A 54,937-nucleotide genomic window follows, 5' to 3' on the forward strand; every position below is an offset into this window, starting at 1 on the left:
GCGGCAGGGAAACGGGTGTGGCAAAGGCGCAGACCGGCATAAAAGCCAGCAGCCAGTGCCACGTCACCCGAAGGCGACGCGGTAAAGTCAGCATGTGCAATTCCCCTGTCAGCGTGTCAGCGGCGTGAGTGTCTGCAACTGATACGCAGACTCAGTTTTGACGAAGCTGAAGGCAACCGGTGTTCCGGCGGGCAGGGCGTTGGCGGTGATTTGCGGCGGCAGACGGAAGTTCATGGTCATGGCGGGCCATTTCAGTGCAGGAATGGCGTGATGGGAAATCCCCACGCGGTCGGCCTGCCACTGAGTGATGATGCCTTCGGATTGATAAACCGTGGCGTCTTGTTGCATCGCCTTATGATCGTGACCGGCGGGCATGACATTCGCGAAGGAATAAACGGAAATAAAGAAAAGACTAACAGAGAATAAATTAAATAAAGCGCGCATGGGAAATACTCCAATACTGTCATAAAGGAAAGTTGCCATTAATCTGGCAGGGTAATTTCATTTAATTTCGGATGCGGAAAAACATCCGTGACAGCAGGGCGCTATTCTCTGTATCGGCAAAACCGGACTTCGGCGGGAGGAGCGATAACCGGCGGGGCAGTCCAGTCCGCCGTGGTGACGGCGGCGCTGGCATCGACGGTGATCAGGGCTAACGTCTGGGCGACCGGCACGGCCAGCAGCGGCACGGTGCCGTTATCAGACGAGGTTCTTTCCGGGACGCAATGCTTCTCGCACAACACCGACTGACTCTGCATATGCGCTTGTGTATCAGGCATTTGCATGAACTGGTTGTGTTGCATTTGGGTGTTTTCCACCGGCGGACGCAGGTCACACGGGTGGCTGGCGAGCGCCAGCTGAGCGTTCAGTACCAGCCAGCATAACGCGAACAGCAACGCACTGACCCGCTTGCCTGGCAAGCGTAGTGAATGCATAAACTGTGAAATCGCGAAGCGAACTGACATAGAAATACTATTTCCGGCGGGAAAGATGCGAATGAGTATATAAGTATTCTTCGCAGGCAGGGAAGCGAAAATAGATTAAAGCGGAAGTTAATGCGTGAGAAAGGGATAATAAGGCGAATAACACCGGAAAGTGTTATTCGCATGTAACTGTTATGCATTAATCAGGTAATAGATTATAACCAGCCGGACTTTTTCAACTTCCAGTATAACCATACGCAACCGACAAACGTCACGCCGAGCGTCACCGGATAACCCCACCAGTCGTCCAGTTCCGGCATGTTTTTGAAGTTCATGCCGTACAGACTGAACACCACCGTCGGGATCGCCAGAATCGCCCCCCAGCCCGCCAGACGTTGCACCACCTCATTCTGATGCACTGACACCAGCGCCAGATTCACATGCATGGCGTTGGAGAGCATTTCGCGCATGTCATCGGTGGTTTTGATCACCTGATTGGCGTGATCCTGCACGTCGCGGATATACGCGCGCAGGCCCTTCGGCACCAGCTCTTCGTAATGGTGGCTGAGCTGATTACAGATATCTTCCATCGGCACGGCGGCGTTGCGCAGCGACAGCAAATCGCGGCGCAGTTTATACACCTGCTGCACCGCCTGCTGATTGAAAGTGTTCTGGAACATCAGCTTTTCGATGGCATCGAACTGTTCGGTGTACTGATGCAGGATTTCCAGATAGTTATCGACCACGGAATCGAGCACGCAGTACAGCGCATACGCCGGGCCTTTACTGAGCATGTCCGGGCGTTCTTCCGCGTGTTTACGGATTTCTTTATAACTCGATGACGCGCCATGACGGACGGTGATCAGGAAGTTCTTGCCCAGAAACAGGTGCGTTTCGCCGTACTCAATGCTCTCTTTCACCTTCTGCGCGGTGTGCACAACAATAAACAGCGACTCGCCGTACTGTTCTATTTTTGGCCGCTGATGGGCGGTCAGCGCATCTTCAATGGCCAGATCATGCAGGCCAAATTCTTCCTGAATGCTGCGCATGTAGCTGTCTTCCGGCTGCCACAGCCCGAGCCAGACAAATGTATCCGGCTCTTTGAGCACTTCGCTGATGTCTTCGACCGTGACATCCTGCAAACGCTGTCCGTCGCGGTAAGCCACGCTGTTGATCACTGAATCGCAGCTGGGTTTTTTATCTTCTGTTGCAATGTCGTTCATGCTGCGGTTATTCCCCGGCGGTCGTTTTTACTTTTACGTCCGGCGTAGCTGCCGGGCCAAATACCGTGTAGGTCGGTAACTCCACATTCTGATACGGTTCCCAGCCGCCGCCCAGCGCTTTATACAATGAAACCAGATCGGTGCTGGTTTTCACTCTGGCTTCGGCGGATTGCTGGTGCGCCTGTGCCAGCTGGCGCTGGGCATCCAGTACGTTGATAAAGGTGGACAGCCCCTGACGATAGCTGTCGCTCGCCAGATCAAACGCGGTCTGCAAGGCTTCGGTCGTCTGATCCAGCCCGCTGACCTGATCCTGATCGGTGCGGTAGTTCACCAGCGCGTTATCCACATCCTGAAGCGCTGTCAGCACCGTCTGGCGATAATTGAGCGCCGCATTGGCCTGTTGCGCGCGGGAAAGGTGCACGCTCGACACCAGCCGCCCGCCCTGGAAAATGGGCACGGTGACCGACGGGCCGATGGAGTAAAAGTGGCTGCTCCAGTTGTCGAGATAGCTGGCATCGGTGTTGCGCATCCCGAACTGGCCGGTGAGCGAGATGCTCGGGAACAGTTGCGCGACGGACACGCCGATATTGGCGGTGGCGGCATGGAGATCGGCTTCGGCTTTGCGCACGTCAGGACGTCGACGGGCAAGCTGCGACGGCACGCCCACCGGTACGGCGGCGGGCAGGGCAGGCATCGGTTTGACGGCGGCCAGTTCGTTATCCAGCGAGCCCGGCGTCTGACCGAGTAACACCGCCAGGCCGTTCATCGCCTGACGTTCCTGTGCCTGATACTGCGGCAACTGGGCGCGCAGGGAACCTAACTGCGCACGGGCATTTTCCACATCCAGCTGCGGTGACAGCCCGTTTTGCTGCCGGTTCTGCGTCAGGCTCAGCGTCTGCAGAGCGACGTCGATTTGCGTCTGAATCGATGCCGTGATGCTTTGGGCACCGCGCAGTTGCAGATAAGCACGCGCGACTTCGGCTTCCAGCGACACTAACGCATCGTTGCGCTGTTCGACGGAAGACTGGGTCTGGGCGTTGGCGGCTTCCACCTGACGGCGCGTGCCGCCAAACAAATCCAGCTCCCAGCTGGCATCGAAGCTGCCCTGATACAAATCCACCGGCCGCGTGGCGGTGTCGATGGCCCCGGAGGCCTGCGGGCTGAGATCGTTTAACTGATCAGACGCACCGCTCGATTCCAGGATCCCTTTCAGGCCGAGCTGCTGACGGGTCACTTTCGCGTTGCCCTGTACGGACGGCAGCCAGGCGCCCTGGGCCTGTTTCACCTGTTCGCGTGCACCGGCAATGCGCAGCACTGCCTGCTGCAACGAGATATTACCGGCGATGGCACGGGTAACCAGGCTGTCGAGCTGGGGATCGTTAAAGGCTTTCCACCATAACGGGTTCGGCTCCGAAGGCAGGGCAATCGATGCCCCGTCTTTGTCTTTCGGCTGGGTCATATCGTTGAATGCCCCCGGCGTGGCCGTCTGAGGTTTCTGATAGTCAGGGCCGACGGAGCAGGCGGCTAATACCAGCGTTAAGGTCGAGAGTGTCAGAAAACGGACACCGGAATGCTGATGACCCGGCGTAGAGCTTATCTTTTTCAACTTAATGTGCTCCGGCATTACCTTCGCTCTTCACAGGCGAAAGCAGGAAACAAAATGGAATCAAAATAACGGCGACGATGGCGCAATAGCCGAACACATCGATGTAAGCCAGAATGCGCGATTGCGACACCATCTCCTGATACATCCGCGCGGTGGCAAGCTGCATCGGGTCGCCCAGAACGTGGGCGAAATCACGGATGGCGGCGGCGCTTTTGGTCACGGCCTGATTAAACTGTTCGTTGAGCGGCGACATGTTGTGCACCATATGCGCGCTGTGCGCCTGCGTTCGCTCGGTCACCCCGGCGGTCGCAAGAGAGATCCCGATCGACCCGGCCACGTTACGGAACATGGTAAACAGCGCGGCGGCATCGGCGTTCATGCGTTGCGGAATGGTAATAAACGCGATAGTGGTGAGCGGCACAAACAGGAAACCGAGGCCGATCGACTGCGCACTGCGGAACATCACCAGCGTTTCGAAATCAACGTTTGGCGTCAGCCTTGCCGAATAGAGGAAGGACGCGGCCAGCAGGAAGAAGCCGAAAGCGATAATGTAACGCGTCTGGATAATCGGCATCAGCTTGAGCACCAGCGGGATCGACAGCACGATCAGTATCGCACCGGGCGACATCACCAGCCCGGAGAGCGTGGCGGTGTAACCCAGTTGCTGCTGCGCCAGCTGCGGGATAACCACCGAGCTGCCGTACAGAATCATCGCCATACCGGCCATCAGCAGGCCAGCCACCGCGAAGTTTCTGTCCTTCAGGCAGCGTAAATCCACCACCGGTTTTTTCGCGTACAGCAGCCAGTAAATCGCCCCGACAATGCCGGTTGCCGCCAGCACTGCGAAGGTGACGATAAAGCCGGATTTAAACCAGTCATCGTCTTCACCGCGGTCCATCATCACCTGCAAACAGCCCAGCCCCAGGGCGATAAGCCCGATACCGATGTAATCAATACTCAGCTTGCCTTTGGCTTTACGCTCCCACGGCGGATCTTCCAGCAGCTGATAAATCGCCAGCAGGGCAATGATCCCGACAGGGATGTTGATCAAAAACACCCAGCGCCAGCTGAAATGGTCCGTGATGTAACCGCCAAGCGTCGGGCCGATGACCGGTGCCACGATGATGGCAATGGACGACAGGCCAAAGGCTTTGCCGCGATCGGCGGGTTTGAAGTAATCGAGCAGCACTGACTGCTGAATCGGCTGTAAACCCCCGCCGAAAAAGCCCTGCAGGATGCGGAACAGAATCATCTGCCACAGTTCGGTGGCGATACCGCACAGGAAAGAACAGACGGTGAACATGCCGATACAGATCAGGAAGTAGGTTTTACGTCCCATCACGCGGCTGAGAAAGGCGGAAATCGGCAGCACAATGCCGTTGGCGACCAGATACGAGGTCAGCACCCAGGTGGATTCGTCGTAGCTGGAAGAGAGCGAGCCGGCGACGTGCGGCAGCGCCACGTTGACGATCGTGGTGTCCAGAATTTCCATGAACACCGCGATGGTGACAACGGCAGCAACCGCCCAGGGATTGGCCTTGGGTTTCCAGTAACTGCGGTCTTCGTTCATTCTACGGTCACCGTCGGCTCAACCGACAGGCCGAGCGGCAGAGGTTGTTTCGGATCCAGACCGCTGTCGATCACGATCTTGACCGGAACGCGTTGCACAATTTTCACGTAGTTACCGGTGGCGTTTTCTGCCGGGAAAGCGGAGAAGCGCGAACCGGTGCCTTGCTGAACACTGTCCACATGGCCCTGCAATTTGATATCAGGATAAGCATCCACGGTGATCTCAACTTTGTTACCGGGACGCATCCGCTCAAGCTGAGATTCTTTAAAGTTAGCGGCGATCCAGATGTCTTTCGACACCACGGAGAACAGCGAAGAACCGGCCTGCACCAGCGTGCCGATCTGCACGTTACGCTTGGTGACATAGCCGTCAAACGGCGCGCGAACCTGCGCATAAGACAGATTCAGCGTGGCGCTTTCCAGCTGGGCTTTCGCCTGTTCAACCTGCTGCTGACGGGCTTCTACGTTGGTTTCGGCCTGACGAATTTGCAGCTGTACCTGTGCCGCCACCTGAACCTGCGCTTTGGCATTTTCTAAATCAGCCGCGGCGGAGCGAACCTGCGCGCTGGAAGAGTCGATGTTTTGTTGCGTTGTGGCGCGCGGATCCACGCCACGCTGACGGCGGAAATCGGCGGTGGCATTCATCAGGCTGGCTTCGGCGCGGGTTTGCTGCGCTTTGGCCTGGGCAAGCTGCGCCGGATACTGCACTTTCGCCAGATCAAACTGCACCTGCGCCTGATGCAACTGAGCCACGGCCAGCCCGAGCTGCGCCTGTGCCTGATCGCGTTGCGCGGTGGCGTCACGCGGATCGATTTCGACCAGCAAATCGCCTTTCTTAACGAACTGGTTATCTTTCACTGACAGGCTGGTGACGTAACCGGCAATTTTCGGCGCAATGGTCACCGCATCGCCTTCGATAAAGGCGTCATCTGTGTTGACCTGATCTTTGGTCATCAGCCACCAGATCAGGGCGACCACCACCATCACAACGACCACAATACCCAGAATAATCAGAGGCTTCTTGCCGGGGCCTTTGCCTTTTTCGTCGGCGTCATCCTTGTCTTCTTTCTTATCTTCCGGGTCCGGACTGTGTCCTTCTCCCGATGTAATCTGGCTGGAATCAAGTTCTGTGTGTGCGTCATCCGACGCGGAAGGCTGTGGCTTGTTGTCGTTTGTCATAATGCTCTTCTGATTATCGGCGTTTGTGGCCGGAACAAAGAAATCTTGTTTTAACCTAGATTGTATTGATGTAAAAGCAAGTAAATATAAGTCAATAAACCTTAGTGAGGGCACGAAGATCCACACCATAGGGAAGCTCCGAAAACGGCAAAAAGATGTATAATGCTGGGCTGGTATTTGTATTTTTCAAATAAAGTTGATTATCTGCTTCAGGATATCCCTGTGATAAACGCCCAAAATGATCTGTCTTCGTGGGGTCAGCCATGAGCCGTCCTGCACCTTCTTATAAAGGCCTGACGCGCATTGCGTCGCTGGTGTCGCTTTGCGTGGCGCTGGTGCTGGTCTGTGTGAAAGTCTGGGCATGGGCGGCCACCGGTTCGATTGCGCTGCTGACCTCGGCGGCTGACGGTCTGGTAGACGTGCTGGCTTCAATGGTGACGCTGATTGGTGTGCGCTACGCGCTGCGCCCGGCGGACAAAGGCCACCGCTATGGTCACGGCAAGGCCGAAGCGGTGGCGGCGTTTGTACAGGCACTGCTGCTGGGGGCGGCAGGGCTGGTGCTCGGCGGTGAATCCATCGGGCGCATTATCAATCCGCAACCCCTGGCGCAGCTCGGCCTGGGTATCTGGGTCATTATTGGCAGCTCGATCGCCGCCACCGGCCTGGTGCTGATGCAGACCTATGTGGTGAAACGTACCGGTTCAACGGCCATTGCCGCTGACCGCGCGCATTACGTCACTGACGTGGCGGTGAATATCGCGGTGCTGGTGGCCTTGATTCTCGAACGTCATCTCGGCTGGACCCGTTCCGACTCTATCGGCGCGCTGTTGATTTCCTTCTATATGATCTGGAACGCACGCGGCATGGCGGCGGATGCCCTCAAGCAACTGCTGGATCGTGAACTGGATATGATCGACCGCAAGCGGGTGAAAGCCGCCGTGCTGAGCGTCGAAGGCGTGCGCGGTGTGCATGATATCCGCACCCGTAATGGCGGGGACCGGGTGTTCGTTGAGTTTCATCTCGAAGTGGATGGCAATCTGACCGTCGATGTCGGTCATGAAATCGGTGATGCGGCGGAAATGGCGGTGAGTCTGCTGTTTAAATCCGCTGACGTGACTGCGCACCTTGAACCTGACGGCATTGATGATGACCGGCTCGACAACCTGCTGCTCTGATCGCTAATGAAAAACCTCCGCCAGCCATGACGGAGGTTTTTTTCTTTCTCACTGGCAGACATGTGCTGTTCTGCCTGCTTTTCCTAGTGTGTACGCATTCCTGCCGCGGCCATCAGCAGCTTAAACACTGACGCAACGGCAAACAGTGCCAGCACGCTGCCCAGCCAGATCATCGCCATCCAGCCGATGCGTTTCCAGAACGGCTGCCTGATGACGGTGTCATCGTCCATTTCTCTGATCAGTTTTTTCATCATTTACCTCGTCAGCCTCAATGGTAGCCCTGTTCCGGCGTCACTTTCCCGCGGAAAACGTAGTAGCTCCAGAAGGTGTAAACCAGAATCACAGGGATGATAAACAGCGCGCCCACCAGCATAAAGCCCTGGCTTTGCGGCGGGGACGACGCCTCCCAGATCGACACAGACGGCGGAATAATGTTCGGCCAGATACTGATGCCCAGACCGGTATAGCCGAGGAACACCAGCGCCAGCGTCAGCAGGAACGGCGCATGGTGCGCCCGACGTTGCACCGCCCGCAGCATCCATACCGACACCAGCACCACCAGCACCGGAACCGGCAGGAACCAGAACAGATTTGGCCGCGTGAACCAGCGGTCAGCGATATCGCCGTGGGTGAGCGGCGTCCAGATACTGATCACCGCCAGCACGGCCAGCAGGGTGAACAGCAGCGGCCTGACGCGGCTGTGCATGTTGTCCTGCAAGTGTCCTTCGGTTTTCATAATCAGCCAGGTGCAGCCGAGCAGGGCGTAAGCCACGACCAGACCCACGCCGCAAAACAGGTTGAACGGCGTCAGCCAGTCCAGCGCGCCACCCGCATACGCCCGGTTCACCACCGGAATGCCACTTATCACCGCGCCCAGCACCACGCCCTGACAGAACGTCGCCAGCACCGAACCGCCGATAAAGGATTTATCCCACACATGGCGTTTCTGTGCGCTGGCTTTGAAGCGAAACTCAAAAGCCACGCCGCGAAAAATCAGGCCAAACAGCATTAACGTCAGCGGGATCGCCAGTGCATCGAGGATCACCGAATACGCCAGCGGAAACGCACCGAACAGCCCTGCGCCGCCGAGCACCAGCCAGGTTTCGTTGCCGTCCCAGACCGGGGCGACGGTGTTCATCATCACATCGCGTTCATGCTCTTCTTTCACCAGCGGAAACAGCAGGCCGATCCCCAGATCAAAGCCGTCCATTACCACGTACATCATCACGCCAAAGACGATGATCAAAAACCAAATCAGCGGAAGATCGATACCCATGTCAGACTCCTTTGCCTTCGTCTTCGAGTGGTTCTTTGATGGCCGACAGCGGACGCGCCGGTGTGCGATGTTGCCCCGGACCGCCGTGTTCGCTGCTTTGTCCTTCGTGCGGCTGCGGCCCTTTGCGGATGAGCTTCATCATGTAGAGATAGCCCACGCCAAACACCGACGAATAAATCACCACAAACAGCAGCAGGCTGATGCTCATCTGCATCGCCCCGTGGCTGGAGACGGCATCTTTAGTGCGCAGCAGGCCATACACCACCCACGGCTGCCGCCCGATTTCCGTGGTAAACCACCCCGCCAGCAGGGCAATCAGCCCGGAAGGGCCCATCCATAAGGCAAAGCGCAGGAACGCTTTGTTCTCATACAGATTGCCGCGCCAGCGCAGCACCAGACTCCACAGACCTAGCACAATCATCAGCATCCCCAGACCGGCCATGATGCGGAAGGTGTAGAAAATGATGGTCGAATTCGGGCGATCCTCTTTCGGGAAAGATTTCAGTGCCGGAATTTGCTCGGACAGACTGTGCGTGAGGATCAGGCTGCCCAGATAGGGGATTTCGAGGGCGTAACGGGTTTCCTCGCGTTGCATGTCGGGGTAACCGAACAGGATAAGCGGCGTCGGCTCGCTGTTTTTGTTCTCCCAGTGGCCTTCAATGGCGGCGATTTTAGCCGGCTGATATTTCAGGGTATTCAGGCCGTGCGCATCACCGAGAAAGGCCTGAATGGGCGAGACGATCAGCGCCATCCACATTGCCATCGACAGCATGGTGCGCATCGCGGGCGTGTTGCGGCCTTTCAGCAGATGCCAGGCGGCAGACGCGCCCACAAAGAACGCCGAAGACAGGAACGCGGCGGTGGTCATATGCAGCAGGCGGTAAGGGAATGACGGATTGAAAATCACTTTAAACCAGTCGACCGGGATCACCTGGTTATTGACGATTTCATACCCTTGCGGCGTGTGCATCCAGCTGTTGGAGGCCAGGATCCAGAACGTGGACATCAGCGTGCCGAGCGCCACCATACAGGTCGCGAAAAAGTGCAGGCCGGGGCCGACTCTGTTCCAGCCGAACAGCATGACGCCAAGAAAACCGGCTTCGAGGAAGAAGGCGGTCAGGACTTCATAAGTGAGCAACGGGCCGGTAATGCTCCCGGCGAACGAGGAGAAAAAGCTCCAGTTTGTGCCGAACTGGTAAGCCATCACCAGCCCGGACACCACGCCCATTCCGAAGTTAACGGCAAAAATTTTCGACCAGAAATGGTAAAGGTCGCGGTATTCCTCTTTCTTTGTTTTCAGCCACATGCCCTCAAGCACCGCCAGAAAACTGGCAAGCCCGATGGTGATAGCCGGAAAAATAATGTGGAAGGAAACGGTGAAAGCGAACTGTATACGTGCCAGCTCCAGGGCATCCAGACCAAACATAGAACCTCTTTTTTTGCAGGTGATCCCTTTAACCAAGGATAGGTGGTAGAACTAAATTGGTTAAAATTTATTCAAATTGTGGCGTTTCATGGTTTCATGAGGGAAGGGATTGAAACACGGGGAGGGGGTGTATAACAGATACAGTTAGGTGATGGATGTGTATAACAGTTTGGCGGGCGAGGGCTTTGAGTTTAAGGTCAAGTTCAAGTTCAAGTTCAAGTTCAAGTTCAAGGTCGTGGGCGTCGGCCCACACCGACTTGGGGGGCGGCGGCTATTCCACGCGTTGTAACGCGACCATTTTAGGGGCCTGGTGAAAATTTCGGTTTCTCACGTGCGGTGATCGCTCAGCGGCTGTCGCCGAAACCGCCCAAAAGGGGCCAGGACGGGCCCCTCTTGGATCTCCCGCGTCTTTTCACTGCGCGCTGCCGCTCGCGGGCTATATTCCAGCGGCCACCGCTATTGCCGCAAACGCCGCCGCTGCGCGGTCCTCTCATTTCAGGTTCGGACCCGCTCGGAAAAACACCCTCGCGGTTTCTCACCGTTCATTCGACGTCGTTTTGAGCGCGGCCAGAGGCTATGTAAAACGAAGGTTTTTATCCTCCCACTGCGATGGGAAAGGAGGAAAGCAAAACCAAACACATTCCCTTTGTTTTTGAAATGCCAGTGGCCGCGCTCAAAAATCACGCCGAAGGGAGAGGTGGAAAACCGCGCGTCTGTTTGCGCGGGTTGTAACCCGACCGGAGGGCACTGCGGAGCGGCGGGATTTTGCGGCAATAACGGTGGCCCCTGAAACATAGCCAGCGAGCGGTAGCGCGCAGTGAAAGAGCCTGGGATTCTTAAGGGGGGCGGCGATAAGCCCCCCTTAAGGCCCGTTTGGGCGGCGAGCCCAAGGTTTTGACCTTGAAGTGTTAACAGAACCCCCTGAAACACCCTGATTAACTCCCCCCTGACAAGGATACCAACTCTATTCTCTCTATCGCCCCGCGAACCCCCCCAAATGTGATCTCCCCCGGCATGTTCCCCATATCCGGTGTACTCAGGCTTCTGTCAATAATCACGGCCAGATCTTCCTCTGTGATGCCCTCGGCGAGCTGAGAAAGTTGTGTCGGCACCGCACTGGCACGCGCGAGGGCGATGGCGGTCAGTAATTCTTCGTCGCTGCGGCCTTCGAGCGCCAGCAGGCACAGATTACCGTAACCGACCAGCAGGCCGTGGGCGACGTGGCGGGTTTTGGCGCAGGCGGTGAACCCTTCGTATAAGGCATGTGCTGCGCCGGTATGGGCGCCGTTACTCATCACCGAGGTCAGCCCGGCGTAAAGGAAAATTGCGTCGAGGACCTGCTCGAGGGCGTTGTTGGCTTTACCTTCCTGCACCGCGAAACAGGCATCGGCGGCGAAATGTTCGATCAGGGTATAACAGAGTTCACTGTTGGTTCGCGCAACGCCCGCCAGGCCGGTGAGCTGATTAAGATCGCTGATGGCGCGGTACTCATACCACTTTGCCAGCGTGTCGCCGATGCCTGCGGAAAGCCAGTGCAGCGGCGAGGTGGCGAGAAGATCGGCGTCAATCACCACCGCCGCCGGGCCGCAGGAGAGGGGGAACATATCGCGGAACTGACCGTCTTCGTGGTAGCGAAAGGTCAGTGAAGTGACGGCAGAACAGGTGCCCGCAATGCTTGGCAGTGTCACCACAGGAATGTTGCAGGCGACGCCTGCGGCTTTGGCGGTGTCGATGGCTTTGCCGCCGCCGGTGGCAATAATCACTTCGACGCCCTGCGTGCGGAAGATGTCGGCCAGGCGGTTGATTTCCTGCTGGCAACATTCGCCGCTGAACACTTCGCTGCCAAGATAGCTGACCATCTGCTGTTCGAGCTGATCGGCGACTTTTGCCTCGACGCTGGCAATGGCGCGTTTACCGCCCACCAGTATGGCGCGCTGGCCTAAACGTCCGCACATCGCGCCAAGATGTTTAATCGCCCCGCGCCCGCGCAGCACGCTGGCAGGAAATACCAAACGATGGGTGAACATAGTTGCCCTCATAAAACGTCGTGTTTTAAGAAGTATAGAAGGCGCGTTCCGGATCGCAGTAAATTCAGCGGCGGCGCTGGCGGACGGCGTCGTGGGTTTTACGCAGCGCATCGCGCGCACCCGGCAGACGCTGGGCGATACCGATATAAAGACAGTCGATGATCAGCAACTGGCTGGTGCGGCTGGCCATCGCGGCGGCGCGAAAACCCAGTTCGCGACCGCTGGTCAGCAGCACGACGTCGGCTTTACGGGCGAGGGGGGAACGCCCGCCAGCGGTGATCGACAACGTCATCGCGCCGCTGCTTTTGGCCTGCATCAGCGCATCCAGCACGCCGGTGGTTTCACCGGAGTGGGAAATCGCCAGCGCCACATCGGCGGCGGTTAACTGGCAGGCGCTGACCAGACTTTCATCGGTGCTGCCGTAGGTCTGAGCGATGACGCCAATACGGCGCAGTTTCTGGCAAAAATCTTGTGCCACCAGCGCAGAGGCACCGGCACCGTAAACGTCGATACGCCGCGCCTGCGACAGCACGCTGACGGCCTGTTCGAGGGTGTCGCCGCTGAGCAGTTGCGCGGTAGCGCTCGCGCCTTCCACTTCAAACGCCAGCAGTTTATGCAGGATCTGTTTCGGCGTGTCGCCCTCGCCGATGTCGGCCACCAGCGGTTCTCCCGCCGGGGCATTGCGCGGCAGTTCAGCGGCTAACGCCAGCCTCAGCGCCGGATAGCCTTCGAAGCCTAAACGACGACTGGCGCGCACCACGGTCGCGGTGCTGGTGGCGGCGCGCTTTGCCAGTTCGGCCACGCCCAGCTGCGCCACGCCGGGCGGATCGCTGATGATCAGGGTAATCACCCGCTGTTCCGCCTGCGAAAAACTGCCCTGCAACGCCTCCAGCCGCGACTGCAAATTCATTCCTTTCATCGGCTATTTTTCCAGTTCGCGCAGGTGGTCATCTTTGCGCAAGGTCATCAGCGCAAACAGACTGACGATACAGGTGGCTACCACGTAGTACGCCGGAATATCCAGATTGCCGGTTTCTTTAATAAGACCGGTGATGATAAGCCCCGCACAGCCCGAAAATACCGCATTCGACAGTGAGTACGACAGGCCAAGGCCGGTGTAGCGCACGCGGGTCGGGAACATTTCCGCCAGCATGGCCGGACCGGGGCCGGCGATCATGCCGATGGTGGCACCGGCGATCAGCACCGCAATGCCTTTCGCCAGCAGGCTGCTCTCAGGGTTTTGCAGCAAATGCAGCAGCGGGAAGCTGAGAATAATCACCGCCAGCACGGCGGCCATCATGACTTTTTTACGGCCAATTTTATCGCTCAGCCAGCCGGAAGGAAGAATGGCAATGGCGAAACCGACGTTCGCCAGCACGGTGGCCACCAGCGCCTGTAAGAACGTGGCGTGCAGCGAGGTTTGCAGATAAGAAGGCATCACCACCAGAAACGTATAACCGCCCGCTGACCAGCCCATCATACGGCCAATACCCAGGGCGATGGCTTTCGCGGTGGCAATGGCGGAAGCTTTTTCCGCCGCCGTCTGCCGGGTTTTGACATCCGGTTTTTTACTGGCGACAAAGCTCGGTGTTTCATCGAGTTTCAGACGCAGCCACAGCGCCACCAGCCCCATCGGCAAGGCCAGCAGGAACGGAATACGCCAGCCCCAGTCTTTCATCTGCGCTTCCGGCAGTGTCTGCACCAGAATCGCCACCAGCCCGACGCCGGTCAGTAAACCCAGTGACACGGTAAACGACTGCCATGCGCCGTAAATCCCGCGCTTGCCCTTCGGTGCGAACTCGGTCATCAGCGAAACCGCGCCGCCAAATTCTCCCCCGGCAAACAGCCCCTGGAACATGCGCATCAGCGTCAGTAACAGCGGTGCCGCCACGCCGATCTGCGCGTAAGTGGGCAGCAGGCCAATGATGGCGGTGGCGACGGTCATCAGCAGCACGACGGCGATAAGCGTAGGTTTACGGCCAATGCGGTCGCCGATGCGGCCAAAAATGATCGCGCCTATCGGACGGCAGAAAAATGCCAGGGCGAAAGAGGCGTAGGTGAGCAATAAGCCGGTGAGCCCGCTCTGGCCTTCGAGGGTGAAGAAGTTACCGGCGATCAGCGTCGCCAGATACCCGTAGACACCGAATTCGTACCATTCGATAAAGTTGCCGACCGAACCGGCGACGAGTGCACGACGGGACTGGCTGGCGCTGGTTACAGCAGGGGAAGTCTGGCTGGTCATCAAAAACCTCAGATCGTTATCAGAATGGAATGTAAATAATTTTCTAAATTCAGGTGATCATTATGTCAATATTTTTCAGGAACTGAGCAAAATAAAAGCGAAATCTGTGGAGTTGAACAGAATTTAAAGAGGAATGACGAGGCGAAACAAAACAGGCGATGCCCGTGAGCATCGCCTGTTAGCGGAAAAAGGAGAGGGTGAAAAGGTTCAGAGCGTGTGGATGTCGATCCCGTCGCCGATGTTACTTTTCTGGTAATACGCGCGCGGTACTTCAACCTGATACTGTTTGTCGGCGTAAGCGACTTCCAGAATGAAGCGCTCGTTTTCATAAGATTCCACCGGAATAAACCCGAAGAATCCTTCCGCCACGCTGATGGTGCGCGAGGACGGCACGGCATAACGATGAACAATCCTTGCTCTGAGCGGCTGCTGAGTGCCAGTTAACATATTCCATACGCGGTTAACGGGTTGCGACAGCGTGGCAAGCACGTCTGAGGCCAGCGAGTTGAGGGCGGAGGGCCAGCTCTCAGGTTTTTTCATAGTCATGATAAATACCTCGTTGGTCTATATAACCTAATTCTGATTGTATAGCATGGCTTTTTAACGATTGCATGCGATTTCAAAAACCAAGAGGCTCGCGGTTATCGTGTGGCCTCTTTTCTTTTTAACGATTGAAAACGATTTCGGTGAGCATCATTTTACCGTCGGTTTTTTTGACGGTATTTATTTTTCAGGGTAGTTTTGCTCGACTAATACCGACACCATTTCGGTAACTTTGACGGTATTTATCCTGAGAAATCTCAATGCTCACTGACACAAAATTAAAAAGCCTGAAACCACAGGCCAAGCTGTACAAGGTTTCTGACCGTGACGGCCTGTATGTTGCGGTATCACCGAGAGGTACCGTCAGCTTCAGGTACGACTATAGGATCAACGGTCGCAGAGAGACGCTCACAATCGGAAAGTACGGTGATAAAGGTATATCACTGGCAGAGGCGAGAGAAAAGCTTAATGCTGCGAAAAAGGCTGTGGATGCGGGAGAGTCGCCAGCGGGTAAGAAGAGGGAAGGTAAGTCCCACGCCCGCAATGCCAGCCGGTTCACTGACTACGCAGACCTCTGGTTTAAGCAGTGGGATATCGCTGATTCTACTATGGCTCTGCGATCGGCAACGATGAAAAAACACATCACACCCGTCTACGGGAAAATGCTGCTCAAAGAGATAACCCCCAATATGCTGAGGGAGCATTGCGAAAAAGTCCGGGATGCAGGCGCACCTTCTACAGCACTGCTTATCCGGGACATCGTTGGTAAAGTTTTCAGGTTTGCAAAGGACCGCGGATTTGAGGGAGAGAACCCTGTCGATCGCATACGTGCAGGCAGCATAGCAAAATTCAAACCGCGTGACAGGTCACTAAGTGAAAGGGAAATAGGCAAATTCTTTAACGGCCTGACCCATACTGGTAGCGCACCATCAATTCGTATGCTGCTAAAACTTCTACTGCTGACCATGCTGAGAAAGAATGAAATCCTTTCTGCCAATTGGAGCATGGTGGACTTTGAAAAAAGAACTCTTACGATACCTGCAGCCATCATGAAGATGTCTCGGGCGCACGTCGTTTACTTGTCAGATCAGGCTTTCGATATTCTGGTGGGGCTGCATTCTATTTACGGTAATGCTGCGTTCATTCACCCTGGCAGATTCAGCGATAACGACCCGCTTTCTCCAGCCGCGTTGAATGCGCTGATTACTAATGCTATTAAAATGATGGGTAGGCATGGGGTGGAGGTCGAGCATTTCACCGTCCACGACCTGCGCCGGACGGCGTCAACGCTACTACATGAGGCGGGGTTTAATACTGACTGGATTGAGAAGTGTCTGGCACATGAGCAGCGCGGCGTCCGCGCAGTCTACAACAAAGCAGAATACGCGGAGCAGCGCCGGGACATGTTGCAGAAGTGGGCGAATATGGTGGATGGGTGGATCGAGAAAGAGAAGGGCTGACTGGGTTGTCAGTCAGCATAGGTATCCTTTGTTAAGGCAGCGATTGGTATTCCTGCTGCCTTACTTTTATTGGCTATTTCCATGCTGATTTTCGCCAGCTTTCCTTCGGCGTTTTTAATGCGGTTTCTGGTGTTCAGCTCTTCTCGTTTCAGTTTTTCAAGACCATCACGATGATCAACGACTTCCCGCCGCAGGGATTTGAGTTCCCAGTCGATCTTCTGCTCGCCTTCGGCGCGTGCATTAATCCAGTCGAATGCATCCACGACGGCACCGCAGCGCCTACATGTGAGCTGACGGAGGTGCTCATCAACTAAAACATTCACATGGCCGCAACGATAAGGCGCATGCTCTGGCTTATCCGCTTTGACGAGGTTGAGCATTTCTTTGATGTCGGCGTTTGACTCAAAGCGCTTGGTGAAAGCCAGCACGTTTTCACTGTCGTCTTTCTGTTCGTCAATACTCACGCTACATTCTCCTTATCGCTGGCCCAGTCGATGTGCATTACTCCACCAGGTAAAATGCCGATATCACTGCGCGGGCACTCGTTCCCCCAGTGGTGCCAGCCTTCAGCATCACCGCGGCTGAACAACTCAATGCGTGACACGTCACCATAAAGCAACTCGAGCCGGTGCCGGGCTTCCCACGGTTTCGCGCTGTGCTCACCGAGCGGCGAGTGGATCACCTGCTTCACGCTGGCGCTGCGGCGCTCGAGACCGGTGCCGCGCACGGCGATGAGCAGGTCCTCACTATTGGCGCGGGTGTAGTTACCGCCGTTCATGCGTGTCTGCGTGTTCAGCAGATCCATGAAGTCGTAGAAGTCCTGAACCTCACCGGCGGCCAGCGCTTTATTGATGTGCTGCTCCGCCAGCTGGTTCAGCTTCACCCAGGTGAAACCCTTCATCGTTTTGACTTTGAAGCCCCACGCCTCGGCCAGCCTTACGGCCTCGGCGTTGTGGGTGCCGGTGTACCACATCGCCAGAACTGCGTTTTCTGCGGCAATCGACCAGACTGGCAGGCGCATCAGGTCAGTCAGCGACATGGTGCCGTAGTGGTTACCGGCGGCACCGTTGCTGATCACGTTGTCATAGCGCCACGGCGGATCGGCGTAGATAAGTTGGTAGGTCATGCTGACTCCTTCAAAAACAGGATCCAGTGAGTTTTGTCGCCTTTGCCGGTGCGCTGCCAGATTGTTGGCTTCTGGTCGGTCAGCGCGATTACCTGGGCAACTGGTATCTGTGTTTCGTTCCATTTGAAAATGAGCGTGCCGTGTGGCCGCAACACTCTGAACGCTTCGCGGAAACCGGCGGCGATGTCTTCACGCCACGTTGCTTTGTCCAGCGCGCCGTACTTCTTGCGCATCCATCCATTCACGCCAGCGCGCTCGAGGTGAGGAGGATCGAATACAACCTGGGCAAAACTGTTATCTTCGAACGGCAGTTGGCGGAAGTCGGCGATAACATCCGGGCTGATCACCAGATGGCGCCCATCGCATAGCGTGTGATTTTCGCTGCGCACGTCGCTGAATACAGCGCGCTCATCTTGTTTATCGAGCCAGAACATCCTGGAGCCGCAGCACATATCGAGGATTACTTTTTCCATCATGATTGCTTTCCCTTCATCCCCAGTTTCGCTTTCAGCTCTGCCAACTTAGCCAGGTTGCGGCTTTTACCGGCCGCACGGTTGTAATCCAGCAAAGGCTGTTCGGCCTTCGGTTTATCAGCTGGCTCGCTCATATTGGAAAGCCTCCCCGGCCACTACCTTGGCGCGCTTCTCAGCCTTGCGGCAGAAGTCGGCGCGTTCGTCAGACCAGTAAACGTTTTTGCCATGCGCCAGCGCGTTGGCTGCCGCCCAGAGTTTCGCAGCCTCGGCAAAGTCGCCGCACTGCTCTGCGGCTACTGCTTGTGCTGACAGGTTGATATAACCGATGCTCATAGGTCACCGCCTACACGCTCGAACTCGATCACCCAGACCCAAGGGTTAAGAAGCCAACTGCGCTGACCATAAATTGATTCCCATGTTTCAGCGAAGTTGTCATAAGGGGTCAGTGTTTCATCAAACCCCGCATTGTCAGGGTTTGAATAAGATGGAACCCAACCACTCAGCTCAAACCCCTCCGCCTGAGCATCTTCTTGGCTGATATCCTGCAGCCGCTCAACGCGAACGCCGGTGATCAGCAGGTTGATGCGTGATGCCCAGCGCGGCATGTGGATGGATGGAACCCAAGATCCTTCGTATTGCATGTTATCGGTGTGAGGCTTCCAGAATGCATCATCTGGAATTGACCATAGGCCATAGTTACCGGGCCGTTGCTCACAGCTTGCGCGATATATTCTTGCTGCATCTGGACCACCAGCCTTGACCAGATTTTCTTTCCAGTCGATTGCACAGCCATCTTCGTTACCAAGGGTTGCGAAAGTTTCACGCACCCATAGATGATCGCCTATTGCGCCAATCGGGCATTCGTACCCTTCGTGATCGTCTGCTACCCCAAAAATCTCCTTCTTGGCTGGCTGGAGATAACCATGCTTATCAACGATTCCAGGGGTATACCAACGCGCTGTGTAATCTAGCTCTAGCCCCATGTTCATAGGGCTAAAGCAATCAGTTGGCTGGTCTTTCATAACCCTGCGCGTCTGCGTCTTGCTACCGCTGAGAATGGCCTTAACCATCTCAGCGTTGAATAAAATAGGTCGCTCTTTCATGTTTTACCGCCGTAATTTGATTTGATAATCCGCACAGAAATCCAGCACGAACAAGCATTCAGCCGGGCTTTCTGTCTCGTTCACAACGTCGCAGCCGCCGGAGTGAAGGCAGTTGCAGTTTTGGCAACTGATCCGGTTGTCGAAACAGTTCTTCGCCATATGCCACCCGGTGCAACTTCCACCAGTGAACCGGTGCGGAAACTCATACGCCGGGCAGCGGCAGGTGACCTGCTTGCCATCCCAGTAAGCTTTCGCGCCACCCGGTTGTTCTTTGTACAAAATAGGGTGACCGGACATAGAATTTAGGTTTCCAACCTGCTGTGATTTATTCATGGCTGATTCCTAAATTGAGCGGTCACATCCCCGCGTGGGCTTCGGCGCGCTGCTGCGCCTTCAGGTGGTTCGGGTTGCGGGCGTTCTTCGCCGCCAGTGACGGGTCACGCTCGATCAGCTCAGGGTTCTGCTTGCGCGCATCCAGCCACGCTTCTACTTCTTCCTGATCCCACGCCACTACGCGGCTGGTGAGCGGGAAGCGCTTCGGAAAGTCACCGGCTTTTTCTAACTTGTCGATGGCGTACTCAGACAGAGGCACCATGCTCAAGAGTTTGGTTTTGCGTACTGCTGCTTTCATAGGTTGATCCTCAAGAGGGGCGGGGCGACTGCCCCGCATGGTGGTTATTGGAATTCAGGACGGAGATCGTTAAGGGTGATGGTGAAGGCTTCGAACAGCTCAGCACCGAGCTTCTGTTCCCGCTTTTTCAGTTCTTTCTCTACCGCAGCGAACTGGCCGGCAGGGTCTTCACCGCCAAGGTCAAGGCTTTTGATCGCCGCCTCAATGCAGTGGTGACTATCGATGCGCGCATACTTCACTTTCGCGGCGTAAAGCAACTCTTCGTAAGCGTTTTTACTGACCAGTGACTGGCTTTCTTTCACCTTTTCACCGGCGGTGGCAGCTTCTTCCAGCGTTGCTGCATCCTGAATCAGCGCGGTTAACTCGGCGATCAGCTCAGTGTTTTCTTCCTGCGTCGCTTCCAAGACGCCGTTGATCACGTTGTTCAGGTCAGATGCTGAAGTAGTGGCCGGAGTGATGTCTCTTTCTGGGCGGGTGCTTTCAGCCAGTTCGTCAGGGGTATAAACGCCCATTATCACGTCAGGGCAGTGGAGGCGGGACCATCGCTTAACGGCGAGGTAAGCGAGCTGCTGTTTTGGGTCGCTTGCCCACAGGGTGGAATTTCTTACCTGAGCCTGTGATAAGAGCAACTCGAGTTCACGGGGTTTATCTTCACCTTTCATCGTTGCCCAAACCCGCACGCCGCAGCCTTTTTCGTCTTTCAACGTCCAGTCAGGTGCAATGTATTTGTTGCCTTTCTGCGATGTCTTCTCGACGAACTTTCCGATTACACCTTCCCAGGGACCAAACCACTCGTAGTTGATGCGGTCTTTTGTTGGCGACATGGTGGTGATGACTGCGTTAACTAACTGAGCTTCGTAACCCAGTGTCCCGCTGACAACATGCGTTTTCTGAGCTACTGCAAAGGGATTCATTCCCCATTGAGCCGCCTGCATTGCAACTGCCATACAGTCGGCAGGTTTACCTACCAGGTGGGAGGGAACGGTCACATTGCCTTTCGCCATAACCTCTGCAAAACGGAGAAGTTTATCGAGGCCATCCGGGCTGAAAATCGCAGCGGCTGTACCGGCATCTTTATTCAAAACTAATTCATTACTCATTTTTGACAGTCCTATTTTCTTGCCCAAGCAGGCCGTTGGATTTTCTCGATTCCGCCCCAAACATTGCTGGTTCGGCACTCATGGAAAGTATTCAGATCACGCCGGTAGAGCCGGTGACCTTCTGCCACGTCTTCTGTGTCCAGTTCAAAAACGCGCACCGGATACCGGCCGCAGTCGATCGTTTCGCTGACAGCGATGAAGACGAAGAGGGGATATTCATTGAAGGTCTGGTAGAACCCGTCGCGGTACATGGCATCCTGCACGTGGTAGCGGAACTCCTCGATGTGCCTGGCGAACCGGTCCATGTCGGCAACCTTTTTCACGTCAGCGATAACCGGGCGAGCTTTTAGATATTTGTCAGGGCGGCAACGACACAGCTCGCCGGTTTCATCGTCCTGCCAGTAGAATGAAGACTCGGTGTGACCTTCCGCCTCGAGCAGCCAGCGCGCCGGTGGATAGGCCATTGCGCTGCCCTGCATAAGGGACAGTTTCCGGTGTTGTTCAAAATCCATAACCGTTTTGCCAGTGTCCTCACAGTCTTTGAGGAACTGCTTTTCGCGCTCTTTTCCGTCGGTGGTGCGCCGGTTAAACTCTGGTGCTTTGATGAAACGCTTGCTGAATTCATCCGGCTCCAGCAGCAGGCAGTGCAGGGCGGTGCCCATGTCCAACGCCTTCAGCTTTTCATCATCTACCGGCGCTGTTTTCTTCCAGGGGAAGATGGCGGGGTTCACCGCCACATCATCGAGCTGGGACTTACTGACACCAGCACCGCTGTGATATTCCTCGTTTGAAATATCGTGATAGATTCCCGGTTCCATTAATGTTCTTCCCCCATCAAGAAGCGGTAGTCGTATTCTTCTTTTGCCTGTTCCATGCAGATGGCCCACACCAATTCTTCGTAGGCTTCGGAACAGACCGCTTTCGACATTGCAGAAGAGAAGTGCGACAACTGGAGGAAAGGGCTGAGTGCTGCCGAGAAGGTGGCGGGCAACTCTTTAGCCAGTTCAGCCGCCCGATCTTTCAGCATTTCTTCTTTGCGCTCGTCGGCGTAACTCTGTTCCCAGCGGCGTTCCTCTACCTGCTCATGAATTCCGTGTGAGCTCATTTCATTCACCTGTTAGTAATTAATGTTGGTTGCAAAAACTTTCCCTGATGCGATGCCACGGATGCAGAGGATCGCGAATTCTTCAGGAACTCCGGCAGCGACCAAATCAGCAACAGCCTTTTGATTAATCGCGCGTTTATGCTCAACGTTTGCAGCGCGGGCAGCGGCTTCATCAGCGATACGCTTTTGCTCTGCCAATCGAGCCTGTTCAGCCTGCTGGGCTCTTAACTGCTCGGCGGCGATTGCCTGCTGTTTTTCCTGCTCTGCCTTTTCCAGAGCTTCTTTCTTTTCTCGCTCAGCTCTTTGCTGGGCTGCCAGTGCATCAGCTTCACGCTTTGCTGAGGCTTCACGTTCTGCTTGAGCCGCCTGATCCGCTTCTCGCTTGACGCGCTCAGCGATTTCTTTTTCCCGTGCGGCTTCCAGATCTTTCTGGCGCTGTGCTTCCTGCTGAATCCGCAGGTTTTCAAGCTCAGCGGCCTCCGCTTCACGCTTGGTCGCCATCTCGAGGGCCTGTTCCAACTTCGAAACCGCCGCGTCTTTAGCGACGGCTGCTTCAGCTGTTAATTCCAGCCAACTCTCATCTATGGCGATGACCTTCACGTCATTCAGGCGGGCCGCGATTTCAGAGGAGTGGTAAGGGGATCCGAACTCATCAACAACCTGTGATGAATTGCGCAGGCAGGTAAGCCGGTTTTGCAGGTCAGCGATTCGCTGTTTTTCCGCATTTTCATACTCGGTGAGAGGTAGGCGAATCTCGTCGCGCAATGCATCACACGCATCGACAAAGCGTTTCAGCTCCCCCTCAGCTGGCTTGACGGCTTCCTTGAGGCGCTTCAGGTACTCACGCCCCGGCTTTTCAATGGCCGTTTTACTGCGGCTGACTGACGCCGCGAGAGAAGCGATACGGTCACGACCTTTCTTTGTGCTCAGGTCGGGAACCTCGTTTACTGCTTCACGGATTTCAGCCAGGAATCCGTCTAACCCCAACGGCACGTAAAGAGTCGGCGCCATGTCTTCCGTGATAACAACGGAAGGTAATTGTTTTTCTTCACTCATTGCTGTGTCCTTAAAATTCACAGGCGACTTTCATCGCCGTTTTTGTTGTGTACGCCCATTCCACACCGCTGCGGAAACTCTCAAAAGCGCGGGTCTGGCCGTTGATGGTGAAAACGTGTTTACCGTTTTGGATCGTGAAACGCATGTCAGGCTCCTAATTAGTTACTGTTTTGGTAACTATTTGAAGCATAAAAAGGGTGAGCCGGTGCATCTGGCTCCTTAATTTCCTCAACTTCAGGTTTGAAGGTGAAGGCCAGAAATTGGCGTTCGTCCATCGTCACTGCGATGCTCGAGTCCGGATAGGACATTTCAAGGCGGTAGTCGCAACCGCGACGTCGCACGATGAAGATTTCCCCGGTTAATGTGTTTATCAGTTTCATGGTGAACTCCCGTATGAAATTGCTGCTGCGCCCATATTTGACGTAGGCGCAGGACAATTTCACTCTTCGCTGCACTGGCCTGTTGCTCTGTCTGCATCAATTACCAGAATAATTCCATGCTCTTCAAACATATGTTGAGCAAACTCTAACGTCACCATAGTAAGTGGTACTGCGTAGCGTTTTTTCATTTTGGCTATCTCTGTTAGTGGGTTTACGCCTGCGCTCTCGCAAGGGCGCAGGGAGTAAAAGCACTACATACAATTTCCCTTATGAAAGCCGCGTCTGCGGGGGTGTATGTCATCCTGATTTTTAAAGAGCGGGTTACCATTTCGGTAACCGATGGAGGTAATTTAAATGCATATTCGGGGTGTGTCAATCGTTAGCAAGAAATAAAGTTACCAAAAAGGTAATTATTTGAGGTGCAGGTGTATGCCGGAGCTGGCGCCATGATGGAACACGGCGCTGAGTAAGGAGGGGATTACTTGGTGTTTTCGCTCATCACGAAGTCGATGAAGGATTTGATCTTGGCTTTCTCTTCAGCGGGCAGGGCGGCGTACCTGCTGCGGTCATACTGAATAACTGATTCATCGTGCGGAGGGATCAGTAGTTCGTAGGCCCGGCGGTTAAATACCGCGGCGATTGCAGCCAGGTTGTTGATAGAGATGCTGGCCTCGCGGTTCAGCAGGCGATTAACCGTGGACTGGCCGACCTCAGCCTTTTCTGCGACAGCAGCCTGGGACTTCAGCTCTTTATTGGCCTGCATCCATGAAGTCAGGTTCTGTGCAGCAATAATGCCGATCTCCGTGTTGGCGTCCAATGGTTCAGCGTCTGCCGCCATTGCCATTCCGTGATCGGTATCCAGCCAGAACGCCGGTCGTCGCGCAGCGGCTTCTATCTTACGTGCAGATGCGCCGCCAATATTTTTAGCACTGGCCATCTCCGGCGATGCCATCCAGCGCGATATCAAATTTGCCTGAAAACCTAAAGCTTCCGCCATGCGGATTTGCCTACCGTCAAAGTCTTTCTGAATGATAGTTCTGAGGTTTTCTCTTCTGATGTCGTGAATGCTTTTCATGGCCTGCTTATCGGTTGCAATAACGTATTGATGTCATTTAAACCAAAGTTACCGAAATGGTAAATGCACCATTTTGGTAATGACGCTTGCAGAGGGATAGCATTTGGGTAATCATTGAACCGATATAGCGATTTAAACGAGGATAAAATGAACGATTTCGACTTCAAAAAGTTCTGGCTAAGCCTGAGTCCTGAAAATCGTCTGCAAGTTGCAACGGCCGCCGGGACAACTCCGGCATATGTAAAAACCCATCTCATTCATAAAAGACGTGTTCCACGTAACGATCTGATGAGTAACCTTCATCAGGCTTGCGTTGCGGCTGGGGCGGACGTTTCCAAAGAAAAATTCATTGGTCTTTTTTACGAATGATTCAGATTCAGCCTTCACCAGGTTAAGCAAACCTCCTTCGGGAGGTTTTTTTATGCCGGAAAATCAAGGGCGTCTCGCAGCGCGGTAACAAAAATCCAAATACGGTTGATCGTTCTGAAAAATAAAGGCATTCTTATGGCATACGACCAATGAATAAATGAGGGTTATCGTGAAAATCATCAATCGTATGGATGCGGCGAAGCTCGGACTCAGCCGTTTTTGTACTGGTAAACCATGCCGACGTGGGCACAACGCTGAGCGGTTCGTCAGCAATGGTGTCTGCATCACCTGTGCTGCTCTGGCTAAAGAAGAGTGGCGCCAGAAATTGCTGCGCACACAAAGACAGGCTCGGGAAAGAACTGCGGAGGTTCGCTGATGGCAAACTCCTGGTTACGTCTGTGGCATGACATGCCCAACGATCCGAAGTGGCGAACTATTGCCCGCGTTTCCAAGCAGCCAATTTCTCTCGTTCAGTCGGTCTACATCCACCTGCTGGTTAGTGCGTCACAAAATGTCACGCGAGGTCACGCAGATGTCACGACGGAGGACTTAGCGTCACATTTCGACGTGACAGAGGACGAAATCGAATCGGTTATTTCGGCTATGCAAGGCAGAGTTTTAGAGGGGGATCGTATATCTGGATGGGAGCGCAGGCAGCCCAAACGTGAAGACCATGGAAACCCTGAAACATCAGCAAAATCAGCGGCTGAGAGGAAGGCTGCTCAGCGTGATAGGGAAAGAGAAAAGGCAAATCAAAAGAAAGCTGTCACGACGCGTCACGAAGAGTCACGCAATGTCACACCAGATAAAGATAAAGAAACAGATAAAGAATATATAACAGATCCCCCTGTAGTCCCCCGAGGGAAAAAGGTTTTTGATTATCCGCCACAACTCAATGCCCAGGCTTGGGACGAGTGGAAGCTTTACCGGCGGGACATGAAGATCAAAGCGTATGCACCGACTTCACGAAGCGAAGGCGCAGCAATAAACAAACTGCTTGAGCTGTCAGGCGGTAATCAGCAACAGCAGATGTCGATCATCCAGCAGAGCATGGCAAATGGCTGGGCAGGTTTATTCGAAATCAAAGGTGGTCAGCATGAAACGAGTAGAAGAACTGGTTCAGGAAGCGATTACAAAGGCCGCGCAGCAGAAGCCGTTAGAGAAGCCACCGACAGACTCAGCAAAGAACTCGGCCTCGAGGAAAGCGATTTTCTTCTGGAAGAAAATGACGGAGATGTATACGGACAAATGGACAAGCAGGAACGGGGCGGCCCCGTCATCACTCTGGATTCAAGCGATTGGAAAACTCACCAATGACCAGATCAAAGCGGGCATGGCGGCATGCATGCGGCGCAGCCTGGACGAAGGGAATAACTATGCCCCAGACCTGACAGACTTTCTGGCTCTGGTTCACAGCACCAGCAGCACTGATCTGGGGATCCCCTTCGAAGACGTGGCGAAAGAGTTCAAGCGCTACTGCCGCGATCGCGGGTACTACGACAGTGCCGAGCTGTTCCCGTGGAGTAATTCAAACTGGCTGCTGTACTGGATCTGCACATCAGTACGCCAGCGTATGGTGCGTTACAACCTGTCAGGCGTTGAGGTCGATAAAGCTCTGCGTACCGAGATCCGAGAATGGGCTGCGAAGCTGGCAGCTGGAGAGGAGGTCCCGACACCGGCCACCAGAATCGAAAATAAAACGCGTCCACGTCCTGCATGGATGGATTTACTGGATAAGAAAAAGTCCTGAGTGCTGAAATTCTTCAACCAGCGCCCCAGAGAATCGATTTAAAGCAGTAAAGCCACATAACGAGATGGATTTGAATCCGTAAACGATTGTGGTGCGTTACAGAGCGTTTTAGAGATGGTGCGTTTTGTGAAAGCAAGCGCGTTTTTTATGTTGAATATAGTTACCATAATGGTAATGTTTACCTTAAAGGTAACTGGAGCGATTTGATGGAAATTAAATACGAATTGGTGGCGTCCTTCGGCGGCGCCGAGTTGCTCACATTGGGTGGTAAGGCAACCGGATATCGCATCGGGTACAACCGCACGCTGGGTACATACCATGTGTCTGGTGGTGGCAAAACCCGCAGTGTTCGTCGTCGCTCTCAGGCCACCAAGCTGGTCGTGAAGATGTTCGAGAATGCGGTAAGGGGCAACTGATGACCAAGTTATTCGTAGGGATCGACCCCGGCTGCACTGGCGCCATTGTCGTTATCAATGAGCACGGCGCTTATATCAGCCATCTGAGCATGCCAACTGTGAAGGTCGGGACAAAATCACGCGTCAACGGCGCGCAGGTCGCAACGTTCCTGCTTCAGTATCGGGGCCTCATTGCTCACGCATATCTGGAACAGGTTGGCGCAATGCCGGGTCAGGGTGTCAGCTCAATGTTCACGTTCGGCCACGCAGCGGGCAACGTCGAAGGGATCCTGCAGGGCATGTTCCTGCCGTACTCCCTCGTTACCCCGCAGGCATGGAAGAAATCAGCTGGCCTCATCGGCAGCGACAAAGACGCGGCGCGCAGCCGGGCAATTCAGCTTTACCCATCACTGCGCGCTCTCGATGCAAAAGCCAAAGGGCAGGCCATTGCCGACGCACTGCTCATCGCCCGCCACGGATTAGGAGTGAAATCCTGATGGATCACTTAGACCACGTCAGCGAAACAGAACAGCAGATTCTGGACATGCGCCTGAAGGCCGTCACCCAGCATTCAACGCGCCCATCAGCAAGATTCTGCGCCGAGTGCGACAACGAAATACCGGAAGAACGCCGCAATGCGCTGCCAGGTGTGCAGCTCTGCGTGGGCTGCAAAGAAGTGCAGGAAATTAAAAACCGTAATTACCGTTAACATTTTGAATGGGATAAATATTATGAAAAATAACGAGTTAACAGAAGTTAATGATAAATCATCAGCAATTATTGAGCCAATCATCAGCAAGTTTACCGAATTATCTATTGAGCACCTGATAGCTCAGCGTGATGCGTTGGTGGCTGAGAATGCCGCGCTTCGAGTAGCGGTGGATGGAGTCAACAGTGAACTTTATGGTAAGGGATTTGAAGTTCTCGGCTGGCATCTGAACGGTGACACAGAGCCACTCGATACCTGGTTCGAAGATAATGACTGGGACCCGGAAACGCCGGTTACCGACGCCGCTATCGCTGAGATTAAGGCACAGGGTGTGGATGAATTAGCTGAAGCGTGGGAGGCCATCAAACCAGAAGAAGGAGTTTCTATGAGCGAATCGACTGCATTGAAGTACAAGCAACGCGCTCAGGACGCTCGTGATGTCGCCGCCAATCTGCGCGCTGGGAGGAAGGGATAATGGGCACTTATGAGGCAACATTAAGAGCACTGGTTATTTCATTGCGCGGGCGCATGAACGCTATGGCTGAGTATTCTCTTTGCGATGAAGAACGCCGAGATTGGAATCTCTGCTCTGCTCAGGTTGATGCTTTAGAGGCTGAAATATCTTCGCTGGTGAAGGATCAACCTCATGACTGATACAACCATGACCAATGAAATGAAACGCCGCTTGGCTAAAGAAATGACCACCATCCTCATAAACCTCAATGCACCGTCTGAGATTTTGTTTGCCATCGGCTCTTTTGGCGATACGCAGGATGATGAAGATGTAATCCAGGCTCTTGAGCAATACAACGAAAAAGGAACTTACGTGCATGAGCTTGTATCACCTGCCTTTAAATGGGAGCCAAAGAGATGACCGATACAACAGATACAGCGTCGCTCAAAAAGCAAATCGAAACCGCCGCAGACATTATCCGCGACCTCACTGATAAGCTCGAAGCAGAACGCCAGCGGGCTGATGAACTGAAATCATTTTACGATCAGGAACAGAAACTCGCTGGCAGATTCTTAAGAGAGCGCGACTGTGCCAGACAGGTAGTCGATGAACTACAGGCAGAACTCGCAGCGCTGAAACCGGAAATTAATTGGCCTGTGTCTCAGAAGGTTCGCGCTGCACTCGACCGCGCCGCCTGTCCCGATGCGTTCATGCGCATTGCGGTCGAAGCTTGCACTGAGGCGCTGAAAGGCGATCAGGCACATATGGAGGACGCTGATTACACGCGATATTCATGCGGCTGCTGCGGATTTGAATCCTTACATCACACGACTAAATGCCCTGAATGCAACTACCACAAAATTGAGTCAGAGCCACTATTCACCGCCCCGCAAAAGCCGGGCGTGCATCCAGACACGAAACGCATGGACTGGCTTTGCGCGCAAGTTGTTGAAGTTAGAGAGCCGATGTTTTATGGCAGTCGTGCAATGTTCTGGTCACAGTGCAACAGTGATGACTGCGAAGAGTATCACACAACGTTGCGTGAGCAGGTAGACGCAGCAATCGAGGCCGCAGGCGGCATCGTGAAGGATGGTGAGTGATATGGCGAAGTCAGCAGCAGAGCGTAAAGCCGCGCAGCGTGCCCGCCAGTGTGACGCCGGTTTGCAAAAGGTCGAGGTGGCGCTCGACCGGCAGGAGGTGGAGATGCTCCGTGAAAACTGCGCACTCCGCCGACCGCAGCGCGAGCCATACGATATGGACGAGTACATCACCATGCTGATCCGCAAAGACAACGCAGAGTTGCAGGCGCAGCTCACCGAGCAAGCCGGGCGCAAATGCGGGAAGTGCGGCGACTCGTTGCCAGGTGATAAACAGGGCTGTGCATTCATCGGTGAAGGTGCATGTTGGCAGACGATGGGCTGGCATGAGACAAAATTGAGTTTATAGTTATGTGACATGTCACGACGGGTGTCACGATGAATGTTTTCAGTTGCCAGGGCTTCAAATTCTATTTTCTACAGCGTGGAGAGAAACTCCCGAATATCTATGCGGGTGGGTATTTCACAGGTGGTTATGTCATCTGGCCCCGTAACAGCGGTAAGTGGGATGTGCGCTATAAATTCTCGAAGGGCTGGGAGGAAATAACGGATAAGCTATTTGATTCTGAGAATGAAGCATTTCAGTTTGCTTATGAGCATTACCTGAGCCGGTAGCGAAAACAGAGAAGAGACAGAATAACCGCCGCTTGGCGGTTTTCTTTTGCGTGTTATGATTACCTTGGAGGTAACTATTATGGCCGAAAAAGGTAAACTTAACCCGCAAATGGAAATGTTTGCGCAGGAGATGCTGAAGGATCCGCGCAACCAGCGGCAGGCTGCGATCAATGCTGGCTACTCGGTGAAGACTGCCACGCAAAAAGCTGCCGGGCTGATGAATCTGCCGAAGGTTGTTGCACGCATCGAAGAGCTGATGGAAGCGCGCAATAAGCGCCTGCGCGTCAGTGCTGACTACGTGCTGCTGCGGTTGGTTGAAATCGACCAGATGGACGTGCTGGATATTCTCGAAGATGACGGCGGGCTCAAGCCGATCAGCCAGTGGCCGAAGATATGGCGCACCACGCTCAGCGGTCTGGACATCAACCGGATCCGCATGGCCGGGAAGAATGAAGATGACGATATCGAATCCACGCTGCAAAAAATCAAATGGCCGGACAAGGTGAAGAACCTCGAGCTGATCGGTAAGCACGTCGATGTCATGGCGTTCAAAGAGCGCATAGAGGTGAGCGGCACCGTAACCATCGCTGACCGTATGGCGAACGCCCGCCGCCGCGTCAAAGAGCAGAGTGAAGATAAATGACTGATGCCGCCGTACTCTCGCCGGAAGAACAGCTGATCGAAGACATTGCCAGTTTCACGCATGATCCGCTGGGATATGCGCATTACGCGTTTCCGTGGGGTGAGCAGGGCACAGAGCTGGCGCACGCCGCTGGTCCGAGGAAATGGCAGGCTGACGCATTCCGCGAGATACGCGACCATCTGCAAAACCCGGCAACACGGCACCAGCCGCTGATGATAGCCAGGGCATCCGGGCACGGTATCGGTAAGTCTGCATTCATCTCCATGCTGATGAACTGGGGCATGTCCACCTGCGAGGATTGCAAGGTGGTGGTGACCGCCAACACCGAGAACCAGCTACGCACCAAGACGTGGCCGGAAATCATCAAATGGTCGAACCTCGCAATCACCAAGTCGTGGTTCACGACGACCGCCACCGCCATGTACAGCAACGACAGCGGTCACGATAAACGCTGGCGCGCTGACGCCATCCCGTGGAGTGAGCACAACACTGAGGCATTCGCCGGTCTGCACAACGAGCGCAAGCGCATCATCGTTGTATTCGATGAAGCGTCCAACATTGCTGATCTGGTGTGGGAGGTTGCCGAAGGGGCGCTGACCGATGAGGACACAGAAATTATCTGGGTGGCATTCGGGAACCCGACCCGTAACAGCGGACGTTTCCGCGAATGCTTCCGTAAGTACAAACACCGCTGGCACTGCGCGCAGATAGACAGCCGGACGGTTGAAGGCACGAACAAAGAGCAACTGCAAAAGTGGGTGGACGACTACGGCGAAGACAGCGATTTCGTGAAGGTGCGTGTGCGTGGCATATTCCCCGACGTGTCCGAGGCGCAGTTCATACCAACCGGTCTGACCGATGCCGCCATGAAGCGCCAGTGGACAGCCGCAGAGGTGTCGCACGCCCCGATCATCATCGGTGTTGACCCCGCATACTCCGGCGCGGATGACTTCGTGATTTACATGCGTCAGGGGCTGCACAGCAAATGCCTTGGTACCTACCCGAAAACCACAGATGAGCTGATATCAGCGAAGCGCATCGCCGACTTCGAAGACCAGTACAAGGCTGACCAGGTGTTTATAGACTTCGGGTACGGTAACGGCATCAAATCCATCGGTGATGGATGGGGAAGAACGTGGCAACTGGTACCGTTCGGCGGCGGCTCAACCGACCCGCAGATGCTAAACAAGCGCGGCGAGATGTACAACAGCTGCAAATCGTGGCTGAAGATTGGCGGCTCGCTTGACGATCAGGAGACAGCCGATGACCTGAGCACTGCGGAATACAAAGTGCGTACTGACGGCAAAATCGTGCTGGAAGCGAAAGAGGACATCAAAAAGCGGATAGGGCGGTCACCTGGAAAGGCTGATGCTCTGGTGCTGACGTTTGCATTCCCAGTCACCAAAAGACAGAACTTGCCAGGTGGATTGGCGGCGAACCAGGTGGCGACAGATTATGATCCGTATAGTTAGATTTGAATTAATCTCTTAAATTTTCATTTATTTTATAAAGAGCTCTCAACTTGTATAGCTCTCCAATATTAAATGTAACTTCACCATCCATTGCTGATGATTCATTGAATAACTTTGGCGCCTCCTTTCTTAAAGTATTTAGCAAACCAACAGCTTTTTCATAATTTGCATCTAAGGAAACAATTTTTGCATTCAGATTATATAGATCTTGCGTCGCACTGAGTAATGAATCCTCTTTAAACTTTAGTGTTTTTTGCAAATCACTTAACTGATTGGACGTGTAAAGCAACCGCGTCTCACTGGAGTTAAAATCAAGTTGAGATTGATGAAGTTTATCTTTCATTACCTGAATTTCATTGATTAATTCAGAGTTTTCTGCAAGAAGGTCAGATATATCTTTTTTAATAGCATTAATATCCTCCTCTATTTTTCTCTCTTCACGCTTATCTGATAGTCTTTTTCTTGATTCGATATCAGCAATCTCGAGTTGTTTCTCAGCGAGCGCTATTTTCTCCGACATAGTAGTTAATATAGCATCACTGATTGGTTTGCTCTGCATTCTTACAATATACTTTGTTGCTTGAGGAAGAATTAAACAAATTATAATGGTTGTACATAAAGGGCCTAGAATTAAAGACCCAACATCAAAGTGTTGATTTATAAATGCAATTCTTTCTTCAATAACTTTTTTGCTAAAGAATAATATAGCTAATAATTGCCAGTTGAAACCTATCCATGAGAAAACAAAAGCACCAAGGAATGGGCTCTTCATTCTTTCCAGTGAGTTTTGGCGGAATGCTGCAAAAATATCCTTAATAAAATCAAGCATAAATGTACCTCAGTATTTTTTCTGAAGTATACCTTTATGGTGATTATCAGTCATCAAGATAAAAAAATGCCCCCGGCGAAGGAGGCGAAAGACTACACACAGCAATGGGATTTATAACGGTCACAGGTATTACCGGCTGAGCACTGTGGGCACCGGTGCCATCCCATACGGTGCTTATTGGCTACTTCAATGCTCATGCGGTAACACGCTGGTTTACGTCCAGCAACGCTGAGTTCGGTGATCCGGTTCCAGTACCGGACTGCTCCAGCTATCAGACCTTTGCAGGTAACAGGCACTGCCTGCGTTTTGCTTTCCGATTTTCATGAGTGGAACGGGATGTTGTGGTGGCCGACGCTGATAATGTCGGCATATCGTCTTTGAGCCTTAAGCTCGCAGAACCATGCGTTAACTTTCTGTATCCCCGCACTCGGGATTATTCGGACACTCTCAAGGCAAAAGAGCCTATCGGCGCGCATCAGCCTGCGCATTCACCACAACGGAAAGAACACCATCACAAAATCCTTTTAAATGCATGCTGCTTTAAAGCTTGCCCATCTGATGCTCTTACCTGTTGGGTGCCGGTTACGCTCCGGCGTCGTTTTTACGACCGTTCTTTGGACTGTGGTTTCATACCAACTATCGATAATGACGCCTCAATAGTTACCATAAAGGTAACCACGCATCTATTAATTGTCAATAAATATTCTAATATGGTTAAATGGTAATTATTTCCTGCGGATGAAAACCATTATGTGCATCGGTAGCTCTCCAAAAACCTCTACACCTCAGGTGCAATCAGCGCCGCAAGCCCAAGACGAAGCCGTTGTGAATGCCACTGACGAAGAAAAGCGCCGCCGCCGTGCAGCCGCTGGTCAGAAGTCCACGATCCTAACGTCTGCTCAGGGCGACACATCTACTCCGGCCGCTGCATCGGGCAAAACCCTGCTGGGGGCTTAATCGATGGCTGAAGAATCGCGCAAGCAGTTTTACAACAAACAACTGGGCTCTCTGGAAACAGAGCGTTCCTCGTTTGATACCCACTGGCGCGACCTGTCAGATTTCATTCTGCCGCGCAGCAGCCGATTCCTCACCAGTGATCGTAACAAATCTACCCGCAACACCAAGATTGTTGACCCGACGGCGACGATGGCGAACCGCACATTGTCCAGCGGCATGCTCTCCGGCATCACCAGCCCGACGCGCCCGTGGTTTTCACTCGGCACGCCTGACCCTGAGATGATGGAGTACGGCCCTGTTAAGTATTGGCTCGAGATGGTTCAGAACCGCATGAACGATGTGATGAACAAATCGAACTGGTACCAGTCATTGCCGATCGTCTACGGACAGTTGGGAACATTCGGCACAACGGCCATGTCCCTGCTGGAAGACGACGAAGACGTGATCCGCACGCACCCATTCCCGATCGGCAGCTATTACCTCTCGAACAGTGACCGCCTGCAGGTCGATACCGTTTACCGAAAATTCTCTATGACGTGCCGCCAAATAGTTCAGCGCTTCGGCATGGATAACGTCAGTGACAGCGTTAAATCGGCATGGACCAGCCAGCAGTACGAGCAGTGGTTCGACGTTGTTCACGTCGTTGAGCCAAACATGAACCGCGACACCGGCAAGATGGATTCGAAGAACAAGAAGTTCGCATCTGTCTATTACGAGGCCGGTGGTGCAGACAACAAGCTGCTGAGCGAGAAAGGCTTCGACGACATGCCGATCATGGCGCCGCGCTGGGATATCAACGGCGAGGACGTTTACGGCTCATCCTGTCCGGGCATGATTGCGCTGGGCAGTGTTAAAGCTCTCCAGCTCGAGCAGCGCCGCAAGGCTCAGGCCATAGACAAACTGGTTAACCCGCCGATGGTGGGGCCGTCCAGTTTACGCAACCAGCGAGCCAGCCTGCTGCCCGGTGAAATTACTTACGTTGACCAGGTCAGCGGGAACACCTCGTTCCAACCGGCTTACGCCATCAACCCGCGTATCAATGAGCTGGTGGCGGACATTCAGGACACCCGATCCCTCATCAACTCCAGCTACTTCGTTGACCTCTTCATGATGCTGCAAAACGTCAACACCCGCAGCATGCCGGTGGAAGCCGTGGTCGAGATGAAAGAAGAGAAGCTGCTGATGCTGGGTCCGGTGCTGGAACGTCTCAACGATGAATTCCTCGACCCATCCATCGACCGCATCTTCAACATCATGGCGCGCAAAAACATGCTGCCACCGGCACCGCCGGAACTGGCCGGTCAGTCGCTTCGCGTCGAGTACATCTCTGTAATGGCACAGGCGCAGAAGGCTGTGGGCATTGGATCAATCGAGCGGTTCGTCGGCTTCGTCGGAGGTCTGGCTCAGGCCAACCCTGCCGCGCTGGACAAACTCAACATCGATCAAGCCATCGACGACTACGGAAACATGGTCGGCGTTCCGGCAACCATCATCGCGACAAGCGAACAGGTGGCTCAGGTTCGTGAAGACCGCGCGAAACAGCAGCAGCAACAGCAGGCGATGCAAACCAGCATGGCGGCAGTGCAGGGTGCGAAAACCCTCAGCGAGACACAGACCGATCAACCAAGCGCCCTTAGCGCAGTGACCGGGGCGATGCAGCCATGACAGACCTCGATCCCGAAGAGGTAGAGCGCCTTTCCGAAGAAGCGCTGAAAAAGTCCATCGAGCTGAAGAAGCGTGACGATCAGGACATCGAAAACATCATGAATACCGAATCAGGCCGCCGCTTCATCTGGTCGCTGCTTGAGGAAACAAAGGTTTTTGCCTCCAGCTTCACCGGGGACAACAACTCAACGAATTTCAATGAAGGCCAGCGCAACGCCGGTTTACGTGTGTTCAGCCGGGTAATGGCTGTCTGCCCGGACATGTGGCTGGTGATGGCTAAAGAAGCGAAAGAGGAAGACAGCAATGCCTAGAATTCAAACCCAGCGTATCGCCCGCTTTGATGGCGGAAATCAAATCGTAGAAGTGGTCGAAGAATCCGGCGCTTCTGTTCCTGCACCCACAGCATCGACTGCTGGCGGCGTGAAGCTGGGTGCCACGATTGCGGCAGCTGCTGCTGCGACGGCAACCGCTGATACAGCATCGGTAGCGACTGATGTTGCTGGCCTGCTCGCTGACCACAACGACCTGGTCACCAAATACAACGCATTACTGGCTGACACCGCATTAATTCGTACAGCCCTGAATGCCGTGCTGGCGCAGTTAAAAGCTCAAACCATTCCGATCTGATTACGGGGAAAGATAGATGAATTTATTCGAACGTTTGGTGCTGCGCCGCCTGCAATCTGCTGATGCTGGCGCAGAGGCTGGTGGTACTGGGGGCAGTGAACAACCTGCCGCTGCTGTTGAAACACCTTCCGCTGAAAAGTCAGCTGGTGAGGCTGGTGCAGAAGCCAGTGATAAACCCGGTGCAGAAGCTGAGAAGCCAGCAGCAGGCGACAAAACCCCAGAGCAACAGGCGCAGGAAAAGGAGTTAGCTGACAAAGCCGCGGCGGATAAAGAAGCCAAAGACAAAGCCGACAAGGTGCCTGAAAAGTACGAATTCAAGTCGCCGGTAGAAGGCCAAGAGCTTGACGCTGAAATGACTGCTGCCCTTGAGCCTGTAGCCCGTGAACTTGGCCTGAACAACGAGCAGGCTCAGAAGTTGGTGGATATCTACGGCAAAGACATCCTGCCGAAGATTGAAGCGCGCCAGCAGGAGAACTGGGCGAAGCAAACCGAAGCCTGGGCGAATGAAGTTAAGACGGACAAAGAGATCGGCGGTGATGCCTTTGTTGCCAACGTCGGTCTGGCTCAGAAGGCTCTCGATACGTTTGCCCCTGCCGGTCTGCGTGAATATTTGGAAACCACTGGTCTGGGGAATCATCCCGATCTGGTGCGTTGTTTCGTGAAAGTCGGTAAGGCCATGAGTGAAGACTCCATGGTCATGCCAAACACTGGTGGCCAGCGTAGTCAGGCCGATATTTTGTACGGAAATAAGTGAGGAACTGAAATATGGCTGTTAAAAGCACTACAGCATTAACGCTGGCTGACTGGGGTAAACGCAAAGACCCAGACGGCAAAGTTGCAGTGATCACCGAACTGCTCTCGCAGACCAACGTGATCCTGCAGGATATGCCGTTTGTAGAAGGGAACCTGCCAACAGGTCACCGCACAACCGTGCGTTCTGGTTTGCCAGCTGCGACGTGGCGCCTGTTGAACTACGGCGTACAGCCAAGCAAGTCAACCACCGTTCAGATCACCGACGCATGCGGCATGCTGGAATCTTATTCAGAAGTCGATAAGTCTCTGGCCGATCTTAACGGCAACACCTCCGAGTTTCGTCTGTCGGAAGACCGCGCCTTCCTCGAAGCCATGAACCAAGCGCAGGCAACCACCATTTTCTACGGTGATACCAGCGTGAACCCACAGCAATTTATGGGTTTGTCTTCTCGTTATTCCAGCCTGTCTGCGGGTAATGCCCAGAACATTATCGATGCTGGCGGTACCGGCACTGATAACGCATCGATCTGGTTGGTTGTCTGGGGCGAGAACACCGTGCACGGCATCTTCCCGAAAGGTCAAAAAGCAGGCTTGCAGACCCAAGACCTCGGCGAGCAAACGCTCATTGATGCCAGCGGTGGTAAATACCAGGGTTACCGCTCTCACTACAAGTGGGATAACGGCCTGGCTCTGCGTGACTGGCGCTACGTCGTGCGCATCGCGAACATCGATGTCAGCGATCTCGATGCAACCACGCCGGTTGATATCGTCAAGCTGATGATCAAAGCGCTGCACCGCATCCCAAACCGTGGCATGGGTAAACCGGTGTTCTACATGAACCGAACCCTGAATGAATACCTCGACATTCAATCACTGAGCAAAGCCTCTCTGGCGCTGTCCGTGAAAGAAACCGAAGGCGAGTTCTGGACTACGTTCCGTAACATCCCGATCCGCGAAACCGATGCGCTTCTGGAAACCGAAGCCCGCGTTGTTTAACCGCCAACCTTAACTGATGGGCTGCTGATGTAGCCCACTCATTGGAGAAAGAAAGATGATCCTCGACAAACTGTTGATGTTCTCCGAAGCGCAGGCGGTTACCGCTACAGCTGCTTCAACCGATGTGATAGACCTTAGCCCGCTGAAAGGCACACGCCGCGATATTGGTGTGGGCGAACCGCTGGAGTTCTGGACTAACGTAAACACCACGGCCACCGCCGCTGGTGCTGCAACCGTCAACGTTCAGCTGCAAACCAGTGCTGATAACTCCACCTGGGTAACGCTGTACGACAGCGGTGCTCTGGCTCTGGCGTCACTGGTGGCAGGTAAGCGCGTTCTGTCAGCCAAGGTTCCGCAGGGTGTGCTGAAGTACCTGCGCGTGAACTACGTGGTTGCCACCGGTCCATTAACTGCTGGTGCTTTCACCTCCGGCATTAACCTCGATGTCGATGCGAATACCTTCTACGCGTCTGGCTTCACCGTTAAATAACAGGGGGCAACATGTCAGAAGTTGCACGCTACAGAATCCTGGCTCCTTCATACATCAACAAACAGCTCTTGTTTGAGGGCGATGAAGTGGATTACGAAGGCAAGCCGGGCAGCGCACTGGAGCCTATCAACGACGCGGCGAAAGAAGCGAAGAAGAAGGCCGACAAGAACTATGTTGAGCCGAAGCTGGAAGATGAAAAGCCACCGGAGCAGAAACCGGAAGGTGACGGTTCTAATCAGGCTGACGTCGATCTGGCTGCTCTGCGCGATGAGTATGAAGCACTGTTCAGCTCAGCCCCGCATCCGGCCATGAGGGCTGAAACCATGAAGACCAAAATTGCTGAAAAGCGCGCTGAGTTAGGCGTTTAACAGTCACTTCCTGAAGGGGCGAAAGCCCCTTTACTCTCCGGAGCATCGACATGAAACAACCGCAGATGGTCAATCTTAAGCAGGGAACTGACAGCTTTCAAAACGAAGAGGGCAAGACGGTAGAGCGTGACGACTACCCATGGGGTCTGCGTATTACCCTGAACGATGAAACCCTGAAGAAACTGGGGATCGCGTTGCCTAAAGTCGGTTCTGAAATGCTGCTGTGCGGCAAGGTGAAAGTGCTATCCACCAGCATGCGCGAAGATGGCGAAGACTCATACAGCAGTGTCGAAATGCAGATCACCGACATCGGCCTGATGGATGAAGCCGCAGAGCCACAGAAAACCGCCGCTGACACGCTTTACGGGAGCAATGAGTAATGGGATCAGTTATCCAGATTTGCAACATCGCGCTGATGCGCATCGGCAGCTCACGCACAATCAACAGCCTGAGCGAGCAAAGCAAACAGGCTGATGTTTGCAATGTGTTTTACGAATCTGCCCGCGACGCTGTGCTGAGCGACTTCGACTGGAACTTCGCTTCAAAGCGCGTGGTCCTTGCCGATCTGGATACTCCGTCAACCGACTGGCAGTTTGCATACCGATACCCGACAGACTGCTCCCGCATTATTGAAATCATGACACCGGGCATTCGCTTCCCTGCACCTGGCATGCGCGTCACGTACGAGGTGGGTTCTGACCCGGACGGCACAGGCAAAATAATTTACACCAACCAGCCAGAAGCACAGCTGCTGTACGTCGGGAAAATAACCGACCCGAATATGTTCGACTCTTTGTTTAGTGATGCCTTGAGTTGGCGTTTGGCTGCGGAACTGGCGATGCCTCTGTCTGCCTCCGGGGATCTGGGCAATAAAGCGTTGCAGATGTACAACGCGGTGATCCTGTCTGCTGGCGCGCGGTCGATGAACGAATCAGAAGAACCGCCTGTTCCTGAGTCGGAGTTCACCATAGCGAGGTTGTCATAATGGCTGTCAGCGCAATGCAGGCATCATTTGCCGGTGGTGAGATTTCACCAAATCTTTATGGTCGTGTGGACCTTGAGCGTTACTCCAGTTCACTGCGTCGGTGCCGCAACTTCATGGTGCGCCAGTTCGGTGGGGTTGATAACCGTGCCGGTTTCCGGTTCCTTGGGGAGGCCAAAAACTCATCACAGAAATGCCGGTTAATTCCTTTCCAGTTCTCTGTAAGCCAGACCTTTGCTCTGGAATTCGGAGCTGGTTATATGCGCGTCTGGGCTAATGGCGCTCCGGTTCTCTACACATCAGGCGCCAGCGTTGGTCAGCCGGTGGAGGTGGTGACTCCTTACGCCGAAGCTGACCTGTTTATGCTGAAGTTCACGCAGTCAGCCGACGTAATGACGATCTGCCACGTGGCTTATCCGCCAATGGAAATACGCCGGTATGGCAATGAAGACTGGCGCACGGCGTTGGTCAGCACAAACGATGGCCCATTTCAGGATGGAAATATCGATGAAGCCATAACCGTGGAATCTTCCGGGGAAACCGGGACTGTTACGCTGACGTGTACCTCCGCTATTTTCAGTGCAGAGCTGGTAGGAACTCTATTTTTCATCGAGCAGCGCACCACAGGTGATGTCGCTAAATGGGAGACAGGCCGTGATGTTACTTTGGGTGAGCAGATCCGTTACTCCACCAACTATTACGAATGCACCCGAGCTGGCAAGACCGGCACTGTCGCGCCTACGCACACCGATGGCACACAGTTAGATGGCTGGTATGGAGATGCCAACAGTGTCGAGTGGCTTTATCTGCACAGTGGAAATGGCATTGCCAGAATCACTGCAGTTGCTGGTGATGGCCTGACGGCCACAGCAACCGTTATCAACCGCCTGCCGAAAAGCCTGACCGTCACGCCGAGCTATAAGTGGGCGAAGTTCGCATGGAACAGCGTTGATGGTTATCCATCGACTGTTGTTTATTTCCAGCAACGTTTGATGTTTGCAGCATCAGCATCATTCCCGCAAACAGTGTGGACCAGCAAAAGCGGCGACTACAAAGACTTCGGCACGTCCGTTCCCTCTGTGGACGACGACGCCATCAGCTACACCTATGCTGGCCGACAGCTGAATAAAATCCTGCACCTGATCGACGTGGGATCACTGGTCGCGCTCACGTCCGGCGGCGAGTACAAAGTCAACGGCGACCAGACGGGCACGCTCACACCATCGACATTCAATTTCAGTTCTCAGGGGCAGAACGGCGCAAGCGATGTGCCACCGATCGCCATCAGCAACGTTGCGCTGTTCGTGCAGCAGAAGGGTGGTGCTGTTCGGGATCTGGCCTATTCGTTTGACGTTGACGGCTTTCAGGGCTCTGACCTGACTATTCTGGCAAACCATTTGTTTATCGGTCATCAGATTATCGACTGGGCGTTTGCCATCACACCATTCAGCATTGTCTGGTGTATTCGCGACGATGGTTTGCTCATGGGGCTGACGTATCTGCGCGACCAGCAGGTTGTAGCCTGGCACCCGCACCCGGCGACGAACGGATATTACGAGTCGGTGTGCAGCATCAGCGAAGGCAATGAAGATGCGCTTTATGCTGTTGTCCGCCGCGTCATCAACGGCCAGACCAAACGTTATATTGAGCGCTTAGACTCCCGTATTTTTGCAGACATCAGCGACTCTTTCATTGTTGACAGCGGGTTGACTTATGACGGACGTAACACGGATGCATCGCGCACAGTGATCCTGACCGGCGGTACCGGCGATTGGGATTACCGTACGGATTACACGTTGACGATCAGCGGTGCCAGTTTCTTCAGCGCCGGTAATGTGGGCGATCAGGTTCTGCTGCCATATATCGAGGATGCAACGGATAAAATCCTGAAGCTCCAGATCGTTGCCGTTTCCAGCGGAAATGTCGTCACGGTCAGCGCCAACCGCAATGTTCCGGTGCAGTTCCAATCTGTGGCCACTGCCACGTGGAATCTCGCAAAAGCCAATTTCACCGGGCTTAATCACCTCGAAGGGCAAACGGTCAGCATCCTTTCTGACGGAAACGTTGAGCCTCAAAAGGTGGTAAGCGCCGGGGCAATCTCGCTGGAAACACCGGGCGCCGTTGTCCATGTCGGCCTGCCAATATCAGCCGTGGTCGAAACCTTGGATATTAACTTTGCCGGGCAGGAAACCATTCTCGACAAGAAAAAAATCATCAATAAAGCCGACATCATGGTGCAGGACAGCCGCGGAATATTCGCCGGAACGCCAGGCGGAAAGATGTACGAATACCCGCAGCGTGAGTTCGAGTTCTACGATGACCCTGTCAGCAACAGAACCGGCCTGATCACCGTTGATCTCGAATCTGAGTGGGATAAGTCAGGCCGAGTAATCATCACTCAGTCAGACCCATTGCCACTATCCATTCTGTCGATCATCCCTAAAGTATCGGTAGGTGGCTGACATGCGCACTTTACAAATCATTACGGCTACCGAAGCACATGCAGCAGAAATGCTGCCGTACATCCGCCAGGCGGATATTGATGAGTTCTATGCAGCGGCATTGATCGAACCTTCAGAGGTATTGCGCCGCTCTATGGCTGCGTCTTCCATCTGCTGGGCAGGGATTATTGAAGGTGAAGTCGTGGGCATCTTTGGTGTGTGCCCTGCATCAATGCTGACAGGCTTCGGCGTTCCTTGGCTGGTGGCTACCGATCGGCTGGAGAAAGTGCAGGTAACCTTTCTGCGCCATTGCCGCCCGGTGCTGGCACAAATGCTGGCGCTTTACCCTCGCCTTGAAAACTTCGTTGATGCCCGCAACGCCGCCGCGAAATCCTGGCTGCACTGGCTTGGCTTCACGCTTAACGACGCGCAACCTTATGGCGCGCTGCAATTACCTTTCCACCATTTCCATTTGAGGGCTGAATAATGTGTGAGCCGACAACAGCAGTTCTGGCTATTACCGCCATCGCGGCGGCGGCATCAGCTGCCAGCGCAGTGAAGCAGGGCAACGACGCCAAGAAGGTGGCGAATGCCAATGCTGACGCACAGGAACAGGCTGGACGTGATGCGATTAATGCCGGTAACTCACAGGCACTTCAGCAGCGGAATCAGGGGCGGCAGGTCGCTGGCCGGCAGGCGGCTGCATTCGGTGCCAACGGCACTGATATGACTTCAGGATCAGCGCTGAACACATTCGGGGATACGGCGTCAGGCACCGAGCTGGACTCGCTGACCACCATCAATAACGCACAGCGGCAGGCCGCCGGGCTGGACTTCCAAGCCAGCGCAAGCCGAGCGCAGGGGCAGATCGATCAGAACGCCGGTTACTCAAAAGCAGGCTCAACAATTTTGAATTCAACGCTGTCAGGATTCTCCGCCTACCAGACTATGGGCGGATTGGGCGCATCTGCTGCAACATCCGGCACCGGTTCATCGGCCAATATGTTCACGGCGGCCAGCAAGCAGAAATACGGAACAACCGCTTTCAAATTCTAAGGTGACGTCATGCCAACAGTACCAGTCCCACGTTATGAGCAGCAGAGTGTCGATCGCCCAGGCCCTGTTAACGTTGCCAACATTCAGCAGCGTTCAAATGGCCTCGATGCTATTGCAGATTTCGGCAATAACCTTTCGAACGTTATTGTTCAGGAGAAGGTGAAATATGACGACGGGATATTTCAGGACGCCGTCTTAAAGCTGAATGCGGGAATGCAGGGGATCCAGACTGCACAGAATCAGTTGGAAGGGAACAATGCGCTGGGTAGCGCGCCGAAAGCTGTCGGCCAATACCATGAACTTGCTGGTGAGCTTAGCGCAACTATCCCGGCTAACCGTCAGCGTGACTGGCAGCGTCAGATGGAGTCAGGAGCAATCCAGCTATCTGGTGCCGCTGAACGTCATGAATACGGCCAAATGCAGCAGTACCGGGCCGGGCAACAGCAGGCTATCGTTGAAACCGGCGTAACTTCTGCGGCTTCTCTGTACTCGGATCCTGCCGCATACCAGATGAACAATGCGCGCACCAAAAATTCTATCGAAACATATGGCATGGCGCAGGGTTGGTCACCTGAACAGATTCAGGCTGAGCAAAGTAAATTTACGCAGCGCGCGGCGCTGGGCGCGGCTAACGCTCAGCTCGGTTCAGATTACATGTCCGTCATTACGCAGAATGGCGAACCGGCAGATGTCGGTGGAACAACTCGCGTTTCTTCTACTCAGGTAGTGGATGGCACCCGCGGAATTCGCAATAACAATCCTGGCAATATCGAATTCAACGACAACAACAGTTGGCAGGGGCAGACCGGCAGCGATGGTCGATTCGCAAAATTCGAAACGCCTGAGCACGGCATCAGAGCGCTCGGCCGCAATCTTTTATCATACGGAAAACAAGGGATAGACACGCCTGCGGAGATCATCGGTCGCTGGGCACCACCGGGGAAAGATGGCAAGGAGAACGACACACAGGCATACATCAAAAGCGTTTGCGCGCAACTCGGTGTTAAGGCTGATCAGCCGCTCGACCTGACGAACGCTGACACGCTGGCAAACCTGTGCAATGCCATCATGAAACAGGAAAATGGCAAAGTTCCTTACAGCGCAGAGCAAGTTAACAAAGGTGTACAGGCCGCGCTTGGCTTCTCTCAACTCGATACGGTTGCACGCGTCACGAAGACCCCGTATTTCAACGAACTGGATGCCAGCACGCAAGCAACTGTTATCCGACAGGCAGATGCTCTGCGTAAACAGCAGCAGGCGCAGTACCGAACCCAACTGGATGACACTGTGCGCGATGCTTCTGCTGCATACATGCGCGGTGTTGAATACCCAAACATGCCTGGGCAGGCCGACTTTGTCTCAGCGTATGGATACCGTGAGGGTGTGCAGCGTTATCAGGATCTGGAGAATCAGCGCGTTGCCGGGCAATACATTGGCGCGTTCCGCACGTTACCAACCGACAGCATTACCGCCGCGGTAAAAAGCCTGACGCCTGAGGTTGGTGACGGTGATGGATATGCATCCCGAGCCAACGCATATGACCACGTTAAATCTGCTGCTGCGGCTGTTATTCAGAAGCGGCAGTCTGATCCCTACGGTTCTGCGATTGACCTCGGTGCTTACAAGCCGCTCAATACCAGTAATCCGGATGATGTCTCCACTGAACTAAAGAGCCGGTTTGCCAACAGCGGAGATCTCAAAGCCCTCGGCATTAATGCCCCTCTTCTTTCGCAGCAGGAAGCCGCTGGATTTACGCAGATCATTCGAGGCACAACAAACGTAGACCAAACTATCTCTATGCTTCAGTCAATGGGGCAGAATCTGCCCGCTGGCGCAGTCAGGCAGGTGGCAGGGGCAGTCGCTCCTAATAGTGCAGCAGTGGCGTACTCAGCGATTTTACTGGGCAAACCAGATAACCAATATGACAACCGTGCTGGAAGTATCGCCTACAGTGATTTCATTGCTTACAAACCAACAATGGATAAGTACGACGCATCGAAAACGATTCTTCTCGGCGATCAGTTGGTGAATCCAACGGAAGAAATGAAGAAGTCAGGGATATCTCCAGTGAGCCTGCCGAGCGACGATAAGCTCACGCGTAAATTTGAGAGTGAGGTGGGCGACGCCTTCGCGAATAATCCGCAGGCGCGACAGATGGCATTTAGCGTTTTCAAATCTGCTTACGCTGGGATCGTGTATCGCTCAGGTGATGCCAGTGATGCATCTACTACAACTGTGAACAGCGATGCGGCAGAAAAGGCGGCTTTAATGGCAACCGGCGGCGTGTATCAGGGATTCCAGGGTGGGGATGTTGTCATGCCTTTCGGCATGGACAAAAGCACGTTCAAAGACCGATACACTGTGGCCGCGCAGGAAGCATTGAAGGACGCAGGACTTAATCCAGGTGGTCAGTCAAACTTCACGCCGGTGAATGTTGGCAGCGGCCAATATCGTCTGCTGGCTGGTAGTGGGCGATGGGCTGTTGATCCTCGTACAGGGAAGGAAGTAACTGTGACCGTGAGGGCTAACTGATGGCTGATATTTTTGATTTGGCACCCGAAGGTCAGGCGTGGACAGATAACCTCTCGGCGGATAATGCCGCGAAGCCAGAAGACTATGATCCATCCTTCTTCGCTGGCTCACTATCCGCACTTCCACGCGGCGCGGCTGAGGGTACGATAGGCCTCGGCCAGACGATTACTGGATTTGGCAAAGACATCATCAGTGACCAGAAAACGATGCTTGAGCTCGCCCCGACATACGGCATCCTCAAGTCAATGTTCCCAGGTGCAGATGAAACCCTTAACAGCGCATATGACACCACAGCCAAATCACTGGAAGCTTCTCGACAGGCGATAAAACCTGATGCCAGCACGCAGGGCACCGCGGCCACTGTTCTGAATGAGCTGGGTAAATTCGTTCCTGCGATCGGCAGTACGATTATTGGCGGCCCAGTTACCGGCGGCAGCGTCGCTTTCGGCAGTACCTTTGAACCCGTGCGGCAGGATTTCCTTAAGAAAGGTGTTGATGCAGAAACTGCGACGACGCTCGCAACTGAACAGGCAACATTCAGCGCGCTTGGCATGGCTCTGCCCGTTGCCGCAGGTGGCAACTTAGCAACACGCCTATTGTCCGGCGTCGGGATCAATACGACATTCGGCGGAGTGAACCGGTTTGCAATGAGTGAAACGCTGGATGAAAACGGCTATTCGGACATGGCGAAGCAGTACAAGGTCTGGGATAAACAGGCGATCGCCATTGATGCCGTGCTCGGGGCAGCCTTTGCTGGCGCTCATCATTTGTCAGCTGCTCGAAATTCCTCCCCGGATATTGTGCCAGAGTTGACACCTGAATCTGCTCCCACGCCAAACGATGGCACGACTGTACCGCCAGAGTCGCCTGCTCCATCCGGGGGCGATGCTCCGATCGTAGATGCGCCACCAGCAGCGAATTATGACACGCGCATTGCAGAGCTTCAGGGGCTGGCAGAAAACCTGCTGCCAGTTGGCGAGCGAAAAGCTCTTGCGGCGGAAATCCACCAGGCAGAATATTCCCTTTCACAGCTCGAGGCGCAACGGCAAGCTCTGCGTGACCAGCGAGTTGGCAACAGCAGCAGTCGCCGTATCAGAAACCGAGATATGGCAGAACTCGACCGGCAGATGCAGGAGATCAATACCCGCATTGAACCGCAGCGGCAGGCTCTTGCAGACAGCAGCCGGGGCGGCCAGTTCTTCGAAGCAAAGGCCGACCTGTCACGAATTGAACAGGGCATAATTCCTGAGAGCATGCGTGACTTCGTCCAAGAAGGGCAAGTGAAGCCGAGTGACGTCGATGCAGCGCACGTCCTGAATGAAGGGTTGCATTACGATATTGAATCATCACCTGTTGTGCACGGAACGACGGAGAGCGTAAACGCCCACGTTGCCGCGATGGACTCAGCCACGCGTAGTTTGATGGATGGCGAGCCGGTAAACGTATCGCAGCAGATCAGAGGGCTTGATGGTGTGATTCGCCCGGATGCTGCGGAAGCTGGCCGAGCTCAACAAGAGGCAATCACTGAGGCTCTCAACGAAAGCGGCGTTCCACTGACGCCACGATCAGATGCAGATATTGCAGACATTCCTCTGAACGAGTCCAGCGCATTCGGCGCAGCGCGCGAGGATTCAGGGCAGGTAAGCGTAGACCCCGATACCGGTGAGGTGATCTCTTCAAATAACTTCGACCTTCTCACTGCCCGGGATCTCGCCGCCGATGCAGAGGCGAGAGTTTTACACCCTGACACCGGCGAAGAGGTATCGCTATCCCAGGCACTCGCAGATTTGGACGAGCAGATAAACACAGTCCAGCGAGAGTCTGACGTTTATTCGATTGCAGCCGCGTGTTTCTTAAGGAACCCATCATGAAATCAGCATGCATCACAGCCATTGCAAACACACTCGGTCGCCAGCCTAAAGCCGCAGAGCTGAAGAATATTGAGGATCGTATTAAAGACGCGGTAAAGCAGGTCAGCCGTAATAATGCCAAAGCTGGTCGTTCCGGCATACCTGATGCCCAGACCTACAAAGATGCTGCTGATCTCGCAGCAAAACGCATTGTTCATGAGGTGTATAAAAAGCGCCAGCGCCTTGCACAGAACGCCATTGCTATAACCAATATAACCAAAACACTGAATGATAATTTCGCGCCAAACGAACAGACACCTGGCAATCTTGCACAGTTCGTATTTGCCGGACGAAAAACTTGGAAGGGCAAAGAGCTGGATGTGACTTCTGCCGAAGAATTATCCATTGGTGCCTATCAGGACTGGAGCCGACAGTTGAGCGCCGAGATGACGGCAGCTGGACCTGAGGTGCAGAGGTTCTTCCAGCAATCGCAGGCGCTGGGTAATCAGCGATTCAGAAACCTGTTCGATCGCCAGTTGGCAAAGTCCAGTCAGTTGCACATCCTGAAGGAAATTTATGGTGAAAGCACCGGCAACCAGGCCGCAAAGAAAATTGCCGATATCTGGGGAAATGTTACCAGCCGGTCGCGGCAGGAGATGAACGATAACGGTTTTGATATCGGGCTACGTGATGACTGGAATCTGCCATATGTGGATGATGCTGACCTGATCCGCGCCGCCGGCAGAGAAGAGTGGTTATCGTCGCTACCAGCTGGCGAACGAGCCTCAGCAAAACTGTCAGGCAAAATGCCACCGATGGAATTTGCACAGCGCCGCTGGGTTGATGATGTTTACGATACGCAGGATCGCACGCAGTACGTGAATCAGGACGGCACGCCGATGAATGATGCGCAGTATCGCGAAGCACTGGAAGCCATTTACGAAACCAAATCCACCGATGGTGCCAACAAAATCGAGCCAGGCGCACATATGGGCAGCGGCGGGGTTCAAAATCGTGGCTCGCAAAGCCGCGTGATGGCCTTCAAAGATGCAACGGCCCATTTCCAATACATGGAGAAATACACAGGGCAGCCGGTAGTGGGCGTGATGATGGCACACCTTCAGGCAGCATCTCGCGATCTCGGTACTGTGAAAGCTTTCGGCCCGGATGCGGCCACAAACTTCAGGTTGATGTCAGACCGTCTGCTTAAAAAAGCCCTGAGCGTTGAGGGCGGAGGAAAGCCTGTTTCAAAGATGCAGGGAGAGGCTAAGCTGGTTGAGCGGATGTTTAACGCGCAGGCCGGGCTGAAAGGTGCACAGAACACCAGTGTTTTCTCATCGGTTGCAGGTGGGCTGAGAAGCCTTATGACCTCCGCGATGCTCGGTTCTTCGGTTATTACCGCCGTATCCGATCAGGCCGTCATGCGCGCCAACGCAATGGCGCTGGGACTCGACAGAAAAGGCATGCATCTCTATTCCAACTCTATCAAAAGTTTATTTCATGGCGACACTAAGCGGGCAAACGCAGACCTCGGTTTGTTGGTTGATGCCCATGCAGCCATGGTCAGCAAAATGGGGGGGCTGGATTTATCACGCGGCATCACCGGCTGGTTTGCTGAGAAAACGCTTAAATGGTCTGGCCTGATTGCCATGGATAGGGCGAACAAAGCCTCGTTCGGTCTGTTGATGTATAAAAACATCGGTGACATGTCACGACAGTTTCCAACTCTCGAATCGTTAAAGGCATCTGACCGAACCATCCTGGCTAACAAGGGCTGGACTGAGGCAGATTGGGCAATCATGAATGCCGCCGAGCTCATGCCTCTCAATACGCGTGGTGATATGGGCATGACGCCGGACGGAATTTATGCCGTTCCGGAAACGAAGATTAGAGACATCCTGTCAGATCGAATTGACAGCATTCGTGCTGGCGCAAAAGATGCACTGAAGGACATGGGGGAAATGCCTGATGCCCGCCGTAAAGCGCTGTCAGAGGCGTTTGATGCCGAAGCCGAACAGACTATCACCCGACTCGTTCGCAATGCGAAGGCAGACGCAGCACAGAAGTTGCTGGGTATCACTCACGGTGAAATGACAACCGCAGTTACCACGGCGACTGGGCTTGATACCTATCAGCGCGATACTGCCGGTGAGCTGTATAAAAGTTTCATGCTCTTCAAGACCACACCATTTGCCGGTTTCCGTAAGATGGTTACCCGAACGCGTGACCTCGACACCGTACCTGCTGCTAAGTTTTTGGCGGCCTACATCGCCGGCACCACAGTGACAGGCATGTTTGCGAACCAACTCAATGCACTGCTGACGGGCAATGATCCTGTAGATGTTACGAAACCATCAAACTGGATTAAGGCACTTTTAAAGGGCGGCTCGTTCGGCATTTATGGAGACTTTATCTTCCAAGATCACACCCAATACGGATCAAGTATTGGCGCGACAATCGGTGGCCCTGCACTTGGATTTGCTGAGGCGTTGATAAAGCTTGGCCCGACAAATATTCAAAAAGCCTATGAAGGTAAAGACACCAGCGTAGGAGCTGACACACTTCAGGCGGCGCGCATGATTATTCCGTTTGCCAATATGTGGTACACGAAAGCTGCCTTTAATCACCTTATCCTACAACAGCTGCAAGAAATGGCTAACCCTGGCTATAATGACCGAGCAAAAGACAGGGCAGAACGTCAGTTCGGCACAACAAGTTGGTGGGAGCCGGGTGATGTAACACCGCGCCGAGCGCCTGATTTAGAAAAGGCAAGAGGGAAGTGATAATGATTAAAACACTAAGATTAATATCAATACTATTAAATGTGTGCTGGTTACTCGCAAGTGGATTTTATTTGTTTGGTTTTGGGACTTACAGCATTCAGCACGGATTTAATTTTGAGTATCTGATGATGGTTTTCCTATTTATTTCTTCAATACTGACATTGTATTTAATTTCATATAAACAAAAAGGTTAATTAAAGCCCCGTCCATGGGGCTTTATCTTTACTGAATCTTCGTAGCCTGCTGGATGTACGCCGCATGGGTGGCGATGTCCAGCAATAACTTCTGCTGCTGCGCCAGCATGTACCGCACAACTTCCAGCTCCCGATGCGCGCCTGATACGTCGTGGCCGTTCTCTGCCAATTCGCGGAGCAGGGTATGCAACTGCGTCTTCCCTTTATCTGACAGAAGCGCTGGCAGGAATTCCGCCGGGCCGACGTTCTCATTGCTGTAGTGATACTGGTTCTGCACAGCCTTCATGATCATTGGCACGCACTCGTCGGCGATACGCTGCGCTGCTTTGCTGGCGGTGGCGTTCTTACCGCGGCGACCGTCTCGGATGTTCATGGTGCTGGCAGTAGATGTGCCGACAAGATCGGCGAGAACTTCAGGCTGTCGCTGAGAGTATTGCCCTGTCTGGCGGATGGCCGGCAGCACTTCGCTGGTAACCCATTTGCGGAACCGGTAGGGGATAGTGCCGGGTGTCACCGCATCGCGGCAGCGCAGGATCAGGGTATAGAGGCCGGACTCGGAAATAACGCTTTGCGACTGGAAGCCACCGGGGGTGCGTATTGAATACGTACCCTTCTCGTCGGTATCCAATTTGCGCAGAGCAACATCAACGGCCTGTATCCCTAACGCCTTGCACACATCTTGAGCCACGAAGTATGGGCGAGTGTCTACAGAAACCATTCTGATTTGGCTGGCTGATTCGAAGCTGAAGATAGTGGGTTCGGTTTGAACTTTCATGATGAGTTTCCTTTGTAGTTGGAAGTCACCACCGCTGAGACCAATCAGGCTGGTGGTGAGCTGAACAGGGTTGGTCTACCGGCTACAAAGGACCCGGCGCTTCCGAGGAAGCCCCCGCCCAGCCCACCATTGAGATGAGGCTGTGCCGCACGAATAAAAAAACACGCATAGGCGTGTCGTGCGCCTTTGTAGATTTCAGGAGACCAATCCCGGCACCAGATTTTGCTGGTGCGTAAACACTATGGCGCATTATTCGCGGCGTGTAAACTTACCAAAAAGGTAACTATTACACAATATTAATGCGCAATGTTTACCGTCGCAGGATAAGAACGCCGTCTACACAACGGCGCTGACCCGGTAACGATCACATCTCGCTACGCGCCTTCTGCAGCAAATACATGAGGTGCGTCTCAATGTCCCGCAATTTTTCCTGGTTGTCGGTGACGTAGTTCAGAAGTGCTTTCAACTCAGTCATCGCGCCAGAGATGTCATAGCCCTTCTCATAAAGTTGTAGCAGCAGCCTCTCAATGTTGGATCCGGTCTTGAGCGCGGTCACACCCTTCGTTGTATGAACCTGTTCTGAGTAGGCATCCGTGCACGGATAGTGATATTCATTTTCTTCTCCTGTTTTCATCACTCATACCTCTATGAATACTGTATGTATAAACAGTATCAAATGATTTCCAATTTTTCCAGTTGTTTTAGGTTACCAATAAGGTAATTCAGGTGATGATTGAAAGGTAATTAAAATTCATATAGGGGTTAATAGGCGGTAAGATGTGCGGATAACCACCAACGCGGAGCCGCGCCATGACTGTTTCAACTGAGGTTAACCAAGCTGCATACACGGGGAATGGGGTTACCACCGTTTTCCCTTATACATTTCGCATATTGAATGCCAGCAATCTAACAGTCACACGGATTGACCTTCTCGAAGTCGAGACAGTTTTGACACTTGGAACTGACTACACTGTAAGCGGGGACGGTTCATATAATGGTGGATCTGTTGTCCTGACTCAGGCATTGCCGAGTGGTTATTCACTTGTCATCGTGCGTGACCTCGATATTGTGCAAGAAACTGACCTACGCAATCAGGGTACCTTCTTTGCTGAAGTGCATGAGGATGCATTCGACTATTTGACAATGATCATCCAGCAGGTCGCCAGCTGGTTTGGATTGGCGCTGCGGCGCCCGACGATTAAGTCAAAGTTTTATGATGCAAAAAACTTCAAGATTTCAAATCTTGAAAACGGAACAAAACGCGCAGATGCTGTCACTAAAGGTTATGTCGATGATTTATTTACTGGCGGGGTAACTCCTCCAGATTTTACGGTTGAGAATGATATTTTTACTAACCATCAGCGTAATATCATCTCAACGATGCCATTGCTGTTCCCTGATTACGACACTTTATTGGAAGCCACTCCGGCAGCCACATATATGTACCCTCAGGCTTTCTGTGTGACTAATGGATTGGTTTATATCACCTATCCATTTGAGCCAAAACAATCAGACAATGTCATTGTGGTTTATGATTTGTCCGGTAACTATCAGGGATATTATTTTGTTAATGCTGGCGGTGCTGGCAGAGCAGCAGAAGGAATTGTCGTAACCTCAGACCTTGGTGGGTTAAAAATGTACATTGGACACGTCAATGGTGAACTCAGAGAGTTTAACCTGGCTGGTGCAATATATGGTTCTCACCTTCCACTTTTACGAAGCATCAACGTAGGCCTTTATAATCAGTTTAGTTACCGTAATGGAACATGGCTGGTTGAGCAAGACGTAGCTGAGGTCGGGCAGATAATCACAAGAACCGTAATGGGTGTCTTCGATAACAATTTCAACAGAACAAGCACCCTGACGGTCCCACTGCATGATGTTGGATACGTTACTGAAACTACTTCCGAGTATTCACCATACTTTAATAAACGTCAGGGTATATTAGTTGGCGACAACTACTTTGCGTTTGGATTCGGTGGGTATTTTTCCGATGGTGCAGGTTCACCCGGCGTAAATGAATATCAGGGAAGTAAAGTATTTAACTCTGATGGTACAAAAAGAACCGAGTCCATGCTTGATCCGCAAGGAATGATGGACATCATGAAGTCTCATGGGCTTAATGTTACCAGGATTGAAAACGAAGGATTGGCAATTTCTGATGATGGTAAAAGTATCTACTCACTTTACATTCATCAGGAAAGGACAGGAGTAGAACCTTATAACTCTGGGCTTGTTATTTTTGAAGAGTATTCTACATCCAAAGATGCGATAGATTTTGTTCAAGCATCTAAAATGCCGAGAGGTTATGACATTGATCATGCCAGCATTGGCGTTTTCCCGAGAAGTTATCAGGGAATGGTTAATCCTGTCACCGGTTCTGTGTTCACAAACCTAACTGAAATACTGCAATACATGCAAAGAGCAAACCAGAAGGAGTTTAAATTCTATACTGGGTCGGTAACAATATTAGATATCAGTGGTTCTTCATTACCTGCAAGCACTTATGTTGAAATTCTCAATGCGAATAATCAAACCTTTATCGTTAATTATTATTCTGCTGATAGCGGTATAAGTTACATCATAGCCACTAACGGCTCTGGTGATTTTGTCTTCCTAAGGCAGCGCCCATCTGTCTGGGCTTCTAATATAACTATTCAACAGAATGAAACCGGCAATCAGTTAAATAGATTAACCGCGTCATCAGCAACTGGCGCGACGACTAACGCAGATAAAATTCTCGTGATTGATCAGCAAGCCACCGCATCTGCTAATGGTCTTGTAATTGGCGGGAGCTCTTCTGTATTTAAGTCTGCAACAACAATAGATTTTTCGACAAATCCAACCAATACATCTTTGGGTGGAACGGTAAGATTTCGGATTGCAGAATATGGTATGCGGCCATTTGCAGATAATACGTATTCCTTAGGACAGGCGGCTTTTCGCCTTACAACAGTTTACGCGGCGACAGGAACTATAAACACATCAGATGAAAGGATGAAGACAGACATTATTGATCTTTCTGAAGCAGAGAGAAGAGTCGCCGTTAAATTGAAATCTCTGATCAGACGATTTAAATTTAAAGAATCAGTCCAGGATAAGGGTAATGATGCGCGATACCATTTCGGAATAATCGCTCAGCAGGTTAAATCTGCATTTGAGCAGGAAGGACTGGTAGCTGAAGAGTATGGGATTTTATGTCATGATGAGTGGGAAGATGAATACGCTCCAGTAATGGCTGTTCGTAATTCCGAAGATGATACAGGGAAGTTAGTGCCGGAGGAATATGACACTGGCGAAAAGATTCTTGCTCTTGCTGCTGGTGACCGTTACAGCGTTCGATATGAAGAATTATTGTGCTTTATCGTGGCAGCCATTTAAAATATTTTAATAATCATTATCAATGTCTTGCATGGCTGAACGGATCACCAGCCATG

Annotated in this window: 65 protein-coding genes and 1 pseudogene (1 of these 66 cut by a window edge); 32 read left to right on the forward strand and 34 right to left on the reverse strand. The window is 53.4% G+C overall.

The genetic code is table 11. The features are described 5' to 3' along the window. The 8 genes from J1779_RS14875 to J1779_RS14910 form a co-directional block, all read right to left on the reverse strand. Positions 1-94: the start of a TolC family protein gene (locus J1779_RS14875; RefSeq protein WP_217204115.1), read on the reverse strand. 1,163 nt of this gene lie to the left of the window's left edge; the window shows 94 of its 1,257 coding nt (coding positions 1-94); it begins with the start codon at positions 92-94; its stop codon lies off the left edge, out of view. A gap of 14 nt (positions 95-108) precedes the next feature. After that, a complete protein-coding gene (locus J1779_RS14880) occupies positions 109-444 on the reverse strand; it encodes a copper-binding protein (protein ID WP_217204116.1) in 336 nt (111 codons plus the stop codon). 101 nt (positions 445-545) lie between these two features. Continuing rightward, positions 546-965 carry a hypothetical protein gene (locus J1779_RS14885; RefSeq protein ID WP_056780421.1) on the reverse strand — a complete coding sequence of 140 codons (420 nt, stop codon included), beginning with the start codon at positions 963-965 and terminating at the stop codon, positions 546-548. Positions 966-1,138: 173 nt separating this feature from the next. Further along, entirely contained in the window at positions 1,139-2,146 is a 1,008-nt protein-coding gene (corA, locus tag J1779_RS14890) for a magnesium/cobalt transporter CorA (protein ID WP_056780417.1), read from the reverse strand. A 7-nt stretch (positions 2,147-2,153) separates the two neighbouring features. Further along, positions 2,154-3,752: an efflux transporter outer membrane subunit gene (locus J1779_RS14895; RefSeq protein WP_420804210.1), complete on the reverse strand. Its 1,599-nt coding sequence runs from the start codon at positions 3,750-3,752 to the stop codon at positions 2,154-2,156. Between the two features lies 1 nt (position 3,753). Next, positions 3,754-5,322 carry a DHA2 family efflux MFS transporter permease subunit gene (locus tag J1779_RS14900; RefSeq protein WP_183846849.1) on the reverse strand — a complete coding sequence of 523 codons (1,569 nt, stop codon included), beginning with the start codon at positions 5,320-5,322 and terminating at the stop codon, positions 3,754-3,756. Continuing rightward, positions 5,319-6,500 carry an HlyD family secretion protein gene (locus J1779_RS14905; protein ID WP_238485171.1) on the reverse strand — a complete coding sequence of 394 codons (1,182 nt, stop codon included), beginning with the start codon at positions 6,498-6,500 and terminating at the stop codon, positions 5,319-5,321. Before J1779_RS14905 ends, J1779_RS14900 begins: the two co-directional genes overlap by 4 nt. 91 nt (positions 6,501-6,591) lie before the next feature. After that, entirely contained in the window at positions 6,592-6,765 is a 174-nt protein-coding gene (locus J1779_RS14910; protein ID WP_156362042.1) for a hypothetical protein, read from the reverse strand. On the opposite strand from J1779_RS14910, the gene J1779_RS14915 reads away from it, so the two are divergent. Continuing rightward, a complete protein-coding gene (locus J1779_RS14915; protein WP_056780403.1) occupies positions 6,764-7,675 on the forward strand; it encodes a cation diffusion facilitator family transporter in 912 nt (303 codons plus the stop codon). The genes J1779_RS14910 and J1779_RS14915 overlap by 2 nt on opposite strands. Before the next feature lie 83 nt (positions 7,676-7,758). Here the strand turns inward: J1779_RS14915 and J1779_RS14920 are convergent, their stop codons facing one another. The 7 genes from J1779_RS14920 to J1779_RS14950 all read right to left on the reverse strand — a co-directional run bounded on the left by J1779_RS14920 (position 7,759) and on the right by J1779_RS14950 (position 15,192). Beyond that, positions 7,759-7,905 carry a DUF2474 domain-containing protein gene (locus J1779_RS14920; RefSeq protein WP_217204176.1) on the reverse strand — a complete coding sequence of 49 codons (147 nt, stop codon included), beginning with the start codon at positions 7,903-7,905 and terminating at the stop codon, positions 7,759-7,761. Positions 7,906-7,943: 38 nt separating this feature from the next. After that, on the reverse strand, positions 7,944-8,951 hold the full coding sequence (gene cydB / locus J1779_RS14925) for a cytochrome d ubiquinol oxidase subunit II (RefSeq protein ID WP_217204118.1): 1,008 nt from the start codon (positions 8,949-8,951) through the stop codon (positions 7,944-7,946). Between the two features lies 1 nt (position 8,952). Beyond that, complete coding sequence (locus tag J1779_RS14930; protein WP_122095431.1) at positions 8,953-10,377, reverse strand: cytochrome ubiquinol oxidase subunit I; 1,425 nt, start codon at positions 10,375-10,377, stop codon at positions 8,953-8,955. 935 nt (positions 10,378-11,312) lie between these two features. Next, a complete protein-coding gene (locus tag J1779_RS14935) occupies positions 11,313-12,404 on the reverse strand; it encodes an iron-containing alcohol dehydrogenase family protein (protein WP_217204119.1) in 1,092 nt (363 codons plus the stop codon). Positions 12,405-12,468: 64 nt separating this feature from the next. Continuing rightward, complete coding sequence (locus tag J1779_RS14940; RefSeq protein WP_122095429.1) at positions 12,469-13,323, reverse strand: MurR/RpiR family transcriptional regulator; 855 nt, start codon at positions 13,321-13,323, stop codon at positions 12,469-12,471. 3 nt (positions 13,324-13,326) lie between these two features. Continuing rightward, a complete protein-coding gene (locus tag J1779_RS14945) occupies positions 13,327-14,646 on the reverse strand; it encodes an MFS transporter (protein ID WP_122095428.1) in 1,320 nt (439 codons plus the stop codon). Positions 14,647-14,853: 207 nt separating this feature from the next. Beyond that, positions 14,854-15,192, reverse strand: coding sequence for a hypothetical protein (locus J1779_RS14950; protein ID WP_056780385.1), 339 nt, complete (start codon positions 15,190-15,192; stop codon positions 14,854-14,856). Between the two features lie 257 nt (positions 15,193-15,449). On the opposite strand from J1779_RS14950, the gene J1779_RS14955 reads away from it, so the two are divergent. Beyond that, positions 15,450-16,649: a tyrosine-type recombinase/integrase gene (locus J1779_RS14955; RefSeq protein ID WP_217204120.1), complete on the forward strand. Its 1,200-nt coding sequence runs from the start codon at positions 15,450-15,452 to the stop codon at positions 16,647-16,649. An 8-nt stretch (positions 16,650-16,657) separates the two neighbouring features. Here J1779_RS14955 and J1779_RS14960 read toward each other — a convergent pair whose 3' ends face one another. From J1779_RS14960 to J1779_RS15020, 16 genes are all read right to left on the reverse strand, one after another. Then, complete coding sequence (locus J1779_RS14960; protein WP_217204121.1) at positions 16,658-17,113, reverse strand: hypothetical protein; 456 nt, start codon at positions 17,111-17,113, stop codon at positions 16,658-16,660. Continuing rightward, positions 17,110-17,775, reverse strand: coding sequence for an MT-A70 family methyltransferase (locus J1779_RS14965; RefSeq protein WP_217204122.1), 666 nt, complete (start codon positions 17,773-17,775; stop codon positions 17,110-17,112). The genes J1779_RS14960 and J1779_RS14965 overlap by 4 nt, the downstream gene beginning before the upstream one ends. Continuing rightward, entirely contained in the window at positions 17,772-18,251 is a 480-nt protein-coding gene (locus J1779_RS14970; protein WP_217204123.1) for a class I SAM-dependent methyltransferase, read from the reverse strand. The genes J1779_RS14965 and J1779_RS14970 overlap by 4 nt, the downstream gene beginning before the upstream one ends. Next, positions 18,248-18,382 (reverse strand): hypothetical protein, encoded by a 135-nt coding sequence (locus tag J1779_RS25630; protein ID WP_274388811.1) that lies wholly within the window; start codon positions 18,380-18,382, stop codon positions 18,248-18,250. The genes J1779_RS14970 and J1779_RS25630 overlap by 4 nt, the downstream gene beginning before the upstream one ends. Further along, positions 18,366-18,581 carry an ANR family transcriptional regulator gene (locus J1779_RS14975; protein WP_217204124.1) on the reverse strand — a complete coding sequence of 72 codons (216 nt, stop codon included), beginning with the start codon at positions 18,579-18,581 and terminating at the stop codon, positions 18,366-18,368. Before J1779_RS14975 ends, J1779_RS25630 begins: the two co-directional genes overlap by 17 nt. Beyond that, complete coding sequence (locus J1779_RS14980; RefSeq protein WP_217204125.1) at positions 18,578-19,351, reverse strand: ASCH domain-containing protein; 774 nt, start codon at positions 19,349-19,351, stop codon at positions 18,578-18,580. The genes J1779_RS14975 and J1779_RS14980 overlap by 4 nt, the downstream gene beginning before the upstream one ends. A gap of 3 nt (positions 19,352-19,354) precedes the next feature. Continuing rightward, positions 19,355-19,684, reverse strand: a complete 330-nt coding sequence (locus J1779_RS14985; RefSeq protein WP_238485172.1) for a hypothetical protein — start codon at positions 19,682-19,684, stop codon at positions 19,355-19,357. Between the two features lie 22 nt (positions 19,685-19,706). After that, the gene (locus J1779_RS14990) at positions 19,707-19,982 is read right to left on the reverse strand and encodes a helix-turn-helix transcriptional regulator (protein ID WP_112288488.1); all 276 of its coding nucleotides are present in this window, start codon (positions 19,980-19,982) and stop codon (positions 19,707-19,709) included. Positions 19,983-20,026: 44 nt separating this feature from the next. Then, on the reverse strand, positions 20,027-21,082 hold the full coding sequence (locus tag J1779_RS14995; protein ID WP_217204126.1) for a RecT family recombinase: 1,056 nt from the start codon (positions 21,080-21,082) through the stop codon (positions 20,027-20,029). Positions 21,083-21,093: 11 nt separating this feature from the next. After that, complete coding sequence (locus tag J1779_RS15000; protein ID WP_217204127.1) at positions 21,094-21,900, reverse strand: PD-(D/E)XK nuclease-like domain-containing protein; 807 nt, start codon at positions 21,898-21,900, stop codon at positions 21,094-21,096. Continuing rightward, positions 21,900-22,187 carry a host nuclease inhibitor GamL gene (gene gamL, locus J1779_RS15005; RefSeq protein ID WP_217204128.1) on the reverse strand — a complete coding sequence of 96 codons (288 nt, stop codon included), beginning with the start codon at positions 22,185-22,187 and terminating at the stop codon, positions 21,900-21,902. Before gamL ends, J1779_RS15000 begins: the two co-directional genes overlap by 1 nt. Positions 22,188-22,199: 12 nt before the next feature. Next, a complete protein-coding gene (locus J1779_RS15010; RefSeq protein ID WP_217204129.1) occupies positions 22,200-23,243 on the reverse strand; it encodes a hypothetical protein in 1,044 nt (347 codons plus the stop codon). 10 nt (positions 23,244-23,253) lie between these two features. Beyond that, on the reverse strand, positions 23,254-23,388 hold the full coding sequence (locus J1779_RS25635) for a hypothetical protein (RefSeq protein WP_274388812.1): 135 nt from the start codon (positions 23,386-23,388) through the stop codon (positions 23,254-23,256). Between the two features lie 13 nt (positions 23,389-23,401). After that, positions 23,402-23,623 carry a hypothetical protein gene (locus J1779_RS15015; RefSeq protein WP_217204130.1) on the reverse strand — a complete coding sequence of 74 codons (222 nt, stop codon included), beginning with the start codon at positions 23,621-23,623 and terminating at the stop codon, positions 23,402-23,404. A gap of 59 nt (positions 23,624-23,682) precedes the next feature. Further along, positions 23,683-23,811 carry a hypothetical protein gene (locus J1779_RS25640; RefSeq protein WP_274388813.1) on the reverse strand — a complete coding sequence of 43 codons (129 nt, stop codon included), beginning with the start codon at positions 23,809-23,811 and terminating at the stop codon, positions 23,683-23,685. 290 nt (positions 23,812-24,101) lie between these two features. Further along, positions 24,102-24,698: a helix-turn-helix domain-containing protein gene (locus J1779_RS15020; protein WP_217204131.1), complete on the reverse strand. Its 597-nt coding sequence runs from the start codon at positions 24,696-24,698 to the stop codon at positions 24,102-24,104. A gap of 147 nt (positions 24,699-24,845) precedes the next feature. On the opposite strand from J1779_RS15020, the gene J1779_RS15025 reads away from it, so the two are divergent. The 13 genes and pseudogenes from J1779_RS15025 (at position 24,846) to J1779_RS15085 (ending at position 32,202) form a co-directional block, all read left to right on the forward strand. After that, positions 24,846-25,067, forward strand: a complete 222-nt coding sequence (locus J1779_RS15025) for a hypothetical protein (RefSeq protein ID WP_217204132.1) — start codon at positions 24,846-24,848, stop codon at positions 25,065-25,067. Between the two features lie 375 nt (positions 25,068-25,442). Continuing rightward, positions 25,443-25,898, forward strand: a pseudogene (locus tag J1779_RS15030) (phage replisome organizer); the annotation flags it as partial. A gap of 514 nt (positions 25,899-26,412) precedes the next feature. After that, complete coding sequence (locus J1779_RS15035; protein ID WP_217204133.1) at positions 26,413-26,817, forward strand: replication protein P; 405 nt, start codon at positions 26,413-26,415, stop codon at positions 26,815-26,817. A 206-nt stretch (positions 26,818-27,023) separates the two neighbouring features. Beyond that, on the forward strand, positions 27,024-27,233 hold the full coding sequence (locus J1779_RS15040) for a hypothetical protein (protein ID WP_217204134.1): 210 nt from the start codon (positions 27,024-27,026) through the stop codon (positions 27,231-27,233). Then, positions 27,233-27,709, forward strand: a complete 477-nt coding sequence (locus tag J1779_RS15045; RefSeq protein ID WP_217204135.1) for a RuvC family protein — start codon at positions 27,233-27,235, stop codon at positions 27,707-27,709. The genes J1779_RS15040 and J1779_RS15045 overlap by 1 nt, the downstream gene beginning before the upstream one ends. Beyond that, the gene (locus tag J1779_RS15050; protein WP_217204136.1) at positions 27,709-27,921 is read left to right on the forward strand and encodes a TraR/DksA C4-type zinc finger protein; all 213 of its coding nucleotides are present in this window, start codon (positions 27,709-27,711) and stop codon (positions 27,919-27,921) included. The genes J1779_RS15045 and J1779_RS15050 overlap by 1 nt, the downstream gene beginning before the upstream one ends. 22 nt (positions 27,922-27,943) lie before the next feature. Then, positions 27,944-28,396 (forward strand): hypothetical protein, encoded by a 453-nt coding sequence (locus J1779_RS15055; RefSeq protein ID WP_217204137.1) that lies wholly within the window; start codon positions 27,944-27,946, stop codon positions 28,394-28,396. Continuing rightward, a complete protein-coding gene (locus tag J1779_RS15060) occupies positions 28,396-28,575 on the forward strand; it encodes a hypothetical protein (protein ID WP_217204138.1) in 180 nt (59 codons plus the stop codon). The genes J1779_RS15055 and J1779_RS15060 overlap by 1 nt, the downstream gene beginning before the upstream one ends. Then, positions 28,568-28,795 carry a Rossmann-fold NAD(P)-binding domain-containing protein gene (locus J1779_RS15065; protein WP_217204139.1) on the forward strand — a complete coding sequence of 76 codons (228 nt, stop codon included), beginning with the start codon at positions 28,568-28,570 and terminating at the stop codon, positions 28,793-28,795. The genes J1779_RS15060 and J1779_RS15065 overlap by 8 nt, the downstream gene beginning before the upstream one ends. After that, entirely contained in the window at positions 28,792-29,475 is a 684-nt protein-coding gene (locus tag J1779_RS15070; RefSeq protein WP_217204140.1) for a hypothetical protein, read from the forward strand. Before J1779_RS15065 ends, J1779_RS15070 begins: the two co-directional genes overlap by 4 nt. 1 nt (position 29,476) lies before the next feature. Beyond that, positions 29,477-29,821 (forward strand): hypothetical protein, encoded by a 345-nt coding sequence (locus tag J1779_RS15075; protein ID WP_217204141.1) that lies wholly within the window; start codon positions 29,477-29,479, stop codon positions 29,819-29,821. Between the two features lie 345 nt (positions 29,822-30,166). After that, positions 30,167-30,730, forward strand: a complete 564-nt coding sequence (locus tag J1779_RS15080; protein WP_238485173.1) for a terminase small subunit — start codon at positions 30,167-30,169, stop codon at positions 30,728-30,730. Continuing rightward, positions 30,727-32,202 (forward strand): terminase, encoded by a 1,476-nt coding sequence (locus tag J1779_RS15085; RefSeq protein WP_217204143.1) that lies wholly within the window; start codon positions 30,727-30,729, stop codon positions 32,200-32,202. Before J1779_RS15080 ends, J1779_RS15085 begins: the two co-directional genes overlap by 4 nt. 7 nt (positions 32,203-32,209) lie before the next feature. Here J1779_RS15085 and J1779_RS15090 read toward each other — a convergent pair whose 3' ends face one another. Then, positions 32,210-33,031, reverse strand: a complete 822-nt coding sequence (locus tag J1779_RS15090) for a hypothetical protein (RefSeq protein WP_217204144.1) — start codon at positions 33,029-33,031, stop codon at positions 32,210-32,212. A gap of 750 nt (positions 33,032-33,781) precedes the next feature. On the opposite strand from J1779_RS15090, the gene J1779_RS15095 reads away from it, so the two are divergent. The 16 genes from J1779_RS15095 to J1779_RS15170 are packed head-to-tail and all read left to right on the forward strand — an operon-like array spanning position 33,782 to position 50,531. After that, positions 33,782-33,988 (forward strand): hypothetical protein, encoded by a 207-nt coding sequence (locus J1779_RS15095; protein ID WP_213050736.1) that lies wholly within the window; start codon positions 33,782-33,784, stop codon positions 33,986-33,988. A gap of 3 nt (positions 33,989-33,991) precedes the next feature. Beyond that, positions 33,992-35,653: a portal protein gene (locus tag J1779_RS15100; protein WP_217204145.1), complete on the forward strand. Its 1,662-nt coding sequence runs from the start codon at positions 33,992-33,994 to the stop codon at positions 35,651-35,653. Then, positions 35,650-35,964: a Bbp19 family protein gene (locus J1779_RS15105; RefSeq protein ID WP_217204146.1), complete on the forward strand. Its 315-nt coding sequence runs from the start codon at positions 35,650-35,652 to the stop codon at positions 35,962-35,964. The genes J1779_RS15100 and J1779_RS15105 overlap by 4 nt, the downstream gene beginning before the upstream one ends. Continuing rightward, complete coding sequence (locus J1779_RS15110) at positions 35,957-36,280, forward strand: phenylalanyl-tRNA synthetase subunit beta (RefSeq protein WP_217204147.1); 324 nt, start codon at positions 35,957-35,959, stop codon at positions 36,278-36,280. The genes J1779_RS15105 and J1779_RS15110 overlap by 8 nt, the downstream gene beginning before the upstream one ends. A 16-nt stretch (positions 36,281-36,296) precedes the next feature. After that, a complete protein-coding gene (locus J1779_RS15115; RefSeq protein ID WP_217204148.1) occupies positions 36,297-37,034 on the forward strand; it encodes a peptidase in 738 nt (245 codons plus the stop codon). Positions 37,035-37,045: 11 nt separating this feature from the next. After that, the gene (locus J1779_RS15120; protein ID WP_217204149.1) at positions 37,046-38,029 is read left to right on the forward strand and encodes a major capsid protein; all 984 of its coding nucleotides are present in this window, start codon (positions 37,046-37,048) and stop codon (positions 38,027-38,029) included. A gap of 55 nt (positions 38,030-38,084) precedes the next feature. Further along, positions 38,085-38,519, forward strand: coding sequence for a Bbp16 family capsid cement protein (locus J1779_RS15125; protein ID WP_217204150.1), 435 nt, complete (start codon positions 38,085-38,087; stop codon positions 38,517-38,519). Positions 38,520-38,530: 11 nt separating this feature from the next. Then, positions 38,531-38,887, forward strand: a complete 357-nt coding sequence (locus J1779_RS15130) for a hypothetical protein (protein WP_217204151.1) — start codon at positions 38,531-38,533, stop codon at positions 38,885-38,887. A gap of 50 nt (positions 38,888-38,937) precedes the next feature. Then, positions 38,938-39,267, forward strand: a complete 330-nt coding sequence (gene gp10 / locus J1779_RS15135; protein WP_238485174.1) for a capsid staple protein — start codon at positions 38,938-38,940, stop codon at positions 39,265-39,267. Continuing rightward, complete coding sequence (locus J1779_RS15140) at positions 39,267-39,872, forward strand: phage connector family protein (protein WP_217204152.1); 606 nt, start codon at positions 39,267-39,269, stop codon at positions 39,870-39,872. Before gp10 ends, J1779_RS15140 begins: the two co-directional genes overlap by 1 nt. Further along, positions 39,872-42,331, forward strand: a complete 2,460-nt coding sequence (locus tag J1779_RS15145; RefSeq protein WP_217204153.1) for a phage tail protein — start codon at positions 39,872-39,874, stop codon at positions 42,329-42,331. The genes J1779_RS15140 and J1779_RS15145 overlap by 1 nt, the downstream gene beginning before the upstream one ends. Before the next feature lies 1 nt (position 42,332). After that, complete coding sequence (locus tag J1779_RS15150; RefSeq protein WP_217204154.1) at positions 42,333-42,797, forward strand: hypothetical protein; 465 nt, start codon at positions 42,333-42,335, stop codon at positions 42,795-42,797. Further along, entirely contained in the window at positions 42,797-43,366 is a 570-nt protein-coding gene (locus J1779_RS15155; protein ID WP_238485175.1) for a hypothetical protein, read from the forward strand. Before J1779_RS15150 ends, J1779_RS15155 begins: the two co-directional genes overlap by 1 nt. Positions 43,367-43,375: 9 nt before the next feature. Next, positions 43,376-45,898, forward strand: coding sequence for a hypothetical protein (locus J1779_RS15160; RefSeq protein ID WP_217204155.1), 2,523 nt, complete (start codon positions 43,376-43,378; stop codon positions 45,896-45,898). Further along, positions 45,898-47,769, forward strand: coding sequence for a hypothetical protein (locus J1779_RS15165; protein WP_217204156.1), 1,872 nt, complete (start codon positions 45,898-45,900; stop codon positions 47,767-47,769). Before J1779_RS15160 ends, J1779_RS15165 begins: the two co-directional genes overlap by 1 nt. Beyond that, positions 47,766-50,531, forward strand: coding sequence for a hypothetical protein (locus J1779_RS15170; protein ID WP_217204157.1), 2,766 nt, complete (start codon positions 47,766-47,768; stop codon positions 50,529-50,531). Before J1779_RS15165 ends, J1779_RS15170 begins: the two co-directional genes overlap by 4 nt. Positions 50,532-50,753: 222 nt before the next feature. On the opposite strand, the gene J1779_RS15175 is transcribed toward J1779_RS15170, so the two are convergent. Together J1779_RS15175 and J1779_RS15185 are read right to left on the reverse strand one after the other, a co-directional pair. Beyond that, positions 50,754-51,500, reverse strand: a complete 747-nt coding sequence (locus tag J1779_RS15175; protein WP_217204158.1) for a BRO-N domain-containing protein — start codon at positions 51,498-51,500, stop codon at positions 50,754-50,756. 364 nt (positions 51,501-51,864) lie between these two features. Further along, positions 51,865-52,134: a hypothetical protein gene (locus tag J1779_RS15185; protein ID WP_217204160.1), complete on the reverse strand. Its 270-nt coding sequence runs from the start codon at positions 52,132-52,134 to the stop codon at positions 51,865-51,867. Between the two features lie 176 nt (positions 52,135-52,310). On the opposite strand from J1779_RS15185, the gene J1779_RS15190 reads away from it, so the two are divergent. After that, on the forward strand, positions 52,311-54,881 hold the full coding sequence (locus tag J1779_RS15190; RefSeq protein WP_217204161.1) for a tail fiber domain-containing protein: 2,571 nt from the start codon (positions 52,311-52,313) through the stop codon (positions 54,879-54,881). Positions 54,882-54,937: the final 56 nt, after the last annotated feature.

It is taken from the genome of Rahnella rivi, from assembly GCF_019049655.1.
GTDB classification, from domain to species: Bacteria; Pseudomonadota; Gammaproteobacteria; order Enterobacterales; family Enterobacteriaceae; genus Rahnella; species Rahnella rivi.

Bases quoted from the DNA above. Each gene is read 5' to 3' on its own strand.
- J1779_RS14920 (WP_217204176.1), bottom strand. From the start codon at position 7,905: ATGGACGATGACACCGTCATCAGGCAGCCGTTCTGGAAACGCATCGGC.
- J1779_RS15080 (WP_238485173.1), top strand. From the start codon at position 30,167: ATGGCCGAAAAAGGTAAACTTAACCCGCAAATGGAAATGTTTGCGCAG.
- J1779_RS15120 (WP_217204149.1), top strand. From the start codon at position 37,046: ATGGCTGTTAAAAGCACTACAGCATTAACGCTGGCTGACTGGGGTAAA.
- J1779_RS15075 (WP_217204141.1), top strand. From the start codon at position 29,477: ATGGCGAAGTCAGCAGCAGAGCGTAAAGCCGCGCAGCGTGCCCGCCAG.
- J1779_RS14950 (WP_056780385.1), bottom strand. From the start codon at position 15,192: ATGACTATGAAAAAACCTGAGAGCTGGCCCTCCGCCCTCAACTCGCTG.
- J1779_RS15010 (WP_217204129.1), bottom strand. From the start codon at position 23,243: ATGAGTGAAGAAAAACAATTACCTTCCGTTGTTATCACGGAAGACATG.
- J1779_RS15065 (WP_217204139.1), top strand. From the start codon at position 28,568: ATGACTGATACAACCATGACCAATGAAATGAAACGCCGCTTGGCTAAA.
- J1779_RS15100 (WP_217204145.1), top strand. From the start codon at position 33,992: ATGGCTGAAGAATCGCGCAAGCAGTTTTACAACAAACAACTGGGCTCT.
- J1779_RS15140 (WP_217204152.1), top strand. From the start codon at position 39,267: ATGGGATCAGTTATCCAGATTTGCAACATCGCGCTGATGCGCATCGGC.
- J1779_RS15095 (WP_213050736.1), top strand. From the start codon at position 33,782: ATGTGCATCGGTAGCTCTCCAAAAACCTCTACACCTCAGGTGCAATCA.
- J1779_RS15055 (WP_217204137.1), top strand. From the start codon at position 27,944: ATGAAAAATAACGAGTTAACAGAAGTTAATGATAAATCATCAGCAATT.
- J1779_RS15155 (WP_238485175.1), top strand. From the start codon at position 42,797: ATGTGTGAGCCGACAACAGCAGTTCTGGCTATTACCGCCATCGCGGCG.
- J1779_RS15125 (WP_217204150.1), top strand. From the start codon at position 38,085: ATGATCCTCGACAAACTGTTGATGTTCTCCGAAGCGCAGGCGGTTACC.
- J1779_RS15035 (WP_217204133.1), top strand. From the start codon at position 26,413: ATGCGGCGCAGCCTGGACGAAGGGAATAACTATGCCCCAGACCTGACA.
- J1779_RS15085 (WP_217204143.1), top strand. From the start codon at position 30,727: ATGACTGATGCCGCCGTACTCTCGCCGGAAGAACAGCTGATCGAAGAC.
- J1779_RS15105 (WP_217204146.1), top strand. From the start codon at position 35,650: ATGACAGACCTCGATCCCGAAGAGGTAGAGCGCCTTTCCGAAGAAGCG.
- J1779_RS15020 (WP_217204131.1), bottom strand. From the start codon at position 24,698: ATGAAAAGCATTCACGACATCAGAAGAGAAAACCTCAGAACTATCATT.
- J1779_RS15160 (WP_217204155.1), top strand. From the start codon at position 43,376: ATGCCAACAGTACCAGTCCCACGTTATGAGCAGCAGAGTGTCGATCGC.
- J1779_RS15150 (WP_217204154.1), top strand. From the start codon at position 42,333: ATGCGCACTTTACAAATCATTACGGCTACCGAAGCACATGCAGCAGAA.
- J1779_RS14910 (WP_156362042.1), bottom strand. From the start codon at position 6,765: ATGGCTGACCCCACGAAGACAGATCATTTTGGGCGTTTATCACAGGGA.
- J1779_RS14900 (WP_183846849.1), bottom strand. From the start codon at position 5,322: ATGAACGAAGACCGCAGTTACTGGAAACCCAAGGCCAATCCCTGGGCG.
- J1779_RS15145 (WP_217204153.1), top strand. From the start codon at position 39,872: ATGGCTGTCAGCGCAATGCAGGCATCATTTGCCGGTGGTGAGATTTCA.
- J1779_RS14940 (WP_122095429.1), bottom strand. From the start codon at position 13,323: ATGAAAGGAATGAATTTGCAGTCGCGGCTGGAGGCGTTGCAGGGCAGT.
- J1779_RS15185 (WP_217204160.1), bottom strand. From the start codon at position 52,134: ATGAAAACAGGAGAAGAAAATGAATATCACTATCCGTGCACGGATGCC.
- J1779_RS14985 (WP_238485172.1), bottom strand. From the start codon at position 19,684: ATGAATAAATCACAGCAGGTTGGAAACCTAAATTCTATGTCCGGTCAC.
- J1779_RS25635 (WP_274388812.1), bottom strand. From the start codon at position 23,388: ATGCGTTTCACGATCCAAAACGGTAAACACGTTTTCACCATCAACGGC.
- J1779_RS15165 (WP_217204156.1), top strand. From the start codon at position 45,898: ATGGCTGATATTTTTGATTTGGCACCCGAAGGTCAGGCGTGGACAGAT.
- J1779_RS15170 (WP_217204157.1), top strand. From the start codon at position 47,766: ATGAAATCAGCATGCATCACAGCCATTGCAAACACACTCGGTCGCCAG.
- corA (WP_056780417.1), bottom strand. From the start codon at position 2,146: ATGAACGACATTGCAACAGAAGATAAAAAACCCAGCTGCGATTCAGTG.
- J1779_RS15045 (WP_217204135.1), top strand. From the start codon at position 27,233: ATGACCAAGTTATTCGTAGGGATCGACCCCGGCTGCACTGGCGCCATT.
- J1779_RS25630 (WP_274388811.1), bottom strand. From the start codon at position 18,382: ATGAGCGAGCCAGCTGATAAACCGAAGGCCGAACAGCCTTTGCTGGAT.
- J1779_RS15190 (WP_217204161.1), top strand. From the start codon at position 52,311: ATGACTGTTTCAACTGAGGTTAACCAAGCTGCATACACGGGGAATGGG.
- J1779_RS14990 (WP_112288488.1), bottom strand. From the start codon at position 19,982: ATGAAAGCAGCAGTACGCAAAACCAAACTCTTGAGCATGGTGCCTCTG.
- J1779_RS14930 (WP_122095431.1), bottom strand. From the start codon at position 10,377: ATGTTTGGTCTGGATGCCCTGGAGCTGGCACGTATACAGTTCGCTTTC.
- J1779_RS15115 (WP_217204148.1), top strand. From the start codon at position 36,297: ATGAATTTATTCGAACGTTTGGTGCTGCGCCGCCTGCAATCTGCTGAT.
- J1779_RS25640 (WP_274388813.1), bottom strand. From the start codon at position 23,811: ATGAAAAAACGCTACGCAGTACCACTTACTATGGTGACGTTAGAGTTT.
- cydB (WP_217204118.1), bottom strand. From the start codon at position 8,951: ATGGGTATCGATCTTCCGCTGATTTGGTTTTTGATCATCGTCTTTGGC.
- J1779_RS14880 (WP_217204116.1), bottom strand. From the start codon at position 444: ATGCGCGCTTTATTTAATTTATTCTCTGTTAGTCTTTTCTTTATTTCC.
- J1779_RS15050 (WP_217204136.1), top strand. From the start codon at position 27,709: ATGGATCACTTAGACCACGTCAGCGAAACAGAACAGCAGATTCTGGAC.
- J1779_RS14995 (WP_217204126.1), bottom strand. From the start codon at position 21,082: ATGAGTAATGAATTAGTTTTGAATAAAGATGCCGGTACAGCCGCTGCG.
- J1779_RS14905 (WP_238485171.1), bottom strand. From the start codon at position 6,500: ATGACAAACGACAACAAGCCACAGCCTTCCGCGTCGGATGACGCACAC.
- J1779_RS14885 (WP_056780421.1), bottom strand. From the start codon at position 965: ATGTCAGTTCGCTTCGCGATTTCACAGTTTATGCATTCACTACGCTTG.
- J1779_RS14970 (WP_217204123.1), bottom strand. From the start codon at position 18,251: ATGATGGAAAAAGTAATCCTCGATATGTGCTGCGGCTCCAGGATGTTC.
- J1779_RS14955 (WP_217204120.1), top strand. From the start codon at position 15,450: ATGCTCACTGACACAAAATTAAAAAGCCTGAAACCACAGGCCAAGCTG.
- J1779_RS15070 (WP_217204140.1), top strand. From the start codon at position 28,792: ATGACCGATACAACAGATACAGCGTCGCTCAAAAAGCAAATCGAAACC.
- J1779_RS14945 (WP_122095428.1), bottom strand. From the start codon at position 14,646: ATGACCAGCCAGACTTCCCCTGCTGTAACCAGCGCCAGCCAGTCCCGT.
- J1779_RS15025 (WP_217204132.1), top strand. From the start codon at position 24,846: ATGAACGATTTCGACTTCAAAAAGTTCTGGCTAAGCCTGAGTCCTGAA.
- J1779_RS14915 (WP_056780403.1), top strand. From the start codon at position 6,764: ATGAGCCGTCCTGCACCTTCTTATAAAGGCCTGACGCGCATTGCGTCG.
- J1779_RS15040 (WP_217204134.1), top strand. From the start codon at position 27,024: ATGGAAATTAAATACGAATTGGTGGCGTCCTTCGGCGGCGCCGAGTTG.
- J1779_RS15060 (WP_217204138.1), top strand. From the start codon at position 28,396: ATGGGCACTTATGAGGCAACATTAAGAGCACTGGTTATTTCATTGCGC.
- J1779_RS14975 (WP_217204124.1), bottom strand. From the start codon at position 18,581: ATGAGCATCGGTTATATCAACCTGTCAGCACAAGCAGTAGCCGCAGAG.
- J1779_RS14935 (WP_217204119.1), bottom strand. From the start codon at position 12,404: ATGTTCACCCATCGTTTGGTATTTCCTGCCAGCGTGCTGCGCGGGCGC.
- J1779_RS14980 (WP_217204125.1), bottom strand. From the start codon at position 19,351: ATGAAAGAGCGACCTATTTTATTCAACGCTGAGATGGTTAAGGCCATT.
- J1779_RS15130 (WP_217204151.1), top strand. From the start codon at position 38,531: ATGTCAGAAGTTGCACGCTACAGAATCCTGGCTCCTTCATACATCAAC.
- J1779_RS14965 (WP_217204122.1), bottom strand. From the start codon at position 17,775: ATGACCTACCAACTTATCTACGCCGATCCGCCGTGGCGCTATGACAAC.
- J1779_RS15000 (WP_217204127.1), bottom strand. From the start codon at position 21,900: ATGGAACCGGGAATCTATCACGATATTTCAAACGAGGAATATCACAGC.
- J1779_RS15175 (WP_217204158.1), bottom strand. From the start codon at position 51,500: ATGAAAGTTCAAACCGAACCCACTATCTTCAGCTTCGAATCAGCCAGC.
- J1779_RS15090 (WP_217204144.1), bottom strand. From the start codon at position 33,031: ATGCTTGATTTTATTAAGGATATTTTTGCAGCATTCCGCCAAAACTCA.
- J1779_RS15015 (WP_217204130.1), bottom strand. From the start codon at position 23,623: ATGAAACTGATAAACACATTAACCGGGGAAATCTTCATCGTGCGACGT.
- J1779_RS15110 (WP_217204147.1), top strand. From the start codon at position 35,957: ATGCCTAGAATTCAAACCCAGCGTATCGCCCGCTTTGATGGCGGAAAT.
- gp10 (WP_238485174.1), top strand. From the start codon at position 38,938: ATGAAACAACCGCAGATGGTCAATCTTAAGCAGGGAACTGACAGCTTT.
- gamL (WP_217204128.1), bottom strand. From the start codon at position 22,187: ATGAGCTCACACGGAATTCATGAGCAGGTAGAGGAACGCCGCTGGGAA.